This is a genomic window from Hydrogenophaga sp. NFH-34, assembly GCF_021401345.1.
GTDB lineage: Bacteria > Pseudomonadota > Gammaproteobacteria > Burkholderiales > Burkholderiaceae_C > Hydrogenophaga > Hydrogenophaga electricum.
On sequence record NZ_JACBGE010000018.1, the window covers coordinates 1 to 56,468 of the forward strand.

Annotated in this window: 51 protein-coding genes and 2 pseudogenes (1 of these 53 running past the window's edge); 38 read left to right on the forward strand and 15 right to left on the reverse strand. The window is 68.1% G+C overall.

Annotated features, from left to right (window positions below; genetic code table 11):
* Positions 1-128: 128 nt before the first annotated feature.
* The 9 genes from L0977_RS16920 (at position 129) to L0977_RS16960 (ending at position 8,001) form a co-directional block, all read left to right on the forward strand.
* Positions 129-527: an NIPSNAP family protein gene (locus L0977_RS16920; RefSeq protein WP_234266033.1), complete on the forward strand. Its 399-nt coding sequence runs from the start codon at positions 129-131 to the stop codon at positions 525-527.
* A gap of 44 nt (positions 528-571) precedes the next feature.
* Positions 572-1,522, forward strand: a complete 951-nt coding sequence (locus tag L0977_RS16925) for a LysR family transcriptional regulator (protein ID WP_234266034.1) — start codon at positions 572-574, stop codon at positions 1,520-1,522.
* 109 nt (positions 1,523-1,631) lie between these two features.
* Positions 1,632-2,567 carry an NAD-dependent epimerase/dehydratase family protein gene (locus tag L0977_RS16930; protein WP_234266035.1) on the forward strand — a complete coding sequence of 312 codons (936 nt, stop codon included), beginning with the start codon at positions 1,632-1,634 and terminating at the stop codon, positions 2,565-2,567.
* Between the two features lie 11 nt (positions 2,568-2,578).
* On the forward strand, positions 2,579-3,307 hold the full coding sequence (locus tag L0977_RS16935) for an SDR family oxidoreductase (RefSeq protein ID WP_234266036.1): 729 nt from the start codon (positions 2,579-2,581) through the stop codon (positions 3,305-3,307).
* 106 nt (positions 3,308-3,413) lie between these two features.
* Complete coding sequence (gene dctP / locus L0977_RS16940) at positions 3,414-4,487, forward strand: TRAP transporter substrate-binding protein DctP (RefSeq protein WP_234266037.1); 1,074 nt, start codon at positions 3,414-3,416, stop codon at positions 4,485-4,487.
* Positions 4,488-4,556: 69 nt separating this feature from the next.
* A complete protein-coding gene (locus L0977_RS16945; protein WP_234266038.1) occupies positions 4,557-5,069 on the forward strand; it encodes a TRAP transporter small permease in 513 nt (170 codons plus the stop codon).
* Between the two features lies 1 nt (position 5,070).
* Positions 5,071-6,384 (forward strand): TRAP transporter large permease, encoded by a 1,314-nt coding sequence (locus L0977_RS16950; protein ID WP_234266039.1) that lies wholly within the window; start codon positions 5,071-5,073, stop codon positions 6,382-6,384.
* A 30-nt stretch (positions 6,385-6,414) separates the two neighbouring features.
* Positions 6,415-7,146 carry an SDR family NAD(P)-dependent oxidoreductase gene (locus L0977_RS16955; protein WP_234266040.1) on the forward strand — a complete coding sequence of 244 codons (732 nt, stop codon included), beginning with the start codon at positions 6,415-6,417 and terminating at the stop codon, positions 7,144-7,146.
* A 27-nt stretch (positions 7,147-7,173) separates the two neighbouring features.
* A complete protein-coding gene (locus L0977_RS16960) occupies positions 7,174-8,001 on the forward strand; it encodes an SDR family NAD(P)-dependent oxidoreductase (protein WP_234266041.1) in 828 nt (275 codons plus the stop codon).
* Between the two features lie 66 nt (positions 8,002-8,067).
* Here L0977_RS16960 and L0977_RS16965 read toward each other — a convergent pair whose 3' ends face one another.
* A complete protein-coding gene (locus tag L0977_RS16965) occupies positions 8,068-8,709 on the reverse strand; it encodes an FMN-binding negative transcriptional regulator (RefSeq protein ID WP_234266042.1) in 642 nt (213 codons plus the stop codon).
* A gap of 142 nt (positions 8,710-8,851) precedes the next feature.
* Positions 8,852-9,496 (reverse strand): LysE/ArgO family amino acid transporter, encoded by a 645-nt coding sequence (locus tag L0977_RS16970; RefSeq protein ID WP_234266043.1) that lies wholly within the window; start codon positions 9,494-9,496, stop codon positions 8,852-8,854.
* 74 nt (positions 9,497-9,570) lie between these two features.
* On the opposite strand from L0977_RS16970, the gene L0977_RS16975 reads away from it, so the two are divergent.
* Positions 9,571-10,467, forward strand: a complete 897-nt coding sequence (locus L0977_RS16975) for a LysR family transcriptional regulator ArgP (RefSeq protein WP_234266044.1) — start codon at positions 9,571-9,573, stop codon at positions 10,465-10,467.
* Positions 10,468-10,482: 15 nt separating this feature from the next.
* Here the strand turns inward: L0977_RS16975 and L0977_RS16980 are convergent, their stop codons facing one another.
* From L0977_RS16980 to L0977_RS17005, 6 genes and pseudogenes are all read right to left on the reverse strand, one after another.
* Positions 10,483-11,487 (reverse strand): transketolase family protein, encoded by a 1,005-nt coding sequence (locus tag L0977_RS16980; protein ID WP_234266045.1) that lies wholly within the window; start codon positions 11,485-11,487, stop codon positions 10,483-10,485.
* Positions 11,484-12,338: a transketolase gene (locus L0977_RS16985; protein ID WP_234266046.1), complete on the reverse strand. Its 855-nt coding sequence runs from the start codon at positions 12,336-12,338 to the stop codon at positions 11,484-11,486. Before L0977_RS16985 ends, L0977_RS16980 begins: the two co-directional genes overlap by 4 nt.
* 40 nt (positions 12,339-12,378) lie before the next feature.
* Entirely contained in the window at positions 12,379-13,638 is a 1,260-nt protein-coding gene (locus tag L0977_RS16990; protein WP_234266047.1) for a TRAP transporter large permease, read from the reverse strand.
* A 17-nt stretch (positions 13,639-13,655) separates the two neighbouring features.
* Positions 13,656-14,180: a TRAP transporter small permease gene (locus L0977_RS16995; RefSeq protein ID WP_234266048.1), complete on the reverse strand. Its 525-nt coding sequence runs from the start codon at positions 14,178-14,180 to the stop codon at positions 13,656-13,658.
* A 76-nt stretch (positions 14,181-14,256) separates the two neighbouring features.
* Complete coding sequence (locus L0977_RS17000; protein ID WP_234266049.1) at positions 14,257-15,249, reverse strand: TRAP transporter substrate-binding protein; 993 nt, start codon at positions 15,247-15,249, stop codon at positions 14,257-14,259.
* Positions 15,250-15,373: 124 nt separating this feature from the next.
* A pseudogene (locus tag L0977_RS17005) lies at positions 15,374-16,120 on the reverse strand (SDR family NAD(P)-dependent oxidoreductase); the annotation flags it as partial.
* 123 nt (positions 16,121-16,243) lie between these two features.
* Between L0977_RS17005 and L0977_RS17010 the strand changes: the two are divergent.
* Complete coding sequence (locus L0977_RS17010; RefSeq protein ID WP_234266050.1) at positions 16,244-17,128, forward strand: LysR substrate-binding domain-containing protein; 885 nt, start codon at positions 16,244-16,246, stop codon at positions 17,126-17,128.
* An 8-nt stretch (positions 17,129-17,136) separates the two neighbouring features.
* Here L0977_RS17010 and L0977_RS17015 read toward each other — a convergent pair whose 3' ends face one another.
* The 3 genes from L0977_RS17015 to L0977_RS17025 form a co-directional block, all read right to left on the reverse strand.
* Positions 17,137-19,047 carry a potassium transporter Kup gene (locus tag L0977_RS17015; RefSeq protein ID WP_234266051.1) on the reverse strand — a complete coding sequence of 637 codons (1,911 nt, stop codon included), beginning with the start codon at positions 19,045-19,047 and terminating at the stop codon, positions 17,137-17,139.
* A gap of 197 nt (positions 19,048-19,244) precedes the next feature.
* Positions 19,245-19,946 (reverse strand): response regulator, encoded by a 702-nt coding sequence (locus L0977_RS17020; protein ID WP_234266052.1) that lies wholly within the window; start codon positions 19,944-19,946, stop codon positions 19,245-19,247.
* Positions 19,943-21,490 (reverse strand): sensor histidine kinase, encoded by a 1,548-nt coding sequence (locus L0977_RS17025; RefSeq protein WP_234266053.1) that lies wholly within the window; start codon positions 21,488-21,490, stop codon positions 19,943-19,945. The genes L0977_RS17020 and L0977_RS17025 overlap by 4 nt, the downstream gene beginning before the upstream one ends.
* A 107-nt stretch (positions 21,491-21,597) precedes the next feature.
* On the opposite strand from L0977_RS17025, the gene L0977_RS17030 reads away from it, so the two are divergent.
* From L0977_RS17030 to L0977_RS17040, 3 genes are read left to right on the forward strand one after another with little or no spacing between them, the layout of a single operon-like run.
* Positions 21,598-22,332, forward strand: coding sequence for an ABC transporter ATP-binding protein (locus L0977_RS17030; protein ID WP_234266054.1), 735 nt, complete (start codon positions 21,598-21,600; stop codon positions 22,330-22,332).
* Between the two features lie 30 nt (positions 22,333-22,362).
* Positions 22,363-24,732: an ABC transporter permease gene (locus L0977_RS17035; protein ID WP_234266055.1), complete on the forward strand. Its 2,370-nt coding sequence runs from the start codon at positions 22,363-22,365 to the stop codon at positions 24,730-24,732.
* On the forward strand, positions 24,729-25,964 hold the full coding sequence (locus tag L0977_RS17040; protein WP_234266056.1) for an efflux RND transporter periplasmic adaptor subunit: 1,236 nt from the start codon (positions 24,729-24,731) through the stop codon (positions 25,962-25,964). The genes L0977_RS17035 and L0977_RS17040 overlap by 4 nt, the downstream gene beginning before the upstream one ends.
* Positions 25,965-26,090: 126 nt before the next feature.
* On the opposite strand, the gene L0977_RS17045 is transcribed toward L0977_RS17040, so the two are convergent.
* Entirely contained in the window at positions 26,091-27,029 is a 939-nt protein-coding gene (locus L0977_RS17045; RefSeq protein WP_234266057.1) for a LysR family transcriptional regulator, read from the reverse strand.
* 97 nt (positions 27,030-27,126) lie between these two features.
* On the opposite strand from L0977_RS17045, the gene L0977_RS17050 reads away from it, so the two are divergent.
* On the forward strand, positions 27,127-27,642 hold the full coding sequence (locus tag L0977_RS17050; protein ID WP_234266058.1) for a DMT family transporter: 516 nt from the start codon (positions 27,127-27,129) through the stop codon (positions 27,640-27,642).
* Between the two features lie 95 nt (positions 27,643-27,737).
* On the opposite strand, the pseudogene L0977_RS17055 reads toward L0977_RS17050, so the two are convergent.
* Positions 27,738-28,000, reverse strand: a pseudogene (locus L0977_RS17055) (IS110 family transposase); the annotation flags it as partial.
* A 215-nt stretch (positions 28,001-28,215) separates the two neighbouring features.
* Here L0977_RS17055 and catB point away from each other — a divergent pair.
* The 9 genes from catB (at position 28,216) to L0977_RS17100 (ending at position 37,645) form a co-directional block, all read left to right on the forward strand.
* Entirely contained in the window at positions 28,216-28,857 is a 642-nt protein-coding gene (gene catB / locus L0977_RS17060) for a type B chloramphenicol O-acetyltransferase (RefSeq protein WP_234266059.1), read from the forward strand.
* 137 nt (positions 28,858-28,994) lie between these two features.
* The gene (locus tag L0977_RS17065) at positions 28,995-30,173 is read left to right on the forward strand and encodes an acetyl-CoA C-acetyltransferase (protein WP_234266060.1); all 1,179 of its coding nucleotides are present in this window, start codon (positions 28,995-28,997) and stop codon (positions 30,171-30,173) included.
* An 83-nt stretch (positions 30,174-30,256) separates the two neighbouring features.
* Entirely contained in the window at positions 30,257-31,078 is an 822-nt protein-coding gene (locus L0977_RS17070) for an ABC transporter ATP-binding protein (protein WP_234266061.1), read from the forward strand.
* A complete protein-coding gene (locus L0977_RS17075) occupies positions 31,075-31,794 on the forward strand; it encodes an ABC transporter ATP-binding protein (RefSeq protein WP_234266062.1) in 720 nt (239 codons plus the stop codon). Before L0977_RS17070 ends, L0977_RS17075 begins: the two co-directional genes overlap by 4 nt.
* 11 nt (positions 31,795-31,805) lie before the next feature.
* Positions 31,806-32,678 (forward strand): branched-chain amino acid ABC transporter permease, encoded by an 873-nt coding sequence (locus L0977_RS17080; protein ID WP_234266063.1) that lies wholly within the window; start codon positions 31,806-31,808, stop codon positions 32,676-32,678.
* Positions 32,679-32,681: 3 nt separating this feature from the next.
* Complete coding sequence (locus L0977_RS17085) at positions 32,682-33,716, forward strand: branched-chain amino acid ABC transporter permease (RefSeq protein ID WP_234266064.1); 1,035 nt, start codon at positions 32,682-32,684, stop codon at positions 33,714-33,716.
* 4 nt (positions 33,717-33,720) lie between these two features.
* Positions 33,721-34,542, forward strand: coding sequence for an enoyl-CoA hydratase-related protein (locus L0977_RS17090; RefSeq protein ID WP_234266065.1), 822 nt, complete (start codon positions 33,721-33,723; stop codon positions 34,540-34,542).
* A 162-nt stretch (positions 34,543-34,704) separates the two neighbouring features.
* Positions 34,705-35,937: an ABC transporter substrate-binding protein gene (locus L0977_RS17095; protein ID WP_234266066.1), complete on the forward strand. Its 1,233-nt coding sequence runs from the start codon at positions 34,705-34,707 to the stop codon at positions 35,935-35,937.
* Between the two features lie 70 nt (positions 35,938-36,007).
* Positions 36,008-37,645 (forward strand): 3-(methylthio)propionyl-CoA ligase, encoded by a 1,638-nt coding sequence (locus L0977_RS17100; protein WP_234266067.1) that lies wholly within the window; start codon positions 36,008-36,010, stop codon positions 37,643-37,645.
* A gap of 9 nt (positions 37,646-37,654) precedes the next feature.
* On the opposite strand, the gene L0977_RS17105 is transcribed toward L0977_RS17100, so the two are convergent.
* Positions 37,655-38,452 carry an SDR family oxidoreductase gene (locus L0977_RS17105; RefSeq protein ID WP_234266068.1) on the reverse strand — a complete coding sequence of 266 codons (798 nt, stop codon included), beginning with the start codon at positions 38,450-38,452 and terminating at the stop codon, positions 37,655-37,657.
* A gap of 166 nt (positions 38,453-38,618) precedes the next feature.
* On the opposite strand from L0977_RS17105, the gene L0977_RS17110 reads away from it, so the two are divergent.
* The 14 genes from L0977_RS17110 (at position 38,619) to L0977_RS17175 (ending at position 55,378) form a co-directional block, all read left to right on the forward strand.
* The gene (locus L0977_RS17110; RefSeq protein WP_234266069.1) at positions 38,619-41,315 is read left to right on the forward strand and encodes a LuxR C-terminal-related transcriptional regulator; all 2,697 of its coding nucleotides are present in this window, start codon (positions 38,619-38,621) and stop codon (positions 41,313-41,315) included.
* Positions 41,316-41,465: 150 nt separating this feature from the next.
* A complete protein-coding gene (gene dctP, locus L0977_RS17115) occupies positions 41,466-42,566 on the forward strand; it encodes a TRAP transporter substrate-binding protein DctP (protein WP_234266070.1) in 1,101 nt (366 codons plus the stop codon).
* Positions 42,567-42,713: 147 nt separating this feature from the next.
* A complete protein-coding gene (locus L0977_RS17120) occupies positions 42,714-44,024 on the forward strand; it encodes a TRAP transporter large permease (RefSeq protein ID WP_234266071.1) in 1,311 nt (436 codons plus the stop codon).
* Between the two features lie 13 nt (positions 44,025-44,037).
* A complete protein-coding gene (locus tag L0977_RS17125; RefSeq protein WP_234266072.1) occupies positions 44,038-44,577 on the forward strand; it encodes a TRAP transporter small permease in 540 nt (179 codons plus the stop codon).
* A 12-nt stretch (positions 44,578-44,589) separates the two neighbouring features.
* The gene (locus tag L0977_RS17130) at positions 44,590-45,618 is read left to right on the forward strand and encodes a phosphotransferase family protein (protein WP_234266073.1); all 1,029 of its coding nucleotides are present in this window, start codon (positions 44,590-44,592) and stop codon (positions 45,616-45,618) included.
* 14 nt (positions 45,619-45,632) lie between these two features.
* Complete coding sequence (locus tag L0977_RS17135) at positions 45,633-46,880, forward strand: acyl-CoA dehydrogenase family protein (protein WP_234266074.1); 1,248 nt, start codon at positions 45,633-45,635, stop codon at positions 46,878-46,880.
* Positions 46,881-46,890: 10 nt separating this feature from the next.
* On the forward strand, positions 46,891-47,694 hold the full coding sequence (locus tag L0977_RS17140) for an enoyl-CoA hydratase/isomerase family protein (RefSeq protein ID WP_234266075.1): 804 nt from the start codon (positions 46,891-46,893) through the stop codon (positions 47,692-47,694).
* 35 nt (positions 47,695-47,729) lie between these two features.
* Complete coding sequence (locus tag L0977_RS17145; RefSeq protein WP_234266076.1) at positions 47,730-48,737, forward strand: NAD(P)H-dependent flavin oxidoreductase; 1,008 nt, start codon at positions 47,730-47,732, stop codon at positions 48,735-48,737.
* Positions 48,738-48,753: 16 nt separating this feature from the next.
* Positions 48,754-50,373: a class I adenylate-forming enzyme family protein gene (locus tag L0977_RS17150; protein ID WP_234266077.1), complete on the forward strand. Its 1,620-nt coding sequence runs from the start codon at positions 48,754-48,756 to the stop codon at positions 50,371-50,373.
* Complete coding sequence (locus L0977_RS17155; protein WP_234266078.1) at positions 50,370-51,182, forward strand: enoyl-CoA hydratase/isomerase family protein; 813 nt, start codon at positions 50,370-50,372, stop codon at positions 51,180-51,182. Before L0977_RS17150 ends, L0977_RS17155 begins: the two co-directional genes overlap by 4 nt.
* A 150-nt stretch (positions 51,183-51,332) precedes the next feature.
* Positions 51,333-52,466, forward strand: a complete 1,134-nt coding sequence (locus L0977_RS17160; RefSeq protein WP_234266079.1) for a CaiB/BaiF CoA transferase family protein — start codon at positions 51,333-51,335, stop codon at positions 52,464-52,466.
* Between the two features lie 26 nt (positions 52,467-52,492).
* A complete protein-coding gene (locus L0977_RS17165) occupies positions 52,493-53,641 on the forward strand; it encodes an acyl-CoA dehydrogenase family protein (protein ID WP_234266080.1) in 1,149 nt (382 codons plus the stop codon).
* A gap of 26 nt (positions 53,642-53,667) precedes the next feature.
* Complete coding sequence (locus L0977_RS17170; protein WP_234266081.1) at positions 53,668-54,465, forward strand: enoyl-CoA hydratase/isomerase family protein; 798 nt, start codon at positions 53,668-53,670, stop codon at positions 54,463-54,465.
* Positions 54,466-54,487: 22 nt separating this feature from the next.
* Positions 54,488-55,378, forward strand: coding sequence for an SDR family oxidoreductase (locus L0977_RS17175; RefSeq protein WP_234266082.1), 891 nt, complete (start codon positions 54,488-54,490; stop codon positions 55,376-55,378).
* 9 nt (positions 55,379-55,387) lie between these two features.
* On the opposite strand, the gene L0977_RS17180 is transcribed toward L0977_RS17175, so the two are convergent.
* Positions 55,388-56,468: the final stretch of a LuxR C-terminal-related transcriptional regulator gene (locus L0977_RS17180; protein ID WP_234266083.1), read on the reverse strand. Its footprint extends 1,613 nt past the window's final position; 1,081 of the gene's 2,694 nt are visible here — the last part of the coding sequence; its start codon lies off the right edge, out of view — the gene reads right to left on this strand; it ends in the stop codon at positions 55,388-55,390.

Sequence of the window (56,468 nt, forward strand, 5' to 3'; positions counted from 1 at the left end):
GCCGTGGGCAACGACCGTGCCAGCATGATGGGGGGCAACTACCCGGGTGCGGGCATCACCCACGGGCCCAACATGACTTTCGGTTTCCTCACGGGCAACCACATCGCCGACACGGCAGGAGTAATCGCATGAACCCGACCCCAACCCCCCTGGCCTGGCCTGTCAGCGCCGCCAGCAGCCTGAGCCGCCCCCTGGTGGACCACCGGGTCTACACCATCGCTTTCCGCAAGATGCCGGAGTTCCTGGAGGTCTTCAACCGCCTGGCCATGCCGATCCTGATGCAGACGCTGGCGCATCCCGTGGGTTTCTACACCAGCGTGGTGGGCACGCAGAACCAGTTCCTGCACCTGTGGGCCTACGAAGACTTCGCCGACTACGAGCGCCGCAGCCGTGCCCGCGATGCCCACCCCGACTTTCCGGCCTACCTGCAGGCTTCGGCCCACCTGATCACCGCGCAGGAGACGCGGCTCGTGCGCGCGGTGCCCATGCCCGGCTGGGTGCCGCTGCCGCCCACGTCCGCCGTCTGACCCGCGCGGCCGTATCGCGTGTGGCGCTCACAGGTCCCTCGCCGATGAAACGCGCGGACAGACACCCGCTCGACGACGCGCTGCTGGACGTCAAGCTGCTGCGTTTTTTGGAGGTGCTCTACAGCACGCGCCGGCTGGCGCGGGCTGCGGAGCAACTGGGGCAAAGCGCGCCCACGGTCAGCATCTGGCTCAACCAGTTGCGCGATGCGCTGAAAGACCCGCTGTTCGTCAGAACGCCCAGCGGCATGCTGCCCACGCCGCGTGCCGAGCAACTGATGCCCTCGGTACGCGAAGCCCTGCGCGTGCTGCGTTCACTCAATGCCGAACCCCAGCCGTTCGACCCGTTGTCCGCCGACCGCGTGTTCCGCGTCTGCATCACCGATGGCGGCATGCTGACACTGCTGCCGCATGTGCTGGCGAGCCTGCGCCGCCTCGCTCCCCAGGTGCAGTTGGAGGTGATCAAGCTCGGGCCCGACGCCGGCACGCTGCTGGAAAGTGGCGAAGCCGATCTCGCCATCGGCCTGGTCCCCGAACTGGACACCGGCTTCTATCAGCAGGCGCTGTTCGACCAGGTCTGGGTCTGCCTGGTCAACCCCGAACACCCGCGCGTGCGCAATCGGCTCGACTGCGAGGCCTATGCGCGCGAAGGCCACATCGAAATCAGCCTCGGCACCGGCCACCGCATGCTCGCGGCCGCCCTGGAGCGGGCGCAGATCCGGCGCAAGGTGTTTCTGGAAATGCCGGTGTACCTGGGTGTGCCGGCCATCGTGTCGTCGAGCGACCTGATCGCGACCATGCCCAGCCGGACCGGCCATTCGCTGGCGCGCAGTTTCGGCCTGAACCTGTTCCCTTGCCCGGTGCCGGTGCCGCCGTTCACGGTCAAGCAGTACTGGCACGAACGCTTCCACCACGACGCCGGTCACCGCTGGTTGCGTGGTCTGGTCCAGGAGCTGTTTCTGGAGGGCAGCAGCCTGCGCTCGGACACCAGCCCCTGACTTTGCGAAACGCAAACTCCATGTTTGCGGTGGCTGTCTGTTGCGGCCGATGACCCGTTCCTAGAATGAAAGACACCCTGCGTTTCACAACAATCATTCGAGGAGCAACATGAGGGTACTGGTCACTGGAGGCAGCGGCTTCCTGGGTGCCTGGGTCGTCAGGCAACTGGCGGAAGCCGGGCATGAACCCCTGGTTTTCGACGTCGTCGGCGACCGCAGCAAAGTGGCGGAGATCGCCGGCCAGCGGCTGGCCCGCGACATGGTCTGGGTGGTCGGCGACGTGCGCAAGGCGCAGGACGTCGGGATCGCCGCCCAGGACTGCGACGCCATCATCCATCTCGCCGGTGTGCTCACGCCGGCCTGTCAACGGTCGCCGGTGCGCGGCGCCGAGATCAACCTCATCGGCACGCTCAACGTGTTTGAAGCGGCACGCCAGCAGGGCATCGGCTCCATTGCCTACGCCAGCACGGCCGGCGTGTTCGGCCGGCACGACAGCCAGCAGCCCTGGCCCGAAACCCACTACGGTGCGTTCAAGCTGGCCTGCGAAGGCTCGGCCCGCGCCTACTGGCACGACGCCGGCGTCGGCAGTGTGGGTTTCCGTCCCTTCGTGGTCTACGGCCCGGGGCGCGACACCGGCCTGAGCGCCGGACCCAGCCTGGCCTGCCGGGCCGCCGCCCGGGGCGAAGCCTATGTGCTGCCCTTCAGCGGCCGCTGCGGCATGGTGTACGTGGAAGACGCCGCCGCGCTGTTCGTGCAGGCCGCCGTGCGGCGTCACCAGGGCGCGCACGTGTTCAACTTGGTGGGCGAAGAAGCCTCGGTGGACGACGTGATCGACGGCATCCGTGCCATCGTGCCGGAGGCCCGCCTGTCCAGTGAAGGGCCGGCGCTGCCGATTGCCGTGGGACAGGACGAAGCCGGCCTGCGCGAGCACTTCCCCGACACGGTGCGCACCTCGCTGGCCGACGGCCTGAAAGCCACCGTGCGCTTCTACCAGGGCCAGCCCGCGCAGGCGCTGGACCGCAGCGGCAGCGGGGCCCTCGCGTGAGCGGCGCGGCCATGGACAACCGCGTGGCGGTGATCGCCGGCGCGGCGGGCGGGATCGGCCGTGCCATCGCGCAACGGCTGGCGCGCGACGGCATGCGCCTGGCGCTGCTCGACCTCGATGCGGCGGCCGTGCAGGCCCTGAGCGAGGAGCTGCCGGGCAGCCTGGCGGTGGCGGCGGACCTCACCGACGAACACCGCGTGCAGGACGCGATGCGCCGCACGGAGGCGCACTTCGGCCGGCTGGACGTGCTGGTGCACGGCGTGGGCGTGACCGGGCCTTCGCTGCCCGTGCACGAATACCCGGTGCAGGACTGGCAGCGCACGCTCTCCATCAACCTGCACAGCGCCTTTCTTTGCTGCCGCGCGGTGGTGGCACCGATGCTGCGCTCGGGCTTCGGGCGCATCGTCAACATCGCCTCCATCGCGGGAAAGGAAGGCAATGCGCAGCAGAGTGCCTACTCGGTGGCCAAGGCCGGTGTGATCGCACTGACCAAGTCGATGGGCAAGGAGCTGGCCACCACACCGATCCGTGTCAACGCCATCGCCCCGGCTGTGATCCACACGCCGCTGATCGATCAGATGACGCCCGAACTCCTGGCCACGGTGCTGGCCAAGATTCCCATGGGGCGTCCCGGGCAGCCGCAGGAAGTGGCCAACCTCGTGGCCTGGCTGAGTTCGGACGAGTGTTCGTTTTCCACCGGCTCTACCTACGACCTGTCCGGCGGCCGCGCCACCTACTGAGCCGCTCCGGCGGCGCGCGCTTTTGCATTGCCCGCCTTGCAGACACTGCAGGGCGGCCAACCGATGGCTCCCCGACGAGCCGTTTTTCCACCCAGAGGAGTCCAAGATGAAAACCGTTTCCCCTTCCGTGCACCAGCCGCAGCAAGGCTCCCGCCGGACGTTCCTGCGCACCGGTGCCGGCGTGGCCATGGCCGCCGGCGTGTCCGCGGGCCTGTCGCTGCCCGCGCTGGCCCAGGCCAAGCCCGTCACCCTCAAGGCGGTGATCCAGCACCGCAACGGCGAGTCCTACAAAAAGTGGCTGTGGTTGCAGGAGCAAGTCAAGGCGCGCAGCCAGGGCAAGGTCGAGATCGAGGTCACCACCATCGGCGAGCTGGGTCTGGGCGGTACCGAGATGCTGCGCGTGCTGAAGTCGGGCGTGATCGACATGGCCGAAATCCTGCCGGGCTACGTGGCCGGTGACTTCCCGATGATCGAGGCCTGCGATCTGCCGGGCATCTCCACGAGCTTCCAGCAGTCGCGCCGGCTCTACGACGCCTGGACCGAAAACGTGGTGAGCAAGAACGAAGCGGCCATGGGCGGCAAGATCGTCGGCTCGTTCTGCTGGTCCACGATGTTCATGTACACCAAGTTCCCGCTGGAGACGCTGGACGCCTTCAAGGGCCGCAAGATCCGCGTCTTCGCCCCGGCCCAGGCGCGCTTCCTGACTGCGCTGGGCGCCGAGCCGGTGAGCATGACCACGGCGGACGTGTACCCGTCGCTGCAGCGCGGCGTGATCGACGGCGCCATCACCGGCACCGAACACGTCAAGGCCAGCAGCCTGTGGGAAGTCACCAAGTACATGACCAACGTGAACATCCCGCCCATGGGTTCGTACGTGGTGATCGGCACGCGTGGCCTGGCCAAGGTGCCGGCGGAGTTCCGCAGCATCTTCACCGACGTCTACAAGGAGTTCAGCGACCTCGGCTGGAAGCTGGGCAGCGACAACGACCAGCTCGGCTTTGCCTACGCGCTGGAAAAGGGCATGGTCCTGACCAAGGAGGCCAAGCCCGAGTGGGTGCCGCAGCTCTCCCGTATTTCTCGGGAAGACATCCTGCCGTGGTGGGCCGGTCGGGCCGGTGCGCGCGCCAAGCCGGCGTTCAACGAGTTTCTCTCGCCCATCGTGGGCTACAAGCTGAGCTGAGCACAGGGTGCGCCGCGCTTGTGGCGCGGCGCACGCCTTCTTCCCATAACAAGAGACAAGAGGCTTCCCGTGCATGTCCTCCACCAACTGATGTCGCATCTGGCCCGCGGCATGGCCTGGATCAGCGGCCTGCTGTTTTTGCTGCTGGCGTTCTACATGAGCGGCGACGCGCTCAGCCGCACGCTGGGAGGCCCCTTCACCGGCGTTTCCGACCAGATCGCCGCGTTCTGCCTCTCGCTGGGCGCCACCTGGGCGCTGGCCCAGGGGGTCGTCACCGGCGCCCATGTGCGCTCCGACGTGCTGCTGCCGCTGCTGCCGGTGCCGGTCAAGCGCTGGTTCGGCGTGCTGGCGCTGGCCGGGCTGACCGTGTTCGCCTGGATACTGGCCTATTCGTCCTACCTGCTGACCATGGAGTCCTACGACATGGGCTCCACCGTGCCGCAGTCCATCATCGAGATGCAGCTCTACATCCCGCAGGCGGTGTCGACCGTGGGTTTTGTGGTGTTTGCCGTCACGGCGCTGCTGACCACCCTGGTGGCCATGACGCGCCCGGAGCCCATTGCCGAAGAGGGAGGCATCTGAGATGGCCGCCATTGTCGTTACCACCCTGTTCGCGCTCATCGGTTGCTTCCTGCTGAGCTTTCACATCGCCAGCTCGCTGGGGCTGACGGCCGCCATCGCGGGCGCGCTGCACATCGGCGAGATCTGGGGCTTCTTCGGCCAGATCCCGTGGAACAACATCAGCAACAGCGGCATGATCGTCGTGCCCCTGTTCATCCTGATGGGCGAGCTGTTGCTGCGCAGCGGCGTGACCGAGGAGCTGTATGCCATCCTGAGCAAATGGATGGGCCGCGTGCCCGGCGGGCTGCTGCACACCAACGTGCTGGCCAGCGGGCTGTTCGCGTCCATCTGCGGCTCCAGCGTGGCCACCACGTCGACCATCGGCGCCGTCGCCCTGCCGGAAATGCGCCGCCACGGCTACGACGAAAAGCTGGCCATGGGGTCGATCACCGCCGGCGGCACGCTGGGCATCCTGATCCCGCCGAGCGTGATCATGATCATCTACGCCATCATGGCCGAGGTGTCCATCGCCCAGCTCTACATGGCCGGCATCGTGCCCGGCCTGCTGATGATGGCCGCCTTCATGCTGGTGATCTTCGGCGTCGCGCTGGTCTCGCCGCAGCGGGCCCCGAAGCTGGAGACCCGCTTCACCTGGGGCGAGCGCCTGCGCGGGCTGACGGCCGTGCTGCCGGTGCTGTTCCTGCTGGGCATGGTCATGGGCACCATCTATGCCGGCGTGGCCACGCCGACCGAGGCCGCGGGCTTCGGCTCGGTGGGGGCGTTCCTGCTGGCGCTGCTCAAGGGCCGGGTCAACCGGCGCATGCTCAGCGAGACCTTCCTGGCGACCGCGTCGACCACCAGCATGGTGCTGCTGGTGGTGGTCAGCGCCTTCCTGCTGCAGTTCGTGCTCTCGCTCGGCGGTGTGCCGGCGGCGATCTCCAACTGGATCGGGGGTCTGGGCCTGTCGCAGATCGAGCTGATCCTGTGCATCGCGCTGATCTACATCGTGCTGGGCATGTTCATGGAGAGCATGGCCATGATCGTGTGCACGCTGCCGATCCTGCTGCCCATTCTGCACGCCGCGCAGGTGGACCTGGTGTGGTTCGGCATCCTGGCCGTGATCCTGGTCGAACTCTCGCTCATCACCCCGCCCGTGGGCATGAACCTGTTCGTGATGCACGGCCTGCGCACCCGCATGGACGGCGCCCGCGCCGGCCCGCTGACCGAGATCTTTGCCAGCAGCATCCCCTTCGTGATCGCGATGCTGGTGGTGCTGGGCCTGATCATCGCCTACCCCGAAATCGCCACCGGCATCGTGGCGCACATGAAGCAGTGAGCTGCCTCCATCCTTCTTTTCTGACCCATCATGAACCTCCCCTTTGAAGGCCGGTACGCCGTCATCACCGGCGCCGGCAGCGGCATCGGCAAGGAAACCGCCCGCGTGCTCGCCGAGCGCGGCGCCCAGGGCCTGTTGCTGGCCGACCTCAACCTGGCCGGTGCCACCGAGGTCGCGCAGGACGTGGCCGCGGCCACCGGCTGCACCTGCCTGCCGTACCAACTGGATGTGGCGCGCCCGGACCAGATCGAGGCGATGTTCGCTTTCGTCGCCGAACGCTTCGGCCGCGTCGACGTGCTGGTCAACGGTGCCGGCGTCTGCACCTACCTGCCGGTCGAGGAACTGGACGCGCAGAAGTGGGAACGGGTGATGGACATCAACCTCAAGGGTTCCTACCTGTGCGCGCGCTCGGCCATTCTGCAGATGAAGCGCCAGCGCAGCGGCAAGATCGTCAACATCGCCTCGGTGGCCGCGCGCATCGGCGGCGTGGCCTCGGGCGTGGACTACGTGGCCTCCAAGGGCGGCGTGCTGTCCATGACCTATGCGCTGGCCAAGGCCTGCATGGGGCACGGCATCAACGTCAACGGTGTGGCGCCGGGCGTGATCGACACACCGCTCATCTCGGGCCACGACTACCCCGAAGGCACCATCATCGGGCAGCCGCGCGACGTGGCCAACGTGATCGCCTTCCTGGCCAGCGACGACGCCCGCCATGTGCAGGGCTGCACCATCGACGTCAACGGCGGCCTCTACATGCATTGAACGCAGCACCGCAGGGAACCTCATCACATGCAAGACAGCACAACCGAACACATCCTGGTGACGGGGGCCACCGGCGGCATCGGCCTGGGCATTTGCGAGGCGCTGGCCGAGCGCGCCCGCCGCGCCGGTAGCCCGCTGCGCCTGAGCGTCGCCAGTTCGCGGGCGGGCGAGCGCCTGGACCGGCTGGTGGCCGAGCTGCGCACGGCCGGCGTCGACGCCCACGGCGTGGCCGGTGACGTGACCGACCCCGCGCAGTGCGATGCCCTGGTGGCGCAGGCACTGGCCCAGGGTGGCGACCTGTCGGCCCTGGTCTGTGTGGCCGGCGCCTCGGGGCCGGGCCGGCTGGCGGACCTGCCGGTCGAGCAGTGGGACCTGACCTTCCAGCTCAACACGCGCGCGGTCTGGCTGCTGGCGCGCGCGGCGCGCGAGTCGCTGCTGCGCACCCGCGGCAGCATCACGGCGGTGGCGTCCATGTCGGGCTTGCATCCGCACCCGGGTTACGGCGCCTATTCGCCCGCCAAGGCGGCGCTGGTGATGCTCTGCCGCCAGCTGGCGCAGGAGTGGGGGCCGGACGGTATCCGCACCAACAGCGTCTGCCCCGGCATGATCCGCACGCCGCTGACCGAGGCGGTGTACCAGGACGATGCGACGCGGCTGCAGCGCGAGGCCCTGGTGCCGCTGGGCCGCATCGGTCGCCCCGACGACATCGGCCAGGCGGTGGCCTACCTGACCAGCGAAGCCGCGTCCTACGTCAACGGGATGAACCTGGTGGTGGACGGTGGCGTGGCGGACCACATGCTGTGCATGATCCCGGGCCGCCCCGGCAAGCCGCCGGTGGGGGCGTCGGCCGCCTGAGCCGCGCAGGCCCGGGGCGGCCCGGCGCTGCTGCCCTCCGGTGTGACGGGTTGCCGATGACCACCCTCAGTCGTCCGTTGTCGGGCCGGCGCTCTGCATGGCATGGGCCAGGGCATTCGCGCCTAGCCGTTCCAGACCGTCGGCCGCGCCCAGCCGGTCGCGCGCTTCCCGGTTCTGGCCGAGCTTGAATTTGCCCACCAGGCGGGTGATGTCGATCTCCACCCCGACGATGGCCTGCAGCATGCCGGCGATGTAGTCGCTCGGGGCGTCGCCCATCCGCCAGGGTCTGGGCTGCTGCGAGCGCGCCTCGTGCTCGCGCGTCAGGCGACCGACCAGCCCGCGCAGAAAGCGTTCATCGTGATGGATGCGGAGCACGCCGTGCGCGTGCACCACCTGGTAGTTCCAGGTCGGCACATGGCGGTGGTGTTCGGGCTTGCTGGGGTACCAGTTGGGCGAGATGTAGCCGCCCGCGGCCTGGAAGATCACCAGCACGGCGGTGTCGGCCGCCTGTTGCCACACTGGGTTGGCGCGCGCCACGTGGGCGCGCAGCGTGCCGTGCGACCCCTGCGCGGTATCGAGTTCAAAAGGCAGGTGGTTGGCGTCCAGCCCCTCGGGGCCGTGCGTCACCAGCGTGCCCAGCGGGTGCGCGGCGATGAGGGCATGCAGGACTTCGGGGCGGCGTTCTTCGAAAGCGGCGGGCAGGTACATGGGGTTTCAGGGGGCGAAGACGCCGTGCGTCGGTGCAGCGCATTGTGCGCGCGCTGTGCTCGGTGGGAGAGGTCACCATCCGGCCAGACGGGGCCTCGAATGGGCCGATCAGGCGCCCGGGTGGCAGCCATGTCGGCAGCGGTCAGAAGCTTCGCAGCGCATGCCGCAGCAGCAGCGCGGCCATCACCCACATGGTCAGACCGATCAGGCCGTCCAGAACCTGCCAGGCGCGGGGATTGCGGAACAGCGGCGCCAGCCAGCGAGCCCCGAAACCCAGCCCGCAGAACCAGACCAGGCTGGCCGTGCTCGATCCGGCCACGAACCAGCCGCGCAGACCGGGCGGCTGCTGGGCGCCGATGCTGCCCATCAGCATCACCGTGTCCAGGTAGACGTGCGGATTGAGCAGGGTGAAGGCGGCCGCCTGGGCAAGCACCGCGCCCCGGCTCAAACCAGCCCCCCCTTCGGCCGCCTGCAGCTGCCCGGCGTGCGACACCCGGCGCAGCGCCTGCCAGCCGTACCAGGCCAGAAAGGCCGCACCAGCCAGCGCAAGCGACCGGGCCAGCACCGGGCTGGCGCCCAGCGCCTGGGCCATGCCCAGCACGCCGGCCGAGATCAGCACCGCGTCGGCCAGCGCACAGAACAGCACCACCGGCGCCACGTGCTCGCGCCGCAGGCCCTGGCGCAGCACAAAGGCGTTCTGCGCGCCGATGGCGACGATCAGTCCGAAGCAGAGCAGCAGGCCCTGGACAAAAGCGGGCATGGCCTGGGCGAGGGCAGGGGTGGTCATGACCGCCATGTTGCCGCTCGCCATCAATAAAGGCAAACTGTCTTTGCTTCATTGAAATTAGAAAAACTGTATTGATGATCGACTACGCCGCTCTCAACGCCCTGGCCGCCGTGGTGCGCGAAGGCAGCTTCGACCGTGCGGCCCGTGCGCTGCACGTCACGCCCTCGGCGGTGTCGCAGCGCATCCGCCTGCTGGAGGAGCGCGTGGGCTGCGCGCTGGTGGTGCGGGGCCAGCCCTGTCGGCCTACCGAAACCGGCCGGCGCATGTGCCAGCACATGGACCGCGTGCGCCTGCTGGAACAGGAGCTGACCGACACCCTCCCGACGCTGGTGGCCGACGGGCCGACGCGGGTACCGCTGCCGGTGGCCGTCAACGCCGACAGCCTGGCCACCTGGTTCGCGCCCGCGCTGGCCGCCTTCGCGGCCAACGCGCCGGTGCTGGTGGAACTGAGCGTGGACGACCAGGACCACACGGCCGAGCGCCTGCGCACCGGCGCCGTGGTGGCCGCCGTGACCAGCGCTGCCCGGCCGGCCACCGGCTGCAACAGCCGCCCGCTGGGGATCATGCGCTACCTGGCGGCGGCCAGCCCGGCCTTCATCGGCCGGCACTTCGCCGCTGGTGTGGGCGCGGGCAGCCTGGCGCTGGCGCCCAGCCTGCTGTTCAACACCAAGGACGAATTGCAGGCGCACTGGGTGCGCCGGCTGTGCCACCGGCATGTGGAGCTGCCGCGCCACACGCTGCCGTCACCCCAGGCTTTCGTGGTCGCGGCGCAGGCTGGCATGGGCTGGGGCATGTTCCCCGAGGTCATGATCGCACAGCAACTGGCCGATGGCTCGCTGGTCGAACTGGTGCCGGGCACGCCACTGGACGTGCCGCTGCACTGGCAGACAGCACGTGCCGCGTCGGGTGTGCTCGACGGGTTGACGCGGCAGATCGTGGCGGCGGCGCGGGCGGGTTTGCAGCCCGCCTGAACGGAGTGCGGGCGTTCAGCCCAGCCAGCCCTTCACGCGCTGGCTCAGCACCTCGGTGCTGATGCCGTAGCGGTCGTGCAGCGTGGGCAGGGCGCCGGCGTCCAGGTAGGCGTCGGGCAGGCCGGCCAGGCGGAACTTCGCTGGCGCCACGCCGTTCTGCAGCAGGGCACTGGCCACCGCCTCGCCCAGACCGCCCACCACCGAATGGTTCTCGGCCACCACCACCAGGCGCGGCTTGCGCAGCACTTCGGCGAGGATGGTCACCTCGTCCAGCGGCTTGATGGTCGGGCAGTGCAGCACGGCGACACCGATGTTGTCGGCCTGCAGCGCCTTGGCCACTTCCAGCGAGCGCATGGTCATGAAGCCGCTGGAGATGATCAGCACCTCGTCGCCATCCACCAGGCGTTTGGCCTTGCCCAGCTCGAAGCTGTAGTCGTATTCGTCCAGCACCAGCGGCACGTTGCCACGCAGCAGGCGCATGTAGACCGGGCCGTTGTGCGCGGCCATCTGCGGCACGGCCTGTTCGATGTCGAGTGCATCGCAGGGGTCGATGATGGTCAGGCCCGGGATGCCGCGCATCATCGCGACGTCTTCGGTGGCCTGGTGGCTGGGGCCGTAGCCGGTGGTCAGGCCAGGCAGGGCCAGGCACATCTTCACGTTCAGGTTCTCTTCGGCGATCACCTGGTGGATGAAGTCGTAGGCACGGCGTGTGCCGAACACCGCGTAGGTGGTGGCGAAGGGGATCAGGCCTTCCTTGGCCATGCCGCCGGCCGCGCCCATCAGCAGCTGCTCGGCCATGCCCATCTGGTAGAAGCGCTCGGGGTAGGCCTGCGCGAACAGGTGCAGGTCGGTGTACTTGGCCAGGTCGGCGGTCATGCCCACGATCTCGGGCCGGTTCGCGGCCAGTTCGACCAGGGCCTTGCCGAACGGAGCGGCCTTGACGCGCTGCCCTTCGCCCGCGATGGAGGCGATCATGGCGGAGGTGGTCAGGCGCGGTTTCTTTTCGACGGCGGTGTTCATGCGGCGGCTCCTTCGGGGGCGTTCTGGTCGAGGATGGCGAGGGCCTGCTGCCACTCGGGCGGATCGACGCGGATGAAGTGGTTCTTGTCGCGCGTTTCGAGAAAGGGCACGCCCTTGCCCATCAGCGTGTTGAACAGGATCACGCGCGGCTTGGCTTCCTTCAAATGGCGCGCGGTGTCGAAGGCGGCCAGCACGGCGGCCAGGTCGTTGCCGTCGATGCGCTGCACATGCCAGCCGAACGCGGCCCATTTGTCGGCCAGCGGCTCGAAGCCCAGGATCTTGCTGCTGGGGCCGTCGGCCTGCTGGTTGTTGATGTCGACCAGGCAGATCAGGTTGTCCAGCTGGTGGTGCGCGGCCGACATGGCGGCTTCCCAGGTCGAGCCTTCGTCCAGCTCGCCGTCGCTCATGGAGTTGTAGACGAAGGCGGGGTTCTTCTTCTGCTTGAGGCCCAGCGCCATGCCCACGCCGATGATCAGGCCCTGGCCCAGCGAACCGCCGGAGATTTCCATGCCCGGCGTGTAGGTGGCCATGCCGCTCATGGGCAGGCGGCTGTCGTCGCTGCCGTAGCTTTCCAGCTCTTCCTGCGGGATCACACCGGCTTCGATGAGGGCCGCGTAGTGCGCAATGGCGTAGTGGCCGTGCGAGAGCAGGAAGCGGTCGCGGCCTTCCCATTCCGGGTTCTGCGGTTGCAGGTTGAGGGCGTGGCCATAAGCCACGGCCAGCACGTCGGCCCAGCCCAGCGCCTGGCCGATGTAGCCCTGGCCCTGAACCTCACCCATGCGGACGGCGTAGCGGCGGATGCGATGGGCGCACCGGGCCAGCGCCGGCAGTTTGTCTGCGGCGGAAGTCATGGAAATCTCCTGTGTGAAAGCTAAAGGGGTTGCGCCGGGGTCAGCGCAGGATGGCGGCGGGCACGTAGGACACGATGGCCAGCACGAGGAAGGCCACCAGATAGAAGGGGCCCATGGCGCGCACGGTTTCGCCCACCTTGACCCGGGCCAGCGAGCTGGTGATAAACAGTGTGGTGCCCACAGGTGGGGTGTAGAGACCGATGGCCAGGTTGACCACCATCATGATCCCGAGCTGGATCGGGTCCATGCCGATGCTCTGGGCCATGGGCAGGAACACCGGCGTGAGCAGCAGCACCGCCGCGGGCAGGTCCAGGAACATGCCGATGAACAGCATCATCAGGTTCATCAGCAGGATCACCATCCACTTGGCATGCACGTTCTCCTGCACCCACTGGGCGATGTGCTGGGGCATCTGGTCGAAGGTTAGCAGCCAGCCGATGGCGGCCGAGGCCATGATCACCAGCAGCACCACCCCGGTGGCCAGGCCAGCTTCCAGCACCGCGTGGTGCAGCCGCTTGAGGCTCAGGTCGCGGTACATCAGGGCCGAGACCAGGCCGGCGTAGAGCGTGGAGAGGATCGCCACTTCGGTGGGGGTGGCAAAACCGAAGCGCAGGAAGACCACGATCAGCACGGGCAGCGCCAGGGCCGGGGCCGAGTGCCAGAGGTTGCGGCGGAACGCGGCGCGGTCGGGCGGAGCGGTTTCGCGCGGCAGGTTGCGCCGCTTGCCCACCCACCAGCAGGCGAACATGAAGCCACCACACAGCAGCAGACCGGGCAGCACGCCGGCGAAGAACAGCGCCGCGATCGACGCGTTGGCACTCAGCGCAAACAGGATCAGCGGAATCGAGGGCGGGATGATGATGTCGATGGTGGCCGCCGAGGCCAGCGACGCAGCCGAGAAGGCCATCGGGTAGCGCAGCTTGCGGTGCCAGGGCATGACCAGGGCGCCGATGGCCGAGGCGTCCGCCACGGCAGAACCCGAGACCCCGCCGAACATCGTGGACGACAGCACGTTGACCTGCGCCGGCCCGCCGTGCCAGCGGCCCACGGTGGCGGTCAGCACACCGATGATGGCCTGGCCGAGGCGGCCGCCCATCATGAGCGCGCCGGTGAGCATGAAGAAGGGAATGGCGATCAGCGGGAAGCTCTGCACCTGCGCCACCATCTGCTGCACCAGCAGATCGAGCGGGACGCGGTCGCTGCTGGCGGCAGCGGCCATGGCGGCGATCAGCAGCGCATGCGCGATGGGCACGGCGGCGACAGCGCCGGCGAGGAAGACCAGAAGAATGAGGGCGCTCATAACGGGCTCCGAAGGGGTTACCAGTGGACTTCCTGGGGGGCGATCGACGCGGCCGGGAGGCTGCCGTCCGAGCGGAACGCGCGCCATGCGGACTGCAGTGCCAGCAGGGCCAGCATCACCATGCCGGCCATGACGCAGCCGTAGGTGACCGAGCCGGGCACCTGCAGGATCGGCGACTTCTCGTCGTGCACGATCTCCAGCATGGAATAGGTGGACCAGGCCAGCGTGCCGTAGAGCCCGGCCACGACCAGCCAGCCCAGCACGCCGATGACGCGGCGTGCAGCGGGCGGCACGGCTTCCACCAGGAACACGGTGGCGATGTGCGCGCCCTTTTCGGCCGCCAGCACCACACCCGCCATCACCAGCCAGGGGAACAGCAGTTCGGGCAGCTCGTTGGCCCATTGCAGGCTCGACCCGCTGATGTAGCGCAGCACGGTGTTGGCGGTGAGGATCAGGAAGATCACCCCCGTGGTCAGCCACAGCACCAGGCTGCAGATGGCCACGATGGCGTTTTCCAGGGGGTTGCGTTGTGCGGTTTGCATGGGGGCTCCAGAGGGCCTGGATCGTCACCTTGTCAGGTCACGACCCGGCGCCAGCGGGTGAATCGGACCGATGGGCTCAGTTGGCCCTGGCGGCTGCGATCACCTTCTTGACGTAGGCGCCGATGGGCGAGGCCATCCACTTGTCATCGACCGCACCCGTGGCTTTGGCGAAGGCCGCCTTGTCCACCGTGGTCACCTGCACACCCTTGGCCTTGAGGTCGGCCAGCAGCTTGTCGTCGGCGTCCTGCGACATCTTGCGTTGCAGCGCGGTGGCTTCTGCGGCGGCTTCGGTCACGGCCTTGCGGTCAGCGTCGTTCAGGCGATCCCAGGTGCGCTTGCTCATCAGGAAGGGCGTCATCTGGAACTGGTGGTTGGTCAGCGCCAGGTGTTTCTGCACCTCATACAGCTTGCTGGCGTGGATGTTGACCAGCGGGTTCTCCTGACCGTCCACCACACCCTGCTGCAGCGCGACGTACAGCTCGGCGAACTTGATCTGCTGCGCCTCGGCACCCAGCGCCTGCATGATGTCCACCAGCACCGCATCGGGCGGGGTGCGCATCTTCAGACCCTTCATGTCCTCGACCTTGCTGATCGGGCGCTTGCTGTTGGTCATGTGGCGGATGCCGTTGTCCCAGTAGCCCAGCACCACCATGCCCTTCTCGGCCGACTTCTGCGCCAGCTCCTGGCCCAGCGGGCCGTCCAGCAGCTTGAAGGCCTGCGCCGGCGTGGAGAACATGAAGGGCATGCCGTAGGCCGCGTACTCGGGCACGGCCACCGACACGGCGCCCTGCGAGTTGGCGGTCATGTCCAGCGCGCCGGTGCGCACGGCGGTCACCATGGCGGCGTCGTCACCCAGCTGGGCCGACGGCGCGACCTGAACCTCGATGCGACCGGCCGACTTGGCCTTGACCACCTCGGCGAACTTGACGGCGGCCTCGTGGCGCGGGTTGCCCGGCGCGGCGCCGTGGCCCAGGGTCAGCTTGGTGGCCTGGGCCTGCGCGGCCAGCGGCAGGGCGGCGGCCAGGGCGGCGATGGACAGCAGGGTGCGGGTGAAAGTCTTGCGTTGCATGGTGTTTGTCTCCGTTGGTGTGGGTGAAGGGTTCTCTAAATCCAGAGGCACCGCCAGGCCGGCTTTGCCGGACGGCCAGTGCCGCCCCCTGGGGGGTGACGCCGCAGGCGGCGCGGGGGGGGCAATGAATGAGCATGCCGCCGTTCACGTCGAGCGTGATGCCGGTGCAGTAGGTGGACAGCGGGCTGGCCAGGAACACGCAGGCGCCGGCGATGTCGTCGGCCCGGCCCAGGCGGGCCAGCGGAATGGTCTCGGCGATCTCGGCCTTCTTCTCTTCGGTGAGCTTGCCCTTGATGATGTCGGTGCCGATCAGGCCCGGCGTGATGCAGTTGACGCGGATGCTCTCCGGGCCAAATTCACGCGCCATGGCGCGGGCCAGGCCCAGCACGCCGGCCTTGGCGGCCGAGTAGTGCGGCCCGCCCAGAATGCCGCCGCCGCGCTGCGCCGAGACCGACGAGATGCAGACGATGGAGCCGCTTTGTTGCGCGCGCATGGCGGGCAGCACCGCCTGCGACATGTAGAGCGTGCCGCGCAGGCTCACGTCCAGGATGCGGTCGTAGTCGGCGCCGGTGATCTCCAGCGTCTTCACCGGCTGGGTGATGCCGGCGTTGTTCACCAGCGTGTCGATGCGGCCGAAGGCCTGGAGCACGGCCGCCGCGGCGGCGTCGCACGACGCCTTGTCGGTCACGTCGGCCACGATGCCGATGGCGCCGTTGCCGATCTGCGCGGCCGCCGCTGCGGGGTCGGCGCGTTCGAGGTCGAGGATGGCGACCCGGGCGCCCTGGGCGGCCATGAGGCGGGCGGTGGCGAAACCCAGGCCGTTGACACCGGCTCCGCCGGTGATGATGGCCACGTTGTCCTTGAGCAGCATGCGTCTTGTCTCCATGGGTTGAGTTGTGTTGTAAGTGGATTCTCAAAGCCGGTCATGCTGATGACAAGCGATAAAAGGTCAGCGTAAGATGACATAACGTCATTCAACATCAGGGTTCACCCCATGGCCGCTTTGCCACCCATTGCCAATCTGCAGGCCTTCGAAGCGGTGGCCCGGCGCCGCAGCTTCGCGCTGGCCGCGGTCGAGCTGCACCTCACCGCCTCGGCCATCAGCCACCAGGTGTCGCGGCTCGAATCGCACCTGGGCGTGCGCCTGTTCGAGCGCAGCGCGCACGGCGTGCGCCTGAGCCCCGCAGGCGAGCACTACCGGCTGCACGTGGGCGCGGCGCTGAACGCGATTGCCACCGCCACTGATGACCTGCGACAGGGCATCCGCAACAGCCTGTATGTGCACTCGGCGCCCAGCATCGCCAGCCTCTGGCTCATGCCGCGGCTGCACCGCTTCGCGCAGGCCTACCCGGACATCTCGCTCAACCTCTCGGCCGCGCACACGCCCAGCGACTTCGCGCTCGGCCAGTCCGACATCGACATCCGCTACGGCATTCCGCAGTGGGGCGATCTGGTGGTGGAGCCGCTGTTCGTCGAGTCTCTGGTGCCGCTGGCCAGCCCGGCCTTCATCAAGGCGCACAAGCTCAAGCGGGTGGAGCAGCTGCTGGAGGTGCCGCTGATCCAGAGCAACGTGAGCATCGTGCAGTGGTCCGACTGGTTCGGCCGCTTCACGAAGCTGCGCTCGCCCGACCGCTTCGCCCTGCGTTTCGACCGGGCGCAGATGTCACTGGATGCCGCCACGCAAGGCCTGGGCGTTGCGCTGGAGAGCGCCATGAATGCGGGCGGGCACCTGGGCGAGGGCAAGCTCAAGGCTCCGTTCGGCCTGGACCAGGCCATCCAGGTCAAGGCGCACTTCGCTGTCTACCCCGAACGCCACGCCAAACGCCCGGCGGTGGAGGCGTTTCTGTCCTGGCTGCACAGCGAGGCGGCGAAGACCTGAGCTCACTCTCAGATCGGGACCCGCGTGCCCAGTTCCACCACCGCGTTGCCCGGCAGGCGAAAGAACTCCACCACGCCGCCCGCGTTCTGGCTCATGGTGGCGAACAGCTTTTCGCGCCAGTGCGCCATGCCGCTGCCCCGCGTGGGCACCACGGTCTCGCGGCTGAGGAAGTAGCTGGTTTCGAACAGCGGTACCGCCAGCCCGTGCGAGGCGGTCAGCTCCAGAGCCTTGGGCACGTCGGGTGTGTTCATGAAGCCGTAGTTGACTTGCACCCGCCAGAAGCCGTGGTCCAGCGCCTGCACGTCCACCCGGCGCTCCATCGGCACCCAGGGCACGTCGTGGAAGCGCACCGTGAGGATCACGTTGCGTGCGTGCAGCACCTGGTTGTGTCTGAGGTTGTGCAGCAGGGCCTGTGGCACGGTGTCGGGGTCGGCCACCGCGTACACGGCGGTGCGCTCTGCGCGGTTCACGCTGCGCGGGTCCAGTTGGTTGATGAAGTCCTGCAACACCAGGCCGTCGTGGCGGATGCTCTCCATCAGCAGTTCGCGCCCTCGCCGCCAGGTGCTCATCAGCACGAACAGCAGCAGCCCCAGCGTGAGCGGGAACCAGCCGCCGTCGAGGAACTTGATGGCGCAGCCGGCCACCAGCAATGCGTCGATGGCCAGGAAGAAGACCGTGGCGCCCATCGCCACCGGTGCCGGCATGCGCCAGCCCTCGCGCACCACGAAGTAGGTCAACACGGTGGTGATCATCATGGTCAGCGTGACGGCGATGCCGTAAGCGCTGGCCAGGGCCGACGAGCTTCGGAAGAACAGCACCACGGCCAGCACGCCCACCAGCAGTGCCCAGTTGACGCCGGGCACGTAGATCTGCCCTTTCTCCCGTGCGCTGGTGTAGCGCACCCGCATGCGCGGCAAAAAGCCCAACTGGATGGCCTGCTTGGTCAGCGAGTAGGCGCCGGAGATCACGGCCTGCGAGGCGATGATGGCGGCCAGCGTGGCCAGCACCAGCGCGGGCAGCAGCCAGGCTTCGGGGAATTGGCGGTAGAAAGGGTTCTGGATGGCCGACGGGTCGCCCATCAGCAGTGCGCCCTGGCCCAGGTAGTTCAGCGCCAGGCCGGGCATCACCAGACCGGTCCAGGCGATCTGGATCGGCTTGCGGCCAAAGTGGCCCATGTCGGCGTACAGCGCTTCGGCGCCGGTCAGTGCCAGCACGATGGCGCCCACCGCTGCGAAGACATGCCAGCCGCGGCCCGACAGAAACTCCCAGGCGTGCAGGGGGTTCAGCGCCGCCAGGATGGCCGGCTGCTGCGCGATGTGCCAGGCGCCTGCGGCACCGAGGACGGTGAACCACAGCACGATGATGGGCCCGAAGAAGCGGCCCACCACCGCGGTGCCGAAGCGCTGCATCAGGAACAGGCCAATCAGGATGGCCACGGTGGCCGGCACCACATACGGCTTGAGCGCGGGGGTGACCACCTCCAGCCCTTCCATGGCACCGAGCACGGAGATGGCCGGGGTGATCAGGCTGTCGCCGTAGAACAGCGTGGCGCCGAACACGCCAAGCAGCAGCAAGGCGTTGCGCAGGGCAGGGCGCTGCCCCACCGCGCGGGCGGCCAGCGCGGTCAGCGCCAGGCCACCGCCTTCGCCGTGGTTGTCGGCGCGCAGGATCAGGATCACGTACTTGAGCGTGACCACCAGCATCAGCGCCCAGAAGATGGTCGAGACCGCGCCGATCAGGTGCGGTGCGTCCAGCGGCACGCCCGTGTGCGGCGCAAAGATTTCCTTGACGGTGTAGAGCGGGCTGGTGCCAATGTCGCCGTAGACCACGCCGATGGCGGCCAACGTCAGGGCGGCCAGGCCCTGCTGGCCGGCAGGGTGGGGTGCCGCATCGGTGGCGGCGGTGTCGGGGTTCTGCATGAAAGCTCCGTGGAAACACAGGCCATCACGATGCGCCGACGCGCATCAGGAACGCATAAGTGGAGAAAGGGCGACACCCAAACACATCCGGCGCGAAGTGTCTGATCCAGGGCCCCCGTGGAACGGGCTTGGCCCGGCCACAGGGTGCGTCCCCCCGCGCAGCAGGGGGGACGGCCGCGTCAGCGGCGCAGGGGGGCTTACTCAGCTTCAGCCAGGCGGTATCCGACACCCGGTTCGGTCAACAGGTGCTGCGGATCGGCGCTGTCGGCCTCCAGCTTGGCGCGCAACTGGCCCATGTACAGGCGCAGGTAGTGCGTCTGCTCCACGTGTTCGGCGCCCCACACATCGGCCAGCAACTGGCGGTGCGTCACCACCTGGCCGGCCTGGCGCACCAGCCGGGCCAACAGCGCGTATTCGGTGGGCGTGAGGTGCACATCGGCCTCGGCCAGCCGCACTCGGCGCGCCTTCAGGTCCACATCGAGCGGGCCGTGGCGGTAGTGCAGCAGCGCGGGCTCGCTGTGGCGCCCGCGGCGGCGCAGGGCCACGCGCATGCGCGCCAGCAGCTCGCCGATACCGAAGGGCTTGACCAGGTAGTCGTCGGCCCCGTCGTCCAGCAGGCGGATCTTCTGGCCCTCGGCCTCGCGGGCCGAGATCACGATCACCGGCGTGCCGCCGTTGCGCCGCAGCTCGGCCAGCAGGGCCTGGCCGTCGCCGTCGGGCAGGCCCAGGTCGAGCAGCACCAGGTCGATGGGCTCGCCCGGCGGGCAGTGCTCCAACTGCGCCCGCGCGTCCGCCAGGCTGGCCGCGGTGCGAACGTCGTGGCCTTCGATGGACAGGGCCTCGCGCAGCGAGTTGCGCAGCACCCGGTCGTCCTCCACCAGCAGCACGCGGTGGCTCATGCCGGTGCCTCCTTCGCCTCGGGGGCCGGTGGCGGCGGGCCATCGCCGCGAAGTGGAAGCCGGCACTCGAAGCGGCAACCGCCTTCCGCGCGCGGGCGCATCAGCAGCTCGCCCTGGTGTGCGCGAGCGATGGCGCGGCACACGGCCAGGCCCACGCCCGCTCCCCGGCCACCGTCCGCCCGTGGTTGCTCCGGTGCCGTGTCGCCGCGCTGGAACACCTCAAACACCTTTTCGCGCCAGGCCGGCGCGATGCCCGGTCCCCGGTCGCTCACGGCCAGCACCAGGTGTTCGCCGTCGCGCATGGCGTGCAGCTCCACCGGCGTTTCGGCCGGGCTGTACTTCAGGGCGTTGTCCAGCAGGTTGTCCAGCAGTTGCGACACCAGCATCGCGTCGCACCACAGCAGGGGCAGGGCGGGCTCCACCCAGGCGCGTACGCGGCCGCCCTCGGGCCGTCGCCGGGCCCGGCGCAGCACCGCGCCCACGATCTCTTCGGTCGACTCCCAGTCGCAGCGCAGCGCCACCGCCGGGGAGTCCAGCCGCGCCAACTGCAGGGTGTTGTCGGTCAGCCGCGCCAGTCGCTCGCTTTCTTCCACGATGCCGGCGGCCAGGCGCTGGCGCTGCGCGCCGTCCATGCGATCGCCCTGCTCCTGCAGGGCCGAGGCCGCGCCCATGATGGTGGCCAGCGGCGTGCGGTAGTCGTGCGAGATGGCGGCCAGCAGGGCGTTGCGCGTGGCCTGCAACTTGGCCTGCTCGCGCGCCTGCTGCTCCTGCGCCGTCATCAGCGAGCGGTGCAAGGCACTGCCCATCTGGTCGCACAGGGCCTGCAGGTGGGCGCGCAGCTCGGGGGCCTGTGGATGCCGGGCCAGGCCGGTGACCAGGGCCGCCCCCAGGGTGATGCCCTTGCCGCGCAGCGGCAGGTAGGCATCGGGCAGTTCGTCGTAGCGGCCGCTGCCCGCGCCCATGGGCCGGCCGTCGCGCACGCACAGGGCCAGGCCGGCGCACTGTTCCGCGTCGGGTTCGCCCACCTGCAGGCTGGCGCTGTCGTCCGGCTGAGCGCCCAGTGCGCGCAGCACCGATACCGCCACCGGGCGCCCGGACGCCTCCTGCAGGGCCGCGCGCAGCGCCGCGGCGTGCGCGGCTGGGTCGCTGGCATCGCGCAGCGTGTCGCCCCACTGGCGCAGCCGCGCCTCCCGGCCGGCCACGGTTTGCGCGGTCTCGGCCAGGCGGCGCTGTCGGATCACCAGGCCCGCGATGATCCAGTTCACCAGCAGCATCGCTACCAGCAGCAGCGCGTTCTGGTGCAGGTCAACGGTGAAGGTGAACTTCGGCGGTACGAAGAACCAGTTGAAAGCCAGCACCGCCAGGGCGCTGGCGCTCATGCTGGCCCAGCCGGGCAGCCAGAGTGCCGACAGAGCCGATGCCAGCACCAGCAGCATGGCCAGGTTGGCCAGCTCCAACTGCCCGTCCAGCCAGGCCATGGCCGCCCAGGCGGTGGCCCAGGCCAGCAGGGCGGGAATGAGGCGCGTGATGCCCGGACTTTTCATGACCAGAGCCTAACGCCATGGGCGTCAGGAAAACATATGGATGGGCCGTGTCTCGGTGGATTGATCCCTGTCAGGCGGCCAAAAGGCGGGCTGTGGGATAGTGCCACATGGACTCCGCCGAATCTTCTGGTTCCGTCTTCACTGCCCGCGCCCTCACCAAGACCTACGGCGAGGGCGACACCGCCGTGCACGCGCTGCGCGGGGTGGACCTGGACATCGTGCGTGGTGAATTCGTGGTGCTGCTGGGCGCTTCGGGCAGTGGCAAGTCCACGCTGCTCAACATCCTGGGTGGGCTGGACTCCGCCACCAGCGGCTCGGCGAGCTGGACGCACGCGGGCCGCGTGCACGAACTCATCGGTGCCGACGACGCCGAGCTGACGCGTTACCGGCGCGAGCATGTGGGCTTCGTGTTTCAGTTCTACAACCTCATTCCCAGTCTGACCGCCGAAGAGAACGTGGCCCTGGTGACCGACCTGGCCGACGACCCCATGGACCCGGCCGACGCGCTGGCGCTGGTGGGGCTGGCCGAACGGCGCCACCACTTCGTCTCGCAGCTCTCGGGCGGCGAGCAGCAGCGCGTGGCGATCGCGCGCGCCATCGCCAAGCGCCCGGCCGTGCTGCTGTGCGACGAGCCCACGGGGGCGCTCGATTGCGCCACCGGCGTGATGGTGCTGCAGGCCATCGAGCGCGTGAACCGCGAACTCGGCACGACGACCATCGTCATCACCCACAACGCGCCGATCGCTGAAATGGCCGACCGCGTGCTGCGCCTGGCCGACGGCCGCATCGTCGAAAGCCATGCCAACCCCCACAAGCAGCCGGCCTCGGCGCTGAGCTGGTAAGGGCATGAGCGCCACACCGGACCGCCGACCGTGAGCACGCTGCACACCAAACTCTGGCGCGACCTGACGCGCCTGCGTGCCCAGGTGCTGACCATCGCCATGGTGGTCGCCATCGGCGTGGCGGGCTTCGTCGGCATGTTTGCGGTGCACGAGTCGCTCAAAGGCTCGCGCGACGCCTTCTACCGCGACAACCGGCTCGCCGACGTGTTCGTGGGCGTCAAGCGCGCGCCCCGGCATCTGGGCGAACGGCTGGCGGCCATCCACGGCGTGGCCGACGTCAAGCTCGATGTGCTGTTCGACGCGCAGGTCGATCTGCCCGGCGTGATCCCGCCCGTCACCGGCCGCTTCATCGCGCTCGACCTGTCGGCCGCGCACGCGGGCCGCCAGGGCCTGAACGCGCTCACGCTCAAGCACGGACGCTGGCCCGAACGCGGCAGCGAGCTGGAGGCGCTCGTCAGCGACCGCTTTGCCGCCGCGCGCCAGCTCCAGCCCGGCGACGAGGTTCACGCCATCCTCAACGGCCGGCGCGAGCGCTTGCGCATCGTCGGCACCGCCGTCACGCCCGAATACGTGTTTGCCGCGCAGGCCAGCGCGCCCGACGACACGTCTTTCGGCATCTGGTGGATCGACGGCCAGCGCCTGACCGAGCAGTTCGACATGGAAGGCGCCTTCAACCAGGCGTCGCTGAGCCTGTATGCGGGCGTGCCCGTGACGGCGGTGCGGGCCGAGGTGGACCGGCTGCTGGCCGCCTACGGCAGCGTCGGTGCGGTCGGGCGTGACGGCCAGCTCTCCACGAAGATCGTGGACGACGAGCTGTCGCAACTGAAGGTCATGGGCACGGTGCTGCCGGCCATCTTCCTGGCGGTGGCGATGTTCATCCTCAACGTGGTGCTCAGCCGCCAGGTCGCCACGCAGCGCAGCCAGATCGCCGCGCTCAAGGCGCTGGGTTACCCCGACGGCGCCATCGCGTGGCACTACACCCAGCTCGCGCTGGTGATTGCGGGGCTGGGTGTGCTGGCCGGACTGGCGCTGAGCGAGTTCATCGGCCGCGGCATGCTCAGCCTCTACGACGAGGTGTTCCGCTTCAACGGCCTGGCCTATGTGATGAGCCCCTGGCTGCTGCTGGCCTCGGGCCTGATCGCTGCGCTGGCCGCCACCGCCGGCACCTGGACCGCGATCCGGTCCGTGGTGCGGCTGCACCCCGCGCAGGCCATGCTGCCGCCCGCGCCGCCGCTGTATTCGAAGACGCTGGTCGAACGCCTGGGCCTGGGGCGTTTCCTGTCCACCGGTGCACGCATGGTGGTGCGCCAGGTCGAGCGCCGGCCGCTGCGGGCGGCCTTCACCGTCACCGGCATTGCGCTGGCGGTGGCGCTGCAGATTTCGGGCGCCTTCTGGCTCGACGCCATCGCCCACATCGCCGACGTGCAGTTCCGCCAGGTGCAGCAGGGCGACGTGCTGGTCAACTTCCGCCACCCGGTGCCGCGCACCGTGGTGCAAGACCTGCTGCGCTTGCCCGGTGTGATCCGGGCCGAGCCCTACCGCACCGAACCGGTCAAAGTCAGCCTGCGGGGTCGCAGCGAGGACACTGCGCTCAGCGGCTACCGGGGCGACGCGCAACTGCTGCGGGTGGTCGACGAAACCCGCGGCGCCGTCGCCATGCCGGCGCACGGTGTGGTGCTTTCGGCATTGCTGGCCGAATCGCTGGGCGCGCGCGTGGGCGACCGCATCACGCTGGACTTCCGCCTCTGGAACCGGCGCCAGGTGCGGGTGGAGGTGGTCGATGTCGTGCACACCATGTTCGGCAAATTGCTGTTCATGAACCTCGACGCCATGAACCGTCTGGCCGGTGATGGCGACGGCGTGGCCGACGCGGCGCTGCAGGTCGACCCCGCTGCCATGACCGCGTTCTGGACCGCCGTGAAGAATGCGCCCACCATCGCCTCGGTCTTCGACAAGGCGGGCTCTTACCAAGCCTTCGACCAACGCACGCAGAAGAACATGGGCATCTTCAGCGGCATCCTCACCGTGTTTGCCATCGCCATGGCGGTGGGCATCATCTACAACGCGGCGCGCATCTCGCTGTCCGAGCGCGCCTGGGAACTGGCGAGCCTGCGTGTGCTGGGCATGACCCGGGCCGAGGTTTCGGTGCTGCTGCTGGCCGAGCTGGGCGCCGAACTGCTGATCGCGCTGCCCATCGGGGCCGGGCTCGGTTACGGGCTGGCCAGCGCGATGATGGCACTGATGGCCAGCGACGCGATCGATTTTCCCGTGGTGATCAACCCGTCGACCTACGCGTCGGCGGCCCTGATCGTGCTGGCCGCCGGGGTGGCCAGTGCTTTGCTGGTGCGCCGGCAGATTGACCGGCTGGACCTCGTGTCCGTGTTGAAGGTGCGCGAATGACTCAGAAGACCCAATGGAAGCCCGCCCGCCGCTGGGGCGTGGGGGTGGCGGCACTGGCCGCGGTGGCGGTGCTGGTGTGGGCGGCCTACCGGCCAAGGCCCATGGACGTGGAAACCGCCACGGTGACCGAAGGCCGCTTTGAACAGGTGATCGAAGAAGACGGCCAGTTGCGCCTGCAGCACCGTTACCTGATCACCGCGCCCACCGCCGCGCAGTTGCAGCGGCCCACGCTCAAGGTGGGCGATGTGGTGCAGGCCGGCGACGTGGTCGCCGTGCTCGCGCCCGCGGCGTCGCAACTCATCGACCCGCGCACCCGCAGCGTGCTGCAGCAGCGCGTGGGCAGCGCCGACGCCGCCGTGGCCGCCGCCCGTGCCAACGTGCAGCGCGCCCAGGCCGCGCTGGCCCAGGCCACGCTCGACGCCGAGCGGTCTGCCCAGCTGGCACAGGACAACTTCATCGCCGCGTCGGCGCGCGACCAGAGCCGCCTGGCGCGCGAGGCCGCCGCGCAGGCGCTGAAGGCCGCGCAGGCCGAACAGAACGCCGCCGAGCACGCCGCCAGCGAAGCCCGTGCGGCCCTCGGTTGGGCAGAACCAAGCGGCAGCGGCGTCAGACCGGGCCAGACAGCGGGAGGGTGGTCGCTCAAGAGCCCCGTCAGTGGCCGCGTCATCAAGCTGCACAAGGACAGCAGCGAACCCGTGCAGGCCGGCGCACCGCTGCTGGAGATCGGCGACACCGGCGCCATGGAGGCGGTGATCGACGTGCTCTCGGGCGATGCGCCCCGCATCGCCACCGGCGCGGCGGTGCAACTCGCCACCGGTCGCAACCAGCCGCCGCTGGCAGGGCAGGTGGTGCGCGTGGACCCGGTGGCCTTCACCAAGACCTCGGCCCTGGGCATTGAAGAACAGCGCGTCAACATCACCGTGGCGCTGAACGCACCCGCTGCGGAACTGCAGAAACTCGGCGACGGTTTCCGTGTCGACGCGCGCATCACCGTCTCGGCCCAGGACGGGGCCTTGCTCGTGCCCTCGGCCGCGCTGGTGAGGCAGGGCGAAGGCTGGCAGGTGTTCGTGTTGCAAGCCGGCAAAGCCCGCGCGAGGGCGGTGAGCTTCCGCGACCGCAATGCCGACAGCGCTTGGGTGAAGGAAGGGCTGAAGGCGGGGGAGACGGTGGTGCTTTATCCAGGGAGCGGGATGAAGGATGGGCAGCCGGTGAAGGGTAAGCGGGCAGCCTAACCGCGTTGGACTCAGCGCGGACAGACGACCACGATCTGAAAAAACTGCCCGTCAATGCGATGGCGGCAGCACAGCCGGCCTGTTGGAGCCGCTTGGTGATGCTTTCAGGGACCGCCGTTGGTTGCGTCAGCGGGAGACTGCCTGTTTCTCTCCGCTCTGTGGGCTCGTTCGGCTGCAATCCATCACCGTGCTTCTGAACCAGTGGTGTGCAGGGTCTGAATCTCGCCGAATGTGCCACGCTTGCTGGAATGGGAAGCGGGGTAGTTTGAACGGTGGCGTGAACTGCATCAGCTCTTGACCATGGAGCACTGGATCCAGCGTTCGACTGGCAACGGTCAGAATCAAATCGGTGTCTGTCAGTACTTTCGTCGACGCGCTCCAATGCGGCAGAACGAGTGCAATGTGCCTGTGCAGCCCTTGAGCGGCCAAGGCCGAATCGATTTCGTTGTCGGCATCCGGTCTGGTGGCCACCAGCACATGCGGACGCGCCAGCCACTGGGCCAGCGAGAGCTTGCCGCGCAAGGGCAGCGAGCGCTTGTCGGCCACGCTGATGAAGTGTTCCTGGAACAGGGTTTCGACCCAGATGTTGCTCGGGGTGTCTGGGAAAACGCCCAGGGCCATATCGATCTCGCCATCCCCGAGCTGGGCCAGCATGGCCTCGCGGCTCGCTTGGCAAACGGCTATGTCGATGCCCGGCGCCTGATCGCGCAGCCGTTTGACCAACGTCGGTAGCACCAAATGGGCCGCATAGTCAGACATGGCGACGCGAAAGTGTCGTACGGCCTGGTGCGGGTCAAAGGCGCCTTCTCGCAGCAACGAGGTGAGTTGATTCAGGGCCGCTTCCAGAGGGCGTTGCAAATCCTGGGCGCGTGGTGTCAACGCCATCGCTGCGCCTCGCCGGGTCAGCAAGGGGTCTTTGAAAATCTCTCGTAGCTGCGCCAGTGCATGGCTGACCGCTGGTTGGCTCTTGTGCAGCCGCCGTGCAGCCCGCGTGACGTGTTGTTCTGCGAGCAAAGCATGGAGCGTCAGCAGCAGATTGAGGTCAATGCGTCGGAGGTCATCCATTCAACGAATGATGCCTGTTTGAAATAAGAATTTCCATTCTTATATCGAATACATGAACATCCGGCATGTTCTTTCACCTGTGACGAGGCGTTTCCGCATGCAGTGGTCTTCTTCTCTTTCCGGTTTGTTTCCCATGGTGATTGCTTTGGTGGCTGGTGCTGTCGTGCCTTTCCAGGCGGCAAGCAACGCGGCATTGGGGCGTGCGCTCGGGCATCCGTTGTGGGCCACGCTGTCTTCTCTGGCTGTCAGCGTACTGGTCATCGTGCCGCTGATGGTGCTGCTGCGGGTTCCTGCACCGGCGTTAGGTGCTGCGGCGCAGGGGCCGGCGTGGTGGTGGCTCGGTGGTGTGGCCGGGGTGGTCTATATCACTGCCGCACTGGTATTGACGCCCAAGCTGGGCGCGGCCAGCTTTATTGTCAGCGTCATTGCGGGGCAGATGCTGGCATCGCTTCTGATCGACCATTACGGCTTGATGGGACTGACGCCCAAGCCTGCTGGTGCGTGGCGGATCGTGGGCATTTTGCTGATCCTGGTGGGCATGGTCGTTGTGCAGATGAGCCGTTCGCCTGCGGCCCATGCGTCTGGCCCGGCGCCTTCCGGCGGGTGGCGGTAAGGGGCGTTTGGTGTGTGCAAACGCCTGCTGCCATAACCCCGGTCCTGCCCGCAAACATCTTCAAACACCGACCCAACCGCGATGCACCACCGATGTTTACCCGAGAGGCGGTAGCGGATGACGAACTTGGGCGCCATCATGCGCACGGTGTGACCGAGCCGAGCAAACTCGCGCGCCCAGTGGTGGGCGCCGGAGCAGGCCGCCATGCCGATCAGGCACGGCGGCAGCGAAGCGATGAGTTCGAGCAGCTTGGCGTGCGTTACCCGGGGGGCACCAGCGCGGGTTTGCCTGCTTCATCCACGCCATGCACGGCAGAGACGTTCTTTGCCAGATCGATGCCAACGGATACGATGGCCAGCGACCTCCCCTTCCAGCAAACTATTGGGTTGATGAGATTTCGCACTTCCCACCGTGGCAGCTGGATGCCGTGCCCCGCAAATGCGCGGATCACCCGGGACCTGGCATCGCACCGCCGTCAAGGGGTTCTGCCTTCGGCAAGCCCCTTGCGTCAAACGTTGGTTGTTGCATCCCGGATGCAGCCGGTAGTGATGAATATCCGTTGATTTTCTTGCGATGAACTATTTTGAAAGCCCATTTAAGGGCAAGCTGCTTTCGGAGCATGTAAAGAACCCCAACATCCAAGTGGGGCGGTACAGCTATTACTCTGGCTACTATCACGGGCACCCATTCGACGAATGTGCGCGATACCTTGCGCCGGACCGTGAAGATGTTGACAAGCTGATCATCGGCAGCTTCTGCTCTATCGGAAGCGGCGCCTCTTTCATCATGGCGGGCAACCAAGGGCACCGGTATGACTGGGCGTCATCCTTTCCTTTCTTTTACATGCAGGAAGAGCCCGCCTTCTCCCGTTCACTTGATGCCTTTCGGAAGGCTGGTGACACTGTCATTGGCAATGATGTCTGGATTGGCTCTGAGGCAATGGTCATGCCCGGCATCACGATCGGGCACGGTGCTGTGGTTGGTAGCCGCTCTTTGGTGACAAAGGATGTGGCTCCTTACGCCATCATGGGCGGAAATCCGGCCCAGCAGATTAAGAAGCGCTTCTCTGAGGAGGAAATATCATGGCTTTTGGAGATGGCGTGGTGGGATTGGCCGCTGGATAAGATCAAAACGGCAATGCCTATGTTGTGCTCATCCGATATTGCTGGTCTGTACAGGTATTGGCGTGAATCCCGAAGCATGAGCGACCGCTGAGCGATCGGGCCACCGGCGCTGGGGCCGGCGCCCGGGAGATTGGGCGGTAGCGGCAAGGGAAAATCGTCCGTTCCGACGACGCCCGGGCCCGGGGAGCCGACCAGAATGGCCGCAGTTTCAACCAACCCCTTGTCGCCATGTCTGAAGCCTATATCGTCGCCGCTGTCCGAACTGCTGGGGGGCGCCGCGACGGCCGCCTGGCCGGGTGGCACCCTGTGGAGCTGTCTGCCCAGGTGCTGAACGCGCTGGTGGACCGCACCGGCATCGATCCTGCGCTGGTCGAGGACGTGATCATGGGTTGCGTGAGCCAGGTGGGCGAGCAGTCGACCAACGTGGCGCGCAACGCGGTGATGGCGTCGAAGCTGCCCGAATCGGTGCCGGGCACGTCGCTGGACCGCCAGTGCGGCTCGTCGCAGCAGGCGGTGCATTTCGCGGCGCAGGCCGTGATGTCGGGCTCGATGGACGTGGTGATCGCGGCCGGCGTCGAGTCGATGACGCGTGTGCCGATGTTCAGCCCTTCGTCGCTGGCGCAGAAGGCGGGCCTGGGTTACTACCAGAGCGAATCGATCAACCGCCGTTACAACGACGTTGTGTTCAGCCAGTTCGTGGGCGCCGAGATGATGGCGAAGAAGTACGGTTTCGTGCGCGAAGACCTGGACCGCTTTGCGCTGCAGAGCCACCAGCGCGCCATCGCCGCCACGCAGGCCGGTGCTTTCGATGCCGAAATCCTGGCGCTGCCGGTGCGCAACGCGGAGGGCGTGGACACGGACGACATCCACCAGGTGGACGAGGGCATCCGCTTCGATGCGTCGCTGGAATCGATCGGCAATGTGAAGCTGCTGCAGGAAGGTGGTGTCATCAGCGCGGCCAATGCGAGCCAGATCTGTGATGGCGCCACCGGTGTCATGGTGGTCAACGAGCGTGGCCTGAAGGCCCTGGGGGTGAAGCCCATGGCGCGCATCCACCACATGTCGGTGATCGGCCACGACCCGGTGATCATGCTGGAGGCACCGATTCCCGCCACCGAGCGCGCGCTCAAGAAGGCCGGTCTGAAGATCGACGACATCGATCTTTACGAAGTGAACGAAGCGTTCGCCTCGGTGCCGCTGGCCTGGCTCAAGGCGCTGGGGGCCGACGCCGACCGGTTGAACGTGAATGGCGGCGCCATCGCCCTGGGCCATCCGCTGGGCGGTTCGGGCACCAAGCTGATGACGACGCTGATCCACGCGCTGGGGGCACGCGGCAAGCGCTATGGCCTGCAGACCATGTGCGAAGGCGGCGGCATGGCCAACGTGACCATCGTCGAACGGCTCTGACCTTGCCGGGTTGCGCCCGGCGGGTGCGCCCATGCTGGCCCGGTGGCTCCGGGCTCCCGGTATTTCCTAAAAGAGATCGACGCATGACCCATGACAACGATCGCGGAGACAGCAACACGGCACCGCCGCTGTTGCAGGTGCAGGGTGTGACGGTGCGCTTCGGCGGCATCGTCGCGCTCGACGGCGTGTCCTTCGACATCCGGCGCGGCGAGATCTGCGCGCTGATCGGCCCCAACGGGGCGGGCAAGAGCACGCTGTTCAACTGTCTGTCGCGCCTGTACGAGTGCAACAGCGGCAGCATCGTGTTCGACGGCCAGCCGATCAACCGGCTGCCGCGCCACCGCATGGCGGCCATCGGCATCGGCCGCACGTTCCAGAACCTGGCGCTGTTCGGCTCGATGACGGTGCGTGACAACGTGCGCGTGGGCTGCCACAGCAAGCACCACGCGGGCATGCTGCGCAATGCCTTCCGATTGCCAGGCGCGGCGCGCATCGAGGCCGAGGCCCAGGCGCGGGCCGAGGCGCTGATCCATTTCCTGCAACTGGACGCGGAGGCTGACCGGATCGTGTCGGACCTGCCGTTCGGCACCCAGAAGCGGGTGGAGCTGGCGCGCGCATTGGCCAGCGAACCCCAGTTGCTGCTGCTCGACGAACCGGCCTGTGGCTTGAACCACGAAGAACTGCAGGGGCTGGGCGACCTGATCCGCGACATCCGGGACCGGCTGGGCGTGACCGTCTTGCTGGTGGAGCACCACATGGGCCTGGTGATGGGCATTTCCGACCGGGTGGTGGCGCTGAACTTCGGCAAGAAGATCGCGCAAGGCACGCCGGCGGAGGTGCGCTCGCACCCCGAAGTGATCCGCGCCTACCTGGGCGCAGAAGAAGAGGAAGGGGGGGGCGCATGACGACGAACCTGCTGGAAGTGCGCGGCCTGCAGGCCCGCTATGGCCCGACCCAGGTGCTCCAGGGCATGGACCTGGACGTGGCCGAGGGCCAGGTGACGGCGCTGCTGGGCGCCAACGGCGCGGGCAAGACCACCACGCTGCGTGCGCTGTGCCGTTTCATGGTGCAGACCAGCGGCTCGGTGACGCTGGCGGGCGAGCGCATCGACAGCCGTTCGACGGAACAGATTGCGCAACTGGGGGTGGGCCACGTGCCCGACGGGCGTGGCACCTTCATGGGCCTGAGCACCGAAGAGAACCTGCAACTCGGTGCCTACGCGCGCCACAACCGCAGTGGCCAGGCCGAGGACATGGAGCGGGTCTACCACTATTTCCCGCGGCTGCGCGAGCGCGCCCGGCAGCAGGCCGGCACGCTCTCGGGCGGCGAGCAGCAGATGCTGGCCATCGGCCGGGCGCTGATGGGGCGGCCACGCCTGCTGCTGCTCGACGAGCCTTCATTCGGCCTGGCGCCCCTGGTTGTCCGGGACATCTTCGCGATCATGCGGCGCATCAACCGGGAGGAGAAGGTGTCGATCCTGCTGGTGGAGCAGAACGCCAAGCTCGCGCTGAATCTGGCCGACAACGCCTACCTGCTGGAAACCGGGCGGGTGGTGCTCAGCGGGCCTTCGGCCGAGATGCAACGCAACGACGCGGTGCGCCGCGCCTACCTGGGTGAATAGGACGAGCAGACATGAATGAATTCCTGCACCAGTTGCTCGCCGGTCTGGCCACCGGCGGCATCTACGCCAGCGTGGCGCTGGCCCTGGTGATGATCTACCAGGCCACGCACCACATCAACTTCGCCCAGGGCGAAATGGCGATGTTCTCCACCTTCGTCGCCTGGGCGCTGATCGACGCGGGCCTGCCTTACTGGGCCGCGTTTGCGGCGACGGTGGTGCTGTCCTTCGTGGTCGCCGCCGGGATCGAGTTTGTGGTCATCCGGCCGATGCACAAGGCGCCTGTGCTCTCCGTGGTGGTGGTGTTCATCGGCCTGCTGGTGATCTTTCACAGCCTGGCGGGCTTCTTCTTCGGTTACACGATCAAACCGTTTCCAAGTCCGTTTCCGGCCGATGCCTGGTACGGCAGCAGCCTGATGTCGGCCCACGAGGTGGGGGCGATCGCGGTCGCGCTGGGCATGGTGGCGCTGCTGTTCCTGTTCCTGCGCGCCACGCCGCTGGGACTGGCCATGCGCGCGGCGGCGCAGAACCCGGGTTCGTCGCGGCTGGTCGGCATCCGGGTCGGGCGCATGCTGATGCTGGGCTGGGGCCTGGCCGGGGCCATCGGCGCGGTGGCCGGGATGATGGTCGCGCCGGTGGTGTTCCTGGACCCGAACATGATGACCGGCGTGCTGCTCTATGCCTTTGCCGGGGCGCTCATCGGCGGGATCGACAACCCGATCGGCGCGGTGCTCGGCGGTTTCATCGTCGGCGTGCTGGAGAACCTGATCGGCACCTACGTCGTCGGCACCGAACTCAAGCTCTCGGTGGCGCTGGTGCTGATCATTGGCGTGCTGATCGTCAAACCTTCCGGTCTGCTGGGCAAGACCATCGTTACCCGGGTCTGAACCATGGCTTCCCTGTCTTCCCTTTCGACGCCGCCTGCGGGCGCTGCGAATTTCGCCACCCAAGGCGCGCCGGTTGCCCGCCGCAGCCACTGGCTCTGGGTGCTGGCCTTGCTGCTGCTTGCTGCGGGCCTGACCTGGGTGCTCAAAGGCTATCAGCTGTTCCAGGCGACCATGGTGCTGTGCTACGCCATCGCGCTGCTGGGCCTGAACATCCTGACCGGCTACAACGGCCAGATCTCGCTGGGCCATGGTGCGTTCTTTGCGCTGGGTGCCTACGGCGCGGCCATCGCCATGGAACATGGTGGCTTGCCCTACTGGGCGGCGATCCCCGTGGCCGGCCTGGCGTGCCTGGTGGTGGGCTACCTGTTCGGCCGCCCGGCGCTCAAGCTCGAAGGGCTGTATCTTGCGCTGGCGACCTTCGCACTCGGTGTGGCGATGCCGCAGTTGCTGAAGTACAAGCACCTGGAAGCCTGGACCGGCGGGGTGCAGGGCATCGTGCTCATCAAGCCCGATGCTCCCTGGGGGTTGCCCCTCACGCAAGACCAGTGGCTTTACCTGTTCGCCCTGGGCGTGACGGTGGTGATGTTCCTCATCGCCCACAACCTGCTGAGCAGCGGCACCGGTCGCGCCATGCGCGCCATTCGCGACCACGCCCTGGCCGCCGAGGCCATGGGCGTGGACAACCGGCACTACAAGTCCATGACTTTCGGCGTGTCGGCCGCTTTCACCGGTGTCGGCGGCGCGTTGTCGGCGATCGCGGTGCAGTTCGTTTCGCCCGATTCGTTCACGCTCTTCCTGTCGATCTCGCTGCTCGTGGGCATCGTGGTCGGTGGCCTGGGCACGCTCTGGGGGGCCTTGTTCGGCGCGCTGTTCATCATGTTCGTGCCCAATCTGGCCGAGCAGGTGTCCAAGGCTGCGCCATGGGCGGTGTATGGCGTGGTGCTGATCGCCATCATGTTCGTGATGCCGGGGGGCGTGGTGGGGCTGTTGCGCCGCATGCAGACCGCGCTGCGTGCGCGTGAAAACCGGGGAGGGTGAGACCATGCCTGCGCACACCGAGGCGGGTGCGGCCGCACCGCCGTTGCTGAGCGAACGCCATGGCGACGTGGCCGTGCTGCGGCTGAACCTGCCGCAGCGCCTGAACCCCCTGGCGCTGCCGCTGCAGGAGACGTTGCGCGGCGAACTGGCGCGCCTGAAAGGCGAGGAGGGCGTGCGCGCCTTGCTGGTCACCGGCGTCGGCAAGGCGTTCTGCGTGGGGGCCGATCTCTCCAGCATGCAGGCATCGGACGGTGCCAGCCTCGGCGCGCAGACCGCGGAGACCATGGAGCGGCTGTCCAACCGCCTGATTCAGGACCTGCGCGAGCTGCCGTTTCCGGTGATCAGCGCGGTCAACGGGCCGTGCGCGGGTGCCGGCGTGGGCTTGGCGCTGGCCGCCGATGTGGTGTTGGCCGCCCGTTCGGCGTATTTCTACCTGCCGTTCATGCCGCGCCTGGGCATCGTGCCCGATCTGGGCTGCACCTGGTTCCTCGATCGTTTTCTGGGACGGGCGCGCGCTACCGCCCTCACGCTGCTGGGTGATCGGCTGTCGGGTGAACAGGCCGCGCAATGGGGCCTGGTCTGGGCCTGCGTGGACGATGCCACGCTGGCCGACGAGGCCATGGCGCTGGCGCAGCGTCTGGCCCGGCTGCCTGCGCACGCGGCCCTGGAGATCCGTGCGGTCTACGACAGCGCCGGTCAGGCCTCGCTGGTGGAGCAGATGGCCGTGGAGGCCGGGCGCCAGCGTGAATTGATCGACCGCCCAAGCTTTGTCGAGGGGGTCAGTGCCTTTCTGGCCAAACGCGAGCCGGTCTTTCCCCGCCGCTGATGGGTTGGGGTGCCGTGCACCGACGACCGCAATTTCGTCAGTTCCGACGAGGCCGGCCGCACAGCGACTTCCTACGATGAACCAGATGCTTGGGGGCCGTGGCGGGTCACAGGCAACCGTCACGCTTTTCCAATAGCCGAATTCCATCCACAGGAGATCTACATGAACGCACCCATCGACACGCGCCGCCGCCGTACCTTGCAGATCGGCGCGGGCCTGGCCCTGGCCAGCAGCCTGCCACTGACCGCCTTCGCGCAGAAGAAGTACGACAGCGGCGTGACCGACACCGAAATCAAGATCGGCAACCTCAACCCCTATTCCGGACCGGCGTCAGCCTACGGGGTGTGCGGCAAGTCCATGGCGGCTTATTTCGGCGCGCTCAATGCCAAGGGTGGCGTCAACGGCCGCAAGATCAACTTCCTGACCCTGGACGATGCCTACAACCCTGCCAAGTCGGTCGAGCAGACGCGCAAGCTGGTCGAGCAGGACGAGGTGCTGCTGATGTTCGCCTCGCTCGGCACCTCGCAGAACATCGCGGTGCAGCGCTACCTCAACGCCAAGAAGGTGCCTCAGTTGTTCGTCAACACCGGTGCCACCCGCTTCGGCGACCCCAAGGCCTTTCCCTGGACCATGGGCTGGCAGCCGACCTACCAGGCCGAAGGCCGGCTGTATGCCAAGCACATCCTGCAGACCCAGCCCAATGCGAAGATCGGCGTGCTGATGCAGAACGACGATTTCGGCAAGGACTATTTCAAGGGTCTGAACGACGGCCTGGGCGACAAGGCCAAGGCCAAGGCCATGATCGTGCAGCACCAGACCTACGAGGTGTCCGATCCGACCATCGATAGCCAGATGGTGAGTCTGAAATCGGCGGGCTGCGATGTCTTCGTGAGCATCACCACGCCCAAGTTCGCGGCCCAGGCGATCCGCAAGGCGGCCGAGCTGGGCTGGAAGCCCACGCAATATCTGGTGAGCGTGTCGCAGTCCATGAATTCGGTGCTCAAGCCGGCCGGTTTCGAGAACGCCGTGGGCGTCATCTCGTCGACCTACCTGCTCACGCCGTCGGACCCGATGGCGGCCGGCAGCAAGGACGTGCCGGAATACCTGGCGGGCATGAAGAAGTACTTCCCCGACGGCAACCCCGACGACTCGCTCAACGCCATCGGCTGGGGTGTCGCGGCGACCATGGCCCAGGTGCTGCGCCAGTGCGGCGACGAGCTCACCCGCGACAACGTCATGAAACAGGCGGCCAACCTCGACTTCAAGGCGCCGATGCTGTACCCCGGCATCGAGGTCAAGACCGGCGCCGACGACTTCTATCCCATCGACAAAAAGATCCTGCAGCGGTTCAATGGCAAGGGCTACGAAGCCATGGGGGCGCCCATGGCGGGCTAGAGGGGTATCTACCGGCGGATGCCCCTGTGCAGAACCAACAGAACCACAACCAGAACCTGGAGACCCCGCCATGCATGGCCTGATGCAAGACCGCCCGCTGCTGATTTCGTCGCTGATCGAACACGCGGCCACCTTCCACCCGGACACTGAAATCGTGTCGCGATTGCCCGAAGGCACGGTGCACCGCACCCACTGGCGCGGTGTGCGCGACCTGTCGCGCCAGATCGCGCAGGCCCTGCAGGCGCTGGGCATCCGGCAGGGCGACCGGGTTGGCACGCTGGCCTGGAACTCCTACCGCCACCTGGCGCTGTACTACGGTGTCTCGGGCAGCGGTGCGGTGCTGCACACCGTCAACCCGCGCCTGTTCCCGGAGCAGATCGACTACATCGTCAACCACGCCGAAGACCAGGTGCTGTTCTTCGACACCACGTTCGCTCCCCTGGTGCAGCAAATTGCTCCCCGGTTGAAGACGGTCAAGGCCTTCATCGCCATGACCGACAGGGCGCACATGCCGGACATCGATGTGCCCAACCTGCTGTGCTTCGAAGAGCTGGTCGCCGCGCAGAGCACCGAATACACCTGGCCCGAATTCGACGAGAAGAACGCCTCGTCGCTCTGCTACACCTCGGGCACGACCGGCAACCCGAAAGGGGTGTTGTATTCGCACCGCTCGACGCTGCTGCACACACTGATGGAGCTGGCGCCCGACACCTTTGGCATCAGTTCGGCCGAAACGCTGTTGCTGATCGTGCCGATGTTCCATGCCAACGCCTGGGGCGCGCCGTACGCGGCCGCCATGGTGGGCGCCAAGCTGGTGCTGCCCGGCCCGCACCTGGACGGCGAGAGCGTCTACAACCTGATGCGCGACGAGAAAGTGACCTTCTCGCAAGGTGTTCCCACGGTCTGGATGATGCTGTTCCAGTACCTGGACGCGCACCCCGAGCTACCGACCCGCTCGCTCGGCGTCAAGCGCGTGGGCATTGGCGGCGCGGCGGTGGCGCGCGGCATGCTCGAACGTTTTGAAAACGACTTCGGGGCCGAGGTCGTGCAAGGCTGGGGCATGACCGAGACCAGCCCGATCGGCGTGATCAGCAAGCTGCTGCCCAAGCACCAGGGGCTGGACAAGGAAGCGCTGATGCCGGTCAAGCTCAAGCAGGGGCGCGGCGTCTGGGGCGTCGACCTCAAGATCGTCGATGCCGATGGCAAGACCCTGCCCTGGGACGGGGTGGCTTTCGGGCACCTGCACGTGCGCGGCCCCTGGATCGCCAGCGGGTACTTCCGCAGCGAAGGCGGTGCGGTGCTGGACGAGGAAGGCTATTTCCCCACCGGCGACGTGGCCACCATCGATCCGGACGGCTACCTGCAACTGGTGGACCGCGCCAAGGACGTGATCAAGTCGGGCGGTGAGTGGATCTCGTCGATCGATCTGGAGAACACGACCAACTCGCATCCCGAGGTGGCCGAGTCGGCGGTGATCGGTGTGGCACACCCCAAATGGCAGGAGCGGCCCTTGCTGATCGTGGTGCGGCGCTCGGGCTCGACCGTGGACCGCGATGCGATCATGAAGCATCTGGAGGCGCGCATCGCCAAGTGGTGGTTGCCCGATGACGTGGTGTTTGTCGACAGCCTGCCGCACACCGCCACCGGCAAGCTGCTCAAGACGAAGCTGCGCGAGCAATACCGCGGCCACGCCTTGCCCACCATCTGAAGTGGGTGCCTATGCGCCAACCACGGCCGAGGCGCCCCCGTCGACCGGCAGCAGCACGCCCGTGATGTGTTGACCGGCATCGCTCGCGAGTAGCAGCACCGCGCCCTTGAGCCCTTCGTCGTTGCCGATGCAGCGCAAGGGCAACTGCGCGACGATGGGCCCGAGTGTCGCGGGTTGCAGCATGTGCTGCGCCATCCTGCTCGGAAACACGCCGGGCAGGATGGCATTGACCGTGATGCCGTGCGGCCCCCATTCGCAGGCCAGTGCCCGCGTGAGTGTGGCGACCGCGCCCTTGCTGGCGTGGTAGGCCGCCGCCTGCATCGAATGGGCCGTGCCGCCCAGGGCGGCCACCGACGCGATGTTGACGATCCGGCCCTGGCCACGCGGCAGCATGCTGCGCCGGGCGATCTCGCGCGTGAGCAGGAAGACGCTGCGCGCGTTCAGGTCCATCACCTTGTCCCAGGCGTCCATCGGGTGCTCTTCGGCTGCTGCGCCCCAGGTCGCGCCCGCGTTGTTGACCAGGATGTCGACCTGGCCCAGGGTGGCCAGCGCGTGATCGACCAGGGCCAGCACCTGCGCATCGTCCCGGCCATCGGCGGCAAAGACGCTCACAGTGTGGCCGGCGGCGCGCAGTTCGGTGGCGGCTTCTTCCAGCTCGGTGGGCTTGCGCGCGCTGATCAGCAGCCGGGCGCCGGCTTCTCCCAGGGCGTGTGCGAGTTGCAGGCCCAGCCCGCGCGAGCCGCCGGTGATGAGGGCGGTGCGGCCGCGCAGGTCGTGCAGTTGTTGAATGGTGCGGTGGGTGCTCAAGCGGGTCTCCTTGGGGTGGTGGGTTGGGGGTTCCCCAGCAGGCTACGGTCAGGGCGGGCGGCAGGCATCGTCGGAACGGACGAATGCCCGTCGGACCCGTCGGGCCGGTGACCGTGGCGGACGGCCTGACGTGGCACCATGTCGGCCTTATGGAGACCGGTACCGCATGAACCCTGTCGAGACGCCCGCAACGCTGCCCAGGCTGGAGCCGGGCAGCATCGAGCGTACCCAGCTGCTGGCCAGGCTGTCCGAGGCCCGCCACAAGCCCTGCGTGCTGATCCTGGGGCCGGCCGGCTCGGGAAAAACCACGCTGGCGCTGCAATGGCGCGCCCAGGCGCTGGCCTACGGGCACGATTTCGCCTGGATGACCGTGGTGCCCGGCGACGACGCGCAGGCCATGCTCGATGCGCTGTTTGCCGCGCTCGACCGGGTGGACCCCGAGATCGCGCGCGAGGCGCACTTCATCTACAACCGCGATGGCGAATTGCGCTCGCCCGACCCGATCGCCATCGCCGTGCTGCGGGGCCTGATGCGGCGCAGCCGCGCACTGGTGCTGCTGATCGACGACTACCAGAACGTGTCCGACGCGCGCGCGCACACGCTGTTGCAGACCTGGCTGGACTTTGCGCCGCCGCATTTCCACCTCGTCCTGGTCTCGCGCAGCGTGCCGCCGCTGTCGCTTTCGCGCCTGCGCGACAAGGACGCCGTGATGGAGCTGGGCTTTGCCGACCTGCGTTTCGCCCTGGACGAGGTGCGGGCCTTTGCGCACAGCCGTCACATGGGCAGCCCGGACCGCGACGCACGGCGCCTGCACGACATCACCGACGGCTGGATCGCGGGTCTGCAACTGGTGGCGCTCGACATCCAGCGCCAGCCCGAGCGCCTGGGGCGCGCCGTGCCGGTGCAGAACCCGCACGACTTCACCGCGTACTTCAACCGCGAGGTGCTCTCGCAGCTCGACCTGCGCGAACTGGATGCGATGACCTGCCTCGCGGCGGCACGCGGTTTCAATCTGGCCCTGGTGCGCGATCTGCTGGGAGACGAACAGGGGCCCGCCCTGCTGGAGCGCATGCGGCGCGAACACCTGTTTCTCATGCCGATGGATGGCATGGAGCGCCAAGGCTGGTTCCGTTTCCACCCGCTGTTTCGCGACCTGCTGCTGGAACGCCTGGAGCGCATGCCCGATGCGCAGCGGCGCCAGACCCATTCCGTGTTGAGCCAGTGGTTCGGCCGCCGCAAGCACCTGCGCGAAGCCGTGCACCACGGGGTGGCCAGTGGCGACCTGGAGCAGGCCGCCGACTGGCTGGACCGCTGGGCACGCGAGCTGTTTCTCAACGGCGAGCTGCAGCGGCTGGTGCGCGCGGTCTCCGAGCTGCCCCGCGCCATCCTGCGCGAGCGCGGCTCCCTGCTGCTCTGGCTGGGCTGGTCCCAACTGTGTTATCGACAGTTTGCGGCTTGCCACGACAGCCTCGCCGCGTTGAAGGACCGGATGCGCGGGAACGATCCGGAGGCGCGGGCGCACTGGTCGCTGCTGGCCTTTTCGCTCGCGCTGCAGGAAGACGACATCCCCACGGCCCAGGCGCTGCTGCCGGCAATGCAGGCCATGCGCCAGGGCAGCGACGCGGTGCTGATCGGTGGCCGGCGCAACCTCCTGAGCTGGCTGTTCACGCACGAGGGCGACTTCGAACAGGCGCGCAAGGTCATGCAGGGAGCGGTCCCCAGCCGGGAAGACGGTTCGCCCTTGCTGGATTCCCCGTTCGGCGCGCTGATGAGTCAGGCACTGCGCGGATTTGCCCTGATGCACAGCTGCGACATGCGGCAGGCCGAACCGGCCTTGCGCGATGCGCTGGCCGATGCCGAGCGGGCACTCGGGCCGTACTGCGAAGCCGCCTGCAACGCGGCCGGCTTCCTCAGCGCGGTGCTCTACGAAGTGAACGACATCGATGGCCTGCACCCGTTGCTGGAGCCGCGCTTTGATGCCATCGAGCGAGTGACCCTGCCCGATGCGCTGATCACGGCCGCCGTCGTTCGCTGCCGCCTGCGCCGCCTGGAAGGCAACCCGCTGGAGGCGCTGGAAGGGCTGGACCGGCTGGAGGAACTGGCGCAGCGCCGGGGCCTGGATCGCGCGCTGGGGTTTGCCCTGATCGAGCGGCTGCGCACCGACTTGCACATGGGGCAGATGGCCACGGCGTGGCAGACGCTGCATGCCTTGCAGGCGCTCGCGCGCCGCCATGCCGGAAACGCGGCGCCCGCGAGCCGCCGCGCGGTGGGTCTGGCCGCTTACGGCACCGCGCTGGTGGCGGTGGCCGAACACGATGACCGGGGGGCTTTGGCAGCGCTGGAGCCGGTGTGCGGGCCGGACGATGCCGCCTGGCTGCGGCGCGACCGGGCCAGCGTGCACGGTCTGCGGGCCTTGCTCTGGGCGCGCCTGGGGCAGCACGAACTGGCGATGAACCAGATGGCCTCGGTGCTGCGGGACGCCCAGCGCCAGGGCATGGTGCGCAGCCTGCTGGACCTGGGGCCGGAATGGCTGGCGCTGGCCCTGCGGTGGGCGCAGGAGACGCCCGATGCCGACCCGGTGCTGGTGTTCTACGTGGAGCGCTTGCAGGCCCAGGCGGCGCTGTTCAGGCCCGAAGCGCCGCCGTCGCTGGCACCGCTGAAGGAATCCCTGAGCGAGCGTGAACACGAAATCCTGCGTGCCCTGGCCAACGCCATGTCGAACAAGCGCATCGCGCAGGCGCTGGGCGTGTCGCCCGAAACGGTGAAGTGGCACCTGAAGAATGTCTACGGCAAGCTGGGCGTGACCGGGCGCGATGACGCGGTGGCGCGGGCACGTGATCTGGGCCTGGTGGGGCAGGGCTGAGGGCTTTCCCCACCACCGGGGAATACCCTAGCCACCCGTTGCGGGGGGGGCGGTTGGCGAGGGGGTGCGGGAACATGGCGTCGCGTTGGGGGCCGGGTGTCGCATCCGGTGGTCCGGCGACGAAAAAGACCCTCACAACAGGAGACAAGCATGTTCAACCGCAGCCTGCGCAAGCCGCGCCTATCCTCCCTCGTCCTGGCCGCCGCCGGCGCCGCCATGGCCGGTTCGGCCGCCGCCGCCGATCTGACGATTTCGGCCGGCCTGCCCAAGGTCCACTTCTGGGTCGGGCAGTACATGGAGCCGTTTGCCAACGCCGTCGAGGCCGCCACGCCGATCCGGTTCAAGCGCTTCTATGCGGGCGAACTGGTGGCCGTGGGCCGCGAGCTGGATGCACTCAAGGGTGGCACCATCGACGTGGCTGCACCGCTGCTCGCGCCGTACCACGAAGGCCGCTTCGCGCTGTCGGACGTGACCCAACTGCCGACCTACAACACCTCCGCGGTGTCGGTCACGAAGGCCTTCCAGAAGCTGCTGGACTCACCGGTCAAAATCAAGGGCGACAAGTCGTTCTACCAGTACGAGATCGCCGACAAGGGCATCCGTGTCTGGCCGCTGGGTGCCACCGCTCCCTACGTCATCTCCACCACCGGCAAAGTCCTGCAGTCGCCGGCCGAGCTCAAGGGCTTGCCGCTGCGCGCCGGTTCGGCGATGCACACCATCGTGCTGCAGCAGCTCGGCGCCACGCCGGTCACCATGCCGGCCTCGCAGGCCTACGAGGCGCTGTCGCGCGGCACGGTCAATGGCCTGGTGCTGTCGGTGGCCGACTGGAAGTCGTACTCCTTCCAGGACCTGATCAAGTACACGGTGACCGGTGTGTCCATCGGTCACTGGGAGAGCTATCTGGCCACCACGGAAGACCAGTGGAACAAACTGCCGGCCGACCAGCGCCAGACCTGGGACCGCATCGCCCGCGAGACGGCGCTGAAGAACGCCGAAGGCATCGACCGGCAGGACGTCGAGGTGCGTGAAGCGGCCGAAAAGAAGGGCAGCAAGTTCGTGCCCATCACCAGCCTGTCGGCCGACATGCAGACCTTCATCGCCAAGGCCTCGGCCAACACCTGGATCCAGTGGATCGAGCAGACCGAGAAGAAGGGGCAGCCGGGCAAGGCCACCGCCAAGCTGTGGGCATCGCTGGTGCAGGCCGAAGGCGGCAAGGTGCCGGACGGCGTGGCGGAATACCTCGCGAAATAAGGCGACCTGCCGCAGCGAAGGGGGCGGCCGGTGGCCGCGCCCCTTTCCCGGTGGCGCGGCAGCGCAACCCGGCCAGGCCGGTTCGCGCTGCCGGAGCACCGATCAGCGCAGGCGCTGCGCTTCCTTCTTTCGCACCATGGAGAAATCATGTCTCAATCCCTGATCCTGTGGGCCGTCGGCGCCTGGTTCACGGTCTTTCTGCTGCTGGGTCAGAACGTGTCCACCGTGCTGCTGGGTGCGGGTGTGGTGGGCGTGTCGCTGTGGATCGGGCCGCGCGTCTTCGACGGCATCATCGGCCCGGACATCTTCTACACGGCCTCGATCTATTCGCTGTCCATCATCCCGCTGTACCTGGTGATGGCGCAGTTGCTGCTGCGCGGTGGCGTGATCGTGGACCTGTTCCGCGTGGCCCACCGGCTGTCGGGCTACAAGCGCTTTCCGCTCGGTGTGGCCACCATCCTCACCGGCGGTTTGCTGGGCGCGGTGTGCGGCTCGGGTTCGGCCAGCGCCGCGGCGCTGGCCACGCTGGCAGGCCCCGAACTGGAGCGCGTGGGGTATTCGCGCCGTTTCGCGATCGGCCTGGCGGCGGTGTCGGGCTCGCTCTCCGCGGTGATTCCGCCCAGCCTGATCGTGATCATTTACGGCTCCATCACCATGGTGCCCATCGGTCACCTGTTCATCGGCCTGATCGGTCCGGGGCTGGTCTGCATGGCGGTCTACATCGTCTGCATCCGCTTCCTGGCCGAGGTCAAGCCCGGCGCGGTCGACGGCGTGCAGATCGAGGAACAGCAGGATCCGGCGCTGTTCCGCCGCAGCGTGCATGCCTTCGTCTTTGTCGTGGTGCTGATGACGGTGGTGTTCGGCGGCATCTACGGCGGCATCATCACGGTGGCCGAAGCGGGTGCGATCGGGGCCTTCACGGCGCTGATCGGCATGGTGGCGATGCGCCGGGTGACGTTGAAGGACATCGCCCTTTCCATGGGCGATTCGGTCAAGGTCACCGCCATGCTGATGATGCTGGTGATCGGCGCCCAGATCATGGCGCGCTTCTTGGCGTTCTCGCGGCTGCCGCGGGAACTGGTGGCGCTGCTCGATCCCATCCTGGACCAGCCGATGCTGCTGATCGCCATGATGATGGGGCTCTTCTTCCTGGCCGGGATGATCCTCGAATCGGCGGCCGTGATCGTGCTGCTGGTGCCGATGCTGCTGCCCTTGCTGCAGGCCGCGCAGATCGACCTGCTGTGGTTCGGCGTGATGGCCTCTTTCATGATTTCGCTCGGCCTGCTCACACCGCCGGTGGGGCTGTCGGTCTACGCCGCCTCCAGCGCTACGCGCTTTCCGGTGTCCGAGGTGTTCCGGCCAGCGACCCTGTTTGCGGTCGCGGCCGGGGTGATCGTGACCGCCGCCATGATGCTTTTCCCGGGCCTGGTCACCTGGCTGCCCAGCCACATCCAATGAGGAGCACGACGCCATGAAATTCTGGACATTCCTGGGGCGCCTCGAAGGGGGCATGGCCTCGATCGGTGCCGGCCTGTGCCTGCTGGCGATGATCGTCATCACCGTGATCAGCGTGGTGGGGCGCTACGTGCTGCACCACGACATCCTGCCCGGCGCCTACAACCTGATCGAACGCGTGGCCTTCCCGCTGATCGTGTTCTGGGCGGCGCCGATGGCGCACCGCGAGGCCACCTTTCCGCGCTTCGACATGCTGGTCAATGCCATGCCTGCGCGGGTGCGCCGGGCGGTCCAGGTGCTGGTCGGTGTGGTTGAACTGGCCATCTATGCGGTGGTGATGTGGTATGTGCTGCGCTTCACCTGGCAGAGCATCGTCGAGGACCGCACCATGCAGGTCGGCGCCGATTTCTGGCCCATGTGGCCGGTGCTGGTGATGATGCCGCTGGCTTTCTTTCTGATGATGCTGGAGATGATGCGCCTGATCTGGAAGGACCTGCGGGGCGAGGACCACCCCCCCCCGGCATCCGGCAACGACAACGTCTCTGCGGCGTTCTGATCTTCAAGCGGTATGGCTGTTTCTTCTCCTGATTTTTCGTCCCCGCTGGAAGCCTTTCTGCGCCAGCAGTTGCCCGCCCTGAGCGGTGCCATGCGCCTGCAGAAGATCGGTGGCGGCCAGTCGAATCCGACCTACTTCGTCGATTTCGACAACCGCCGCATGGTGCTGCGCAAGAAGCCCGACGGCGATGTGCTGCCCTCGGCCCATGCGGTGGACCGCGAATACCGGGTCATGCGGGCGCTGGCCGACACCGCCTTGCCGGTGCCGCCGACAGTGCTCTACCACCCCGAGTCCGACGTGATCGGCACCCCGTTCTACCTGATGGAGCGGGTCGAGGGGCGCGTGTTCGCTGACAACGCCTTGCCGGACATGGCGCCGGACGGGCGGCGGGCGATCTACCTGGCGATGGCCGAGACCCTGGCGCAACTGCACCGGATCGACTGGCGGGCCGTCGGCCTGGAAGGCTTTGGCAAGCCGGGGCAGTTCTTCCAGCGCCAGTTGCGCCGCTGGACGCAGCAGTGGGCGTTGTCGAAAACCCGCGAGAACCCGGCGATCGACGCGCTGCTGGTCTGGCTCGCCGACCATCTGCCGGACGACGACCGCACCACGCTCACCCACGGTGATTTCAAGCTCAACAACCTGATGTTCCACCCGACGGAACCGCGCGTGGTGGCGGTGCTCGACTGGGAGCTATCCACCCTCGGCCACCCCCTGGCCGACGTGGCATTCAACACCGTGGCCTGGCGCACCCTGCCCAGCGAATTCGGCGGCATTCGCGGCCTGGACCTGGCGAGCCTGGGCATCCCGGATGAACACGACTACCTGGTGCACTACTACCGCACGGTGGGGCACGACGGGCAGGCCGAGCCGTTCCACTGGGCGTTTGCGTTCATGCGCTGGGCGGTCATTTTCGAAGGCATTGCTGCGCGCGCCCATCGCGGCAACGCCGTGGCCGATGACGCCGCAGCCGTGGGCGCACTCAGCCTGGCCATGGCCCAGCGCGGCCTCGAAGCGATCGACACCCCCGTTCCCCATTTTTGAACCGGAGCCTCCCCTTGGACTTTCAGTATTCCGAAGACAACCTGCAGATGCAGCGCACCCTGCGCCAGTTCATGGATCGCCATGTGCTGCCCCAGAACCGCGAATGGCAACGCCTGGCCGACAGCGGGGTCTATCCCTCGGCGGTGGTCGAGCCGCTGAAGGCGCTCGCGAAAGAGGCAGGCCTGTGGAACCTGTTCCTGCCCGGCCTGCGCGACGACGAACCGGGCACGCGCCTGTCCAACATGGCATACGCGCCGCTGGCCGAGATCATGGGCCGCATTCCCTGGGCCTCGGAGGTGTTCAATTGCAACGCGCCCGACACCGGCAACATGGAGATGCTGCACCTGTGCGCCACGCCCGATCAGCGTGAGCGCTGGCTCGATCCCCTGCTGTCGGGCGAGATCCGTTCCTGCTTCTCGATGACCGAGCCCGACGTGGCTTCTTCGGACGCCACCAACATCCAGACCACGATCCGGCGCGAAGGCGACGAGTACGTGATCAACGGCCGCAAGTGGTTCAGCACCGGCGCCCTGCACCCGCTGTGCCGATTCACGATCGTCATGGGGGTGTCGGACGAGAGCCCCGACGCACCGGCCCACCAGCGGCACTCGATGGTGATCGTGCCCATCGGCACGCCGGGCTTCGAGATCGTGCGCAACGTGGCCATCATGCACCACCACACGCCGGAAGGGCATTGCGAAGTGACCTTCAACAACGTGCGCGTGCCGGTGTCCCACCGGCTGGGCGAGGAGGGCGCCGGCTTCGCGCTGGCGCAGGCCCGGCTGGGGCCGGGGCGGGTGCACCACTGCATGCGTTCGATCGGCCAGTGCGAACTGGCGATGGAACTGATGTGCGAACGCGCGCTGACCCGCAAGGCCTTTGGCAAACACCTGAGTGACTACGCCAACGTGCAGGACTGGATCGCGCATTCGCGGGTCGAGATCGATCAGGCGCGGCTGCTGGTGTTGCGCGCGGCCTGGCTGATGGACACGCACGGCAACAAGGCCGCGCGCATCGACGTGTCGGCCATCAAGCTGGTCGCGGCGCTGCTGCAGACCCGCGTGCTCGACCGCGCCATGCAGGTGTTCGGTGCCATGGGCATCACGCCCGACACACCGCTGTCCTTCCTGTGGACCTGGGGCCGGGCGATGCGCTTCTTCGACGGGCCGGACGAGGTGCACCTGCGCGCCATCGCACGCCATGAGCTGGGCCGTGCGCGCGAGAGCCTGGGGTCGACGGCGGCCTACTACAACCTGGCTTGAGGAGAGCGCAATGGCGTATCCGGACAAGGACACCCGCGGCGAAGCGAGCCTGCTGTACTGGCGCGAAGGCGCGGTGGCACGGCTGCATTTCAACCGCCCGACGGCGCTCAACGCCATCGATGAACCCATGGCCAGGGGCTTCCTGGCAGCCTGTGAGGCCGTGGCGGCCGACCCGCTGGTGCGGGCCGTGCACATCACCGCCGAAGGCAAGGCCTTCATGGCCGGCGGCGATCTGGCCGCCATGCGCAGCGATCCGGTGCCGGTGGCCCAGGCGCTGATCGCGGGCATGCACGGCGGCCTGCGTCTGCTGGCAGACCTGCGGGCACCGGTGGTGGCGAGCGTGCAGGGCGCGGTGTTCGGCGGCGGTCTGGGCCTGATGCTGGGCTGCGACCTCGTGATCGCCGCCGAAGGCACCCGCTTCGGCATCGCCTATCCCCTGATCGGCGCCAGCAGCGACTGCTCGACCTCCTGGGGCCTGGTGCAACTGCTGGGCCTGCGCAAGGCGATGGAACTGGCCCTGCTGGCCGACGTGATCGACGCGCCCGAGGCCCTGCGCCTGGGGCTGGTGAACCGGGTGGTGCCCGCTGCGGACCTGCAGGCCGAGGGCGAACGCCTGGTGCAGCGGCTGGCTCAAGGGCCGACGCAGGCGCTGGGCCAGCTCAAGCGCCTGCTGCGCGCCGCCACGCACAACGATCTCGGGACCCAGCTCGACGCCGAGGCAGCGGCTTTCCTGTCCTGCGCCCGCACGGCCGATTTCGCGGAGGGCGTGGGCGCCTTCCTGGACAAACGCGCACCGACTTTCAACGGCCACTGAACAGCGCCGTCTTGTGAACCTGGAGAACTGAAGCCATGAAAACCCGAATCACCGAACTGCTGGGCATCCGTTACCCCATCATCCAGGGCGGCATGCAGTGGGTCGGCACGGCCGAGCTGGCTTCCGCCGTGTCCAACGCGGGCGGCCTGGGCGTGCTCACGGCGCTGACCCAGCCCGACCCGCAGGCGCTGGCGCGCGAGATCGACCGCTGCCGCGGCATGACCGACCAGCCGTTCGGCGTCAACCTGACCATCCTGCCGTCGGTCAAGCCGCCGCCGTACGCCGAGTACCTGGACGTGGTGATTGAACGCGGCGTGAAGGTGGTCGAGACGGCGGGCAACAGCCCGAAGGCGTTCATCGAGAAGCTCAAGCGCCATGGGGTGCGCATCGTGCACAAATGCACCAGCGTGCGCCACGCGCTGTCGGCGGAGCGCAATGGCGTGGATGCGGTGAGCATCGACGGCTTCGAGTGTGCCGGCCATCCGGGCGAGGACGATGTGGCGGGGCTGGTGCTGATCCCGCTGGCCACGCGCGCCTTGCGCATTCCGGTGGTGGCGTCGGGCGGCATCGCCGACGGCCGTGGCATGGCCGCGGCCATGGCCCTGGGCGCCGAGGGCGTCAACATGGGTACGCGCTTCTGCGCCACGCAGGAGGCACCGATCCACGAGCGGATCAAGCAGGCGCTGGTCGGTGCCAGCGAACGTGATACCCAGCTGATCTTCCGCACCCTGCACAACACCGGCCGCGTGCTGAAGAACGCGGTGTCGGACGAGGTGGTGGCCACCGAACGGCGACCCGGCGGCTGCGAGTTCAGCGACATCCAGCCGCTGGTGGCGGGCGCCCGGGGGCGCAAGGCGCTGAGCAGCGGCGAAGTGGATGCCGGTCTGGTCTGGGCCGGTCAGGTGGTGGGCCTGATCGACGACATACCGAGCTGTGCCGACCTGTTGCAGCGCATAGTCGCCGAATGCCACGCCAGCCTGACGCAGGCCCTGGCGGGGTGCGGCGAAGGCACGCGCACCGGGCAGCCGGTGGCCTGTGCGTGATGAGGGAGCGGCATCCATGAAGACACGACTGGAAACCCATTTTCACGACCGCGTCGTGCGCTGTTTTGCGCAGCGCCCGGGCAACGTGAACCAGATGTGGCGCGCGGCGGCGCGCCTGCAGCCGCAGGCCGAGGCCGTGGTCTGCGGCGGACGGCGCCTGGACTGGGCCGAACTGCAAACGCAGGTGATGCGGGCGGCCGCAGGCCTGATCGCCCTGGGCGTGTCGCCCGGCGACCGGGTGGCCTTGCTGCTGGGCAATGACGTGGAGTTCGTGGTGTCGGCGCTGGCGGTGCAGGCCGCCGGTGCGGTGCTGGTGCCGCTGAGCATCCGCGACCAGACACCGGGCCTGGCCTACATCCTTGCGCATTGCGGCGCCTCGGTGCTGATTTCGGAGGCGGCGTTGCGCGACCGCTGGCCGGCACCGGCCGACACGCCGGCGTTGAAGCACCGCGTGCTGGTCGGCGCACCGGCGGACGAGGCGCAGTCGTTCGAACGGCTGCTGCTGTCGCACGAGCCGCTGTCGGCATGCGTGCCCGTGGAGGAAGACGGCGTCGCGATCATCATGTACACCTCGGGCACCACGGGGTTTCCCAAGGGCGCGATGCTCACGCACCTGAACATCGTGCACTCGGTGCTGCACTACGCCCAGGCGCTGTCGCTGCCGACCGGCGTGCGCGGCGCGGTGGTGGTGCCGCTGAGCCATGTCACGGGGCTGGTCGGCCTGATGATGGTCACGCTGGGCCTGGGGGGCACCCTGCTCATCCAGCCGGCCTTCAAGGCGGCGGACTTCCTGCGTTTCGCTGCGAGCGAGCGCATGGGGTTCACGATCATGGTGCCGGCGATGTACAACCTCTGCCTGCTGCAGGACGACTTCGCGTCGCACGACCTGTCTGCCTGGCAGATGGGGGGCTACGGCGGTGCGCCCATGCCGCCGGCCGCCATCGACCGGCTGGCGCGGCTGCTGCCGGCGCTGCGCCTGTCGAACTGCTATGGCGCCACCGAAACCGCATCGCCGGCGACCATCATGCCGCCCCAGCTCACCCGCGACCATCTCGACAGCGTGGGTCTGCCGCTGCCGTGTGCCGAGGTCGCGGTGATGGACGAGCAGGGCGTCGAGCTGCCGCGTGGCGAGGTGGGGGAACTCTGGCTCAAGGGGCCGATGGTGGTCAAGGGCTATTGGGACAACCCGGCTGCGACCGCCGAGAACTTCCTGGGTGGCTTTTGGCGCAGCGGCGACATCGGCAGCGTGGACGCCGAGGGGTTCGTGCGCGTGCTCGATCGCCGCAAGGACATGCTCAACCGCGGTGGCTACAAGATCTTCAGCGTCGAGGTGGAAAACACCCTGTGCCAGCACCCCGACGTGATGGAGGCGGCCGTGGTGGCGAAGTCCTGTCCGGTGCTGGGCGAGCGGGTGCATGTGTTCGTCTCGGCGCGCGAAGGCCGTTCGCTGGACGCGGCGGCCTTGCGCGCGTTCTGCGCCGAACGCCTGTCCGACTACAAGGTGCCCGAGAGCTACACCCTGTGTGCCGATCCCTTGCCCCGCAACGCCAACGGCAAGCTGCTCAAGCGCGAACTGCGCGAACGCCTGCTGGCCGAGGTCGAGCGCGCCCAGGCGGCGCAGGAGGCCCGCGCATGAACGGCGTTGACGAACCCGTTCGGGTCGAGCGGCCACAGGCCGGGCTGTGTGTGCTGCGCCTGAACCGGCCGGGCCGGCTCAATGCGATGGACGTGCCGGCGCTGCAGCATTTCCACCGGGTGCTGGACGAGGTGCTGGGTGACCGCAGCGTGCGGGTCATCGTGCTGGCGGCCGAAGGCCCGGGATTCTGCGCCGGCCTGGATCTCAAATCGGTGCTGGACGACGACGGCAGCTCGCGCCTCGACGTCGGCAGTGGCTACGAGTTGCAGCTGTGTTTTGCGGGCCTGATCCAGCGGCTGCGCGCCACCGACGCCACGGTGATCGCCGCCGTGCAGGGCGTGGCGGTCGGCGCCGGCATGGCGCTCACGCTGGCGGCCGACATCCGCATCGCCTCGACCCAGGCCGCGTTTCACGTGGGCGCCGTGCGCATCGGCATCACCGCCGGCGAGTGCGGCATCAGCTACCACCTGCCCCGGCTGATCGGCGCTTCGCGGGCGTTTGAGCTGATGCTCACCGGGCGCCCGGTGTCGGCCGGTGAGGCGCTGCAGATTGGTCTGGTGGCCGACGTGGTGGCGCCAGACGACCTGCACGCCCGTGTCATCACCTGCGCGCAAGCGGTGCTGGCCAACAGCCCCTACGCCACGGCCCACACCAAGCGCCTGATGTGGAGCAACCTCGATGCAGGCAGCCTCGACGCCGCCATCGAGCTGGAAAACCACACCCAGGTCCTCGGGCTGATGACCCAGGACTTCGCCGAGGCCGCCAAGGCCTTTGTCGAGAAGCGAAAACCGGTCTTCACCGGGCGCTGATTCCCCCGGGGCCACCGCGCCGAGGTGGCCACCTCCGGCAGGGCCGTCGTCAGCCGTCCGGATTTCGTCGGATTGGACGATGCCAGCCACGTGGGTGCGCGCCACCATCTGTCTGTCCCGCCGCTGGGTGCGGGAAGCAGGAGCAGGCAGATGGCGGGACCCTTGGCGGGATTGAAGGTGATCGAAATGGCGGGCATCGGCCCGGGGCCTTTCTGCGCCATGGTGCTGTCCGACCTGGGGGCCGACGTGGTGCGCATCGTGCGCCCCGGAACGCCGCTGGATCCGAACGACGTGCTGGCCCGCGGCCGCACGGTCCTGGCGCTGGATCTGCGCCGCCCGGACGCGGTGGACGAGGTGCTGGCCCTGGTGGCGCAGGCCGACGTGCTGATCGAGGGCTTTCGCCCCGGCGTCATGGAACGCCTGGGCTTGGGGCCATCGGTCTGCATGGCGCGCCAGCCGAGGCTGGTCTACGGTCGCATGACCGGCTGGGGGCAACACGGCCCGCTGTCGCACGCGGCCGGCCACGACATCAACTACATCGCCATCTCGGGCGCCCTGCATGCCGTGGGCCGGTCCGGCGAGGCCCCGGTGCCGCCCCTGAACTATGTGGGCGATTTTGGTGGCGGGGCGATGCTGCTGGCGGTCGGCATTCTCAGCGCGCTCCATGAGACCGCCCGGTCGGGACAGGGGCAGGTGGTGGACGCCGCCATGACCGACGGCGCGGCCCTGATGTCGGCCCTGATGTACGGCATGAAGGCGGCGGGCCAGTGGAGCAACCAGCGGGGTGAGAACCTGCTCGACGGCGGCGCCTTTTTCTACGACACCTACGCCTGTGCCGATGGGCGCTACGTGGCGGTGGGCGCCATCGAACCCCAGTTCTATGCCCTGCTGCGCGAGCGCTGCGGCATTGCCGACGATCCGGCATTCGACCCGCAGATGGACCCGAGCAGTTGGCCGCTGCTCAAGCTGCGTCTGGCCGAGGTGTTCCGCACCCGCACGCGCGATGCCTGGTGCGCATTGCTGGAAGGCTGTGACGCCTGTTTCGCGCCCGTGCTGGACTGGGACGAGGCGCCGACACACCCGCACAACCGCGCGCGCCAGACCTTCGTCGCACTCGACGGCGTGGTCCAGCCCGCTCCCGCACCCCGTTTCCAGCGCACGCCCGCGGCCGTGCCCCGCAGCAGCGTGATCGCCACGACCGACGCGGTACGCCGCCGCTGGCAGGCGGGTGCGGGTGCGGATTCCGCTGCCGCGACCGTTCCTGCCGCCCATCCCGTGGCCTGACCCGCCCATCTGCACCGAACCCTTCCATGGCTCTGAACTTTGCACGCTCCTGGAGCGACCCCGATCTCGACCAGTACCGCGACACCGTGGTGCGCTTCATCGAAAACGAAATGCTGCCCGGCGACGAGGCGGCGCGCCAGCGTGGCCACGTGGGGCATGAGCTGTGGCGCAAGGCCGGCGAAACCGGCTTGCTCTGCACCGACCTGCCCGAACAGTGGGGTGGTGCCGGCGGTGATTTCCGCCATGAAGCGGTGTTCTACGAAGAAATGGCGCGCCGCAGTCTCAACGGCATGAACGCGTCGGTGCACACCATCGTGGCGCACTACCTGCTCAACCACGGCACCGACGAACAGCGCCGCCGCTACCTGCCGCGGCTGGTGAGTGGTGAGTGTGTCGGCGCCATCGCCATGACCGAGCCGGGTGCCGGCTCCGACCTGCAGGGCATCCGAACCCGCGCCGAGCGCTCGGGCGATGGCTACCGCATCAACGGCTCCAAGACCTTCATCTCCAACGGCTATCTGGCCGGTCTGGTGCTGGTGGTCGCCAAGACCGATCCCAACCTGGGCGCGCGGGGCACGTCGATCTTCATCGTCGAGACGGCCGACTGCCCCGGCTACCGCGTGGGGCGGGTGCTCGACAAGATGGGCCTCAAGGCGCAGGACACCTCCGAGCTGTTCTTCGATGACGTGCAGGTGCCTGCGGACCAGTTGCTGGGCGGCCGCGAAGGCCGGGGCTTCTTCCAGCTCATGGCCGATCTGCCCTACGAGCGCCTGATCATCGGCGTGACCGGGCTGGCGGCCATGGAAGGCGCCTACGAGGCCACGCTGGCCTATGTGCGCGATCGCCAGGCCTTTGGTCAGGCCGTGGCCGATTTCCAGAACACCCGCTTCAAGCTGGCCGAGATCGCGACCGAGATCCGCGTGGGCCGCGCCTTCATCGACCGTTGTGTCGAAGACCTGGTGGCAGGCCGGCTCGACACCGCAACCGCCTCCATGGCCAAGCTCTGGGGCTCGGAAGCGCAGGGGCGGGTGGTCGATGCCTGCGTGCAACTGTTTGGCGGCTATGGCTACATGAACGAGTACCTGGTGGCGCGGCTGTATACCGACGCACGCATCCAGCGCATCTACGGCGGCACCAGCGAAATCATGAAGGAAGTGATCGCCCGTGCGCTTTGAACGGGCCCATTACCCAGGAGACCAGCATGCCTGATGGCGACGTGCTTCAGATCGAGGAGGCGGGCGGCATCGCCCGCGTCACGCTCAACCGGCCCCAGCGCCTCAACGCGCTCAACCCCGCGCTGGCCACGGCGCTGCGCGACCACTTCCAGGGCCTGCAGCGCCGCCTCGATCTGCGCGTGGTGATCCTGCAAGCGGCGGGTGCGCAGTTCTGCGCCGGGCTCGACCTCAAGGAGCAGGCCCCTGGCGATGCCCTGGGCGCCGAAGCCATGATGGCCGTGCAGCACAGCATCCGCGACATCATGATCGCCATGCGCCGCTGTCCGCAGCCGGTGATCGGCGTGATCCAGGGCGCGGCCAGCGGTGGGGGCTTTGCCCTGGCGCTGGCGTGCGACGTGCGGCTGGCCACGCCCGACGCGCGCATGAACGCCTCGTTCATCCGCATCGGCCTCACCGGTTGCGACATGGGTGTGAGCTATTTTCTGCCTCGCATGGTGGGCAGTTCGGTGGCCGCCGAATATCTGCTGACGGGCCGCTTTATGACCGCGCAACGCGCGCTCGCCCTGGGCCTGTTCAGCCAGGTGGGCGCGCTGGACGCGATGCAGGCCGAGGCGCAGGCGCTGGCCGACGACATGCTGCGCTGCACCCCGCTGGGTCTGCGCCTGACCAAGGAAGGCCTGGGCCATGCCATCGACGCCGGCGGGCTGGAGGCCGTGATCGCCATGGAAGACCGCCAGCAGGTGCTGTGCACCCAGAGCGGCGATTTCCACGAAGGCATGGCCGCGTTCCTTGAAAAGCGGGCGCCCCGGTACCGCAACGTCTGATGACCACAACGGAGACAACACCATGACCCTTGATGACCTGATCTACAAACCCGGCCTCCTGAATGGCGAACGTATCCTGGTCACCGGTGGCGGCTCCGGTCTGGGCCGGGTCATGAGCGAAGCCCTGCTCATGCTCGGCGCCACGGTCTACATCTGTGGCCGGCGCGGTCCGGTGGTCGAACAGACCGCGCAGGAACTCATGGCCGCGCATGGTGGCCGCGTCGTGCCGCTGGTCTGCGACATCCGCGACGACGCCAGCATCCTCGGCCTGCTCGACACCATCTGGGCCGATGGCGGTGCCCTCACCGGCCTGATCAACAACGCCGCCGGCAACTTTGTCAGCCGCACCGAAGACCTCTCGCCGCGTGCCTTCGACGCCATCGCCAACATCGTGTTCCGCGGCAGCTTCTACATGACGCTGGAATGCGGCAAGCGCTGGCTGGCCGAGGGGCGCAAGGCCTCGGTGATCTCCATCCTGACCACCTGGGTCTGGAACGGCTCACCCTTCACGGTGCCATCGGCCATGTCCAAGGCCGGTCTGCACGCCATGACCCAGTCGCTGGCGGTCGAGTGGGGTGGTCGGGGCATCCGCTTCAACGCCATCGCACCGGGCCTGTTCCCGACCGAGGGCATGAGCGCACGGCTGAACCCCCAGGGCGGTGAGCACCAGGTCGAGGGCAACCCCATGGGGCGCAACGGCCGCATGCCCGAACTGGCCAACCTCGCCGTGTTCCTCATGGGGCCGGGCGCCGAGTACATCAACGGCCAGACCATCGCCATCGACGGTGCGCAGTTCCAGGCCACCGGGGGCAATTTCGCCAGTCTGGCGGCGTGGACCGATGCCGACTGGCAGCGCGCGCGCCAGAACATCCAGCGCCGCAACGCTGCCGACCGCGAGCGGCGCAGCGCCTGAGCGCCGCCCTCAGTTCAGCAGGCCGAGGCGGCGGGCGATGGCCACCGCCTGCGTGCGGCTGTGGGCGCCGAGCTTCATGTTGATGTTGCGCAGGTGGGTGCGCACCGTGCTGTCCGAGACATAGAGCTTCTCGGCCATGGCGTTGTTGGAGTAGCCCTCCACCAGCAACTGCAGCACACGCAGTTCCTTGCGCGTGAGCGGTTCCAGCACGCCGCCGGGCAGGTCTCCGGGCAGTTCGGTCTCGGCCGGCAGGGGGCCGAAAGCCTGCAGCAGCCGCTGCAGGTAGTCCCCCAGGAGCGGGTCGCGCGACTGGCCGCTGTCGTGCAGGGCCTGGTAGCGTTGCACCAGGACGCCCACGGCCGGCCCTTCGTCCAGCACCAGCCGCATGAACCCCTCCTGGCTGGCGAACTGCAGGGCCACCCCGACCTGCGCCACCGCCGCCGGCGTGTCGCCGGAGCGCTGCAGGGCCAGCGCGCGCAGCAGGCGCAGCACCAGCAGGCGGCGCTGCCGGTCGGCCCGGCTGGCGGTCTCGATCTGCGCATCGAGCAAGGGCAGGCTGGTCGCCGCATCGCCGTGGGCGACGTGCCAGCGCAGCCGCGCCAGTGCCATGTATTCGATGTCGTGCGCGAGCAGGCGCTGTTGCTGCTCGCGCGCCCACAGGGTCGGGTCGTCCGCCCGCACCAGTTCGTCGTGGGCCGCCGAGGCGTGCCCCTGCAGCATCAGCAGGCGCGCGCGCTCCAGCTTGGCCGCGGCCACCACGCGCGGCAGCTTGCGCTGGTTGCCCAGGTATTCCAGTTCGGTCAGCGCATGGGAGGCCACGTCCACGTCGCCATGGATGTAGGCGATGCGCGAGCGCATGGCATGGCTCAGGATCATGTGGTCCGGCAGTCCCACGTCGCGCGCCAGCGGCAGATAGACATTGAGCAGGTGATCGGCCTGCGCGAGCTGGTTGGCTTCGTAGAGCGCGCTGGTGTAGAGCACGCCGGCCCAGGCGTTGCCGTGGGTGTGGTGGTAGTTGACCGCGTGGGTCGCGTCGACCGCCAGCCGGAACCGCGCCGTGGCCTGGCGCAGCCGGCCTTGCTGCAGGTCG

Bases quoted from the DNA above. Each gene is read 5' to 3' on its own strand.
- L0977_RS17175 (WP_234266082.1), top strand. From the start codon at position 54,488: ATGACCCTTGATGACCTGATCTACAAACCCGGCCTCCTGAATGGCGAA.
- L0977_RS16990 (WP_234266047.1), bottom strand. From the start codon at position 13,638: ATGAGCGCCCTCATTCTTCTGGTCTTCCTCGCCGGCGCTGTCGCCGCC.
- dctP (WP_234266070.1), top strand. From the start codon at position 41,466: ATGTTCAACCGCAGCCTGCGCAAGCCGCGCCTATCCTCCCTCGTCCTG.
- L0977_RS16975 (WP_234266044.1), top strand. From the start codon at position 9,571: ATGATCGACTACGCCGCTCTCAACGCCCTGGCCGCCGTGGTGCGCGAA.
- L0977_RS17045 (WP_234266057.1), bottom strand. From the start codon at position 27,029: ATGGATGACCTCCGACGCATTGACCTCAATCTGCTGCTGACGCTCCAT.
- L0977_RS17120 (WP_234266071.1), top strand. From the start codon at position 42,714: ATGTCTCAATCCCTGATCCTGTGGGCCGTCGGCGCCTGGTTCACGGTC.
- L0977_RS17020 (WP_234266052.1), bottom strand. From the start codon at position 19,946: ATGAGCCACCGCGTGCTGCTGGTGGAGGACGACCGGGTGCTGCGCAAC.
- L0977_RS17025 (WP_234266053.1), bottom strand. From the start codon at position 21,490: ATGAAAAGTCCGGGCATCACGCGCCTCATTCCCGCCCTGCTGGCCTGG.
- L0977_RS17110 (WP_234266069.1), top strand. From the start codon at position 38,619: ATGAACCCTGTCGAGACGCCCGCAACGCTGCCCAGGCTGGAGCCGGGC.
- L0977_RS17140 (WP_234266075.1), top strand. From the start codon at position 46,891: ATGGCGTATCCGGACAAGGACACCCGCGGCGAAGCGAGCCTGCTGTAC.
- L0977_RS16965 (WP_234266042.1), bottom strand. From the start codon at position 8,709: ATGTACCTGCCCGCCGCTTTCGAAGAACGCCGCCCCGAAGTCCTGCAT.
- L0977_RS17070 (WP_234266061.1), top strand. From the start codon at position 30,257: ATGACCCATGACAACGATCGCGGAGACAGCAACACGGCACCGCCGCTG.
- L0977_RS17030 (WP_234266054.1), top strand. From the start codon at position 21,598: ATGGACTCCGCCGAATCTTCTGGTTCCGTCTTCACTGCCCGCGCCCTC.
- L0977_RS16920 (WP_234266033.1), top strand. From the start codon at position 129: ATGAACCCGACCCCAACCCCCCTGGCCTGGCCTGTCAGCGCCGCCAGC.
- L0977_RS16955 (WP_234266040.1), top strand. From the start codon at position 6,415: ATGAACCTCCCCTTTGAAGGCCGGTACGCCGTCATCACCGGCGCCGGC.
- L0977_RS17075 (WP_234266062.1), top strand. From the start codon at position 31,075: ATGACGACGAACCTGCTGGAAGTGCGCGGCCTGCAGGCCCGCTATGGC.
- dctP (WP_234266037.1), top strand. From the start codon at position 3,414: ATGAAAACCGTTTCCCCTTCCGTGCACCAGCCGCAGCAAGGCTCCCGC.
- L0977_RS17160 (WP_234266079.1), top strand. From the start codon at position 51,333: ATGGCGGGACCCTTGGCGGGATTGAAGGTGATCGAAATGGCGGGCATC.
- L0977_RS17165 (WP_234266080.1), top strand. From the start codon at position 52,493: ATGGCTCTGAACTTTGCACGCTCCTGGAGCGACCCCGATCTCGACCAG.
- L0977_RS17155 (WP_234266078.1), top strand. From the start codon at position 50,370: ATGAACGGCGTTGACGAACCCGTTCGGGTCGAGCGGCCACAGGCCGGG.
- L0977_RS17100 (WP_234266067.1), top strand. From the start codon at position 36,008: ATGCATGGCCTGATGCAAGACCGCCCGCTGCTGATTTCGTCGCTGATC.
- L0977_RS17125 (WP_234266072.1), top strand. From the start codon at position 44,038: ATGAAATTCTGGACATTCCTGGGGCGCCTCGAAGGGGGCATGGCCTCG.
- L0977_RS17050 (WP_234266058.1), top strand. From the start codon at position 27,127: ATGCAGTGGTCTTCTTCTCTTTCCGGTTTGTTTCCCATGGTGATTGCT.
- L0977_RS16935 (WP_234266036.1), top strand. From the start codon at position 2,579: ATGGACAACCGCGTGGCGGTGATCGCCGGCGCGGCGGGCGGGATCGGC.
- L0977_RS17150 (WP_234266077.1), top strand. From the start codon at position 48,754: ATGAAGACACGACTGGAAACCCATTTTCACGACCGCGTCGTGCGCTGT.
- L0977_RS16995 (WP_234266048.1), bottom strand. From the start codon at position 14,180: ATGCAAACCGCACAACGCAACCCCCTGGAAAACGCCATCGTGGCCATC.
- L0977_RS17085 (WP_234266064.1), top strand. From the start codon at position 32,682: ATGGCTTCCCTGTCTTCCCTTTCGACGCCGCCTGCGGGCGCTGCGAAT.
- L0977_RS17145 (WP_234266076.1), top strand. From the start codon at position 47,730: ATGAAAACCCGAATCACCGAACTGCTGGGCATCCGTTACCCCATCATC.
- L0977_RS17090 (WP_234266065.1), top strand. From the start codon at position 33,721: ATGCCTGCGCACACCGAGGCGGGTGCGGCCGCACCGCCGTTGCTGAGC.
- L0977_RS17010 (WP_234266050.1), top strand. From the start codon at position 16,244: ATGGCCGCTTTGCCACCCATTGCCAATCTGCAGGCCTTCGAAGCGGTG.
- L0977_RS17130 (WP_234266073.1), top strand. From the start codon at position 44,590: ATGGCTGTTTCTTCTCCTGATTTTTCGTCCCCGCTGGAAGCCTTTCTG.
- L0977_RS17095 (WP_234266066.1), top strand. From the start codon at position 34,705: ATGAACGCACCCATCGACACGCGCCGCCGCCGTACCTTGCAGATCGGC.
- L0977_RS17065 (WP_234266060.1), top strand. From the start codon at position 28,995: ATGTCTGAAGCCTATATCGTCGCCGCTGTCCGAACTGCTGGGGGGCGC.
- L0977_RS16970 (WP_234266043.1), bottom strand. From the start codon at position 9,496: ATGACCACCCCTGCCCTCGCCCAGGCCATGCCCGCTTTTGTCCAGGGC.
- catB (WP_234266059.1), top strand. From the start codon at position 28,216: ATGAACTATTTTGAAAGCCCATTTAAGGGCAAGCTGCTTTCGGAGCAT.
- L0977_RS17000 (WP_234266049.1), bottom strand. From the start codon at position 15,249: ATGCAACGCAAGACTTTCACCCGCACCCTGCTGTCCATCGCCGCCCTG.
- L0977_RS16930 (WP_234266035.1), top strand. From the start codon at position 1,632: ATGAGGGTACTGGTCACTGGAGGCAGCGGCTTCCTGGGTGCCTGGGTC.
- L0977_RS17170 (WP_234266081.1), top strand. From the start codon at position 53,668: ATGCCTGATGGCGACGTGCTTCAGATCGAGGAGGCGGGCGGCATCGCC.
- L0977_RS17040 (WP_234266056.1), top strand. From the start codon at position 24,729: ATGACTCAGAAGACCCAATGGAAGCCCGCCCGCCGCTGGGGCGTGGGG.
- L0977_RS16925 (WP_234266034.1), top strand. From the start codon at position 572: ATGAAACGCGCGGACAGACACCCGCTCGACGACGCGCTGCTGGACGTC.
- L0977_RS16980 (WP_234266045.1), bottom strand. From the start codon at position 11,487: ATGAACACCGCCGTCGAAAAGAAACCGCGCCTGACCACCTCCGCCATG.
- L0977_RS16950 (WP_234266039.1), top strand. From the start codon at position 5,071: ATGGCCGCCATTGTCGTTACCACCCTGTTCGCGCTCATCGGTTGCTTC.
- L0977_RS17080 (WP_234266063.1), top strand. From the start codon at position 31,806: ATGAATGAATTCCTGCACCAGTTGCTCGCCGGTCTGGCCACCGGCGGC.
- L0977_RS17015 (WP_234266051.1), bottom strand. From the start codon at position 19,047: ATGCAGAACCCCGACACCGCCGCCACCGATGCGGCACCCCACCCTGCC.
- L0977_RS16985 (WP_234266046.1), bottom strand. From the start codon at position 12,338: ATGACTTCCGCCGCAGACAAACTGCCGGCGCTGGCCCGGTGCGCCCAT.
- L0977_RS16960 (WP_234266041.1), top strand. From the start codon at position 7,174: ATGCAAGACAGCACAACCGAACACATCCTGGTGACGGGGGCCACCGGC.